The sequence below is a fragment of the Micromonospora yongxingensis genome, assembly GCF_052601155.1.
On sequence record NZ_JBQXEO010000003.1, the window covers coordinates 227,608 to 284,269 of the forward strand.

The window sequence follows — 56,662 nt, forward strand, 5'->3', positions numbered from 1 at the left end:
CGGGCCAACTGGCCACTGGTCAACAACCCGGAGGACCCGGCCGAGAGCTCGCCCAACAACCCGGCCGCCTACTCGTACGGCGGCGGTCGTGGCATCGAGGCCCCGACCGACCCGGGCCGCGCCGACGGCCGCGTCACCCCGCCCTGGCTGGCGGACGACCTGCCGCAGGAGCCACCGATGCTGCGGTTGGTGGAGCCGCCACCGCTGGCCGACCGGGCGCTGCGCGAGGGGCTCAACCCGCCCGCGGACCCGCATCTGGAGACGCCACCGCTGCGGCTCGTCGATCGGGAGCAGGCCGCCCGCAACGGACGCCCGGCGGCCCGCGCCGAACGCGCCCCCGAGCACCGGCCGTCGCCTCCGGTCGAGCACCGGCCGCCGCCGGTCGCCGACGAGGGCGACGGTGACCTGCTGATCTTCGCGCAGGCCAAGTCGGCTTGGTTCGTCGGGCAGCCCGAGGAGTCCGATCTGGACTGGTCGACCACGGCCGACACCGGGTGGCAGGCCGCCGAGCAGGCTGCCCGCCCGGCAGTGGGTGCCGAGACGACGGCCGGGCTGCCGAAGCGGGTGCCGCAGGCCAACCTGGTCCCGGGCTCTCCGTTGCGCGAGGAGCGTCCACTGCGGATAGTGCGTGACGCTGCGAGCCTCGCCGAGAACACCACCGGCTACTTCCGCGGCTGGCGCCGTGGGCAGGAGATCGGCGGCTTCGCGGTGGGCGGCCGCCCGGGTCGCGAGGCCGCCGGCGGCTGGGACTTCAGCCGCGACCACGGCGACCGCGACGACGACCGGGAGTACGAGTACCGGTCCGCCGGCTACCAGTCCTGACCACTCGCACCCACGCGGTTCCCGCCACCGTCGGCTGATTCAACGCTGACAGCCCGGTGGCGGGAGCACACTACGGCGACGGACGTCCCGGGGCGGAAACACACGCCCCGGACGCCGTCGCCGCGTCTGTTCAACGAAGAGATCCTGGAAGGACCCGGCCCCTCCGGGGGGCGGCTTCCTTCCAGGATCTCGGCGGGGTCGAACGTTGACCGGCCCTGGACAGCACTCAGCGCCCGGTGGCGGCGAGGCCACCACCGGGCGCGGATCCGTCCCGGTCAGGCCGGGGCGACGGCGCGCGTACGGCGCATGGTGAGCACGTACTCGACCAGCGAGATCAGCACGTGCTTCGTCGACTCCCGGTTACGGGCGTCGCAGGCCACCACCGGCACGTCGCTCGAGATCGCCAGCGCGTCCCGGACGTCCTGCGGGTCGTGGTACTGCATCCCGTCGAAGCAGTTGATGGCCACCAGATACGGCAGCCGCCGATGCTCGAAGAAGTCGATCGCCGCGAAGCAGTCAGCCAGCCGGCGAGTGTCCACCAGCACGACCGCACCGATGGCGCCCCGAACCAGTTCGTCCCACATGAACCAGAATCGGGTCTGACCCGGCGTACCGAACAGGTACAGGATCAGGTCACGGTCGATCGAGATCCGGCCGAAGTCCATGGCCACCGTGGTCGTCGTCTTGCCCGGCACCTGCCGGGTGTCGTCGACGCCCACGCCGGCGGAGGTCATGATGGCCTCGGTGGTCAGCGGCGTGATCTCCGAGACCGAGCCGACCAGCGTCGTTTTACCGACGCCGAATCCACCGGCGATAACGATCTTCGCCGACGTCACGCGCGCGCTCGGGTTCGGCGGGCGGTGCGACATGTCAGAGCCTGCGAAGTCCACTCAGCACCCTCTCCAGCAGTTCAGTGCCCACCGCGTCGTCGGAGTCGTCCAGGATGGTCGGCTCGTGGACCGCGACCAGGCCGTCCGTCGCCATGTCGGCGATGAGCACCCGGGCCACACCGAGCGGGAGCTGCATCCGCGCCGCGATCTCGGCGAGCGATTGCACGCGTCCGTCACACAGCGCGGCGATGTACTGGTGTTCGCGGCCCTGGCCGCCGTTGCCATTGGCAGCGGCCCGACCGCGCACCGTCGTCTCGACGAGCGCCTCCAGCGCGATGTCGAGCCGGGGACGGGTACGACCACGGGTCACGGCGTATGGACGGACCAACGCTCCGGTCGGTTCGTCACGATCGGCCATGTCGCCGCTCACCTCCTTCGTACCCCGTACCGGCTCCCACCGGTGAAACCCGTCGTTGTTGTCGTTGTGCAGTTGCGCCGACCTCACGATCGGCGACGCGTCAGCCCAGCATTCCCGCAGCCGCACGCGGCTGCGGAGTCAACGCGTCGCCCACCCGGTCGACCAGCAGCGCCATCTCGTAGCCGACCTGCCCGACGTCGGAACTGCGGGCGGCCAGCACGGCGAAGGACGAGCCGTCCGAGATGGACATCAGGAACAGGAAGCCATTGTCCATCTCGACGACGGTCTGCAGCACGGCGCCTCCCTCGAAGCAGCGAGCCGCCCCCTGGGTCAGGCTGACCAGACCGGACGCGATCGCGGCCAGCTGGTCGGCCCGGTCCCGCGGCAGATCCCGTGACGACGCGAGAAGCAGGCCGTCCGCCGAGACGGCGACCGCATGCGCGACACCGGGCACCCGGTCGGCGAAGTTGGCCAGCAGCCAACCAAGATCCTGCGTAGTTGTCATCCTTCTTGCTCCTTCTGCCCGCTCCCGGCCACCGGGCCTGAGCCAGACTGCGAGGATTGCTGCCCTCCCGGAGTCGCCTCCGGGCTGGTCGGGTTGTCCGAGGTGCTACGCCCCCGCTGTACGCCCCGGTGATAGGCGGAGAGCAGGCCACGGACCGCCTCCGGGGTACGGCGCTGGGCCGAGATGACGGGCTTTTCCACCGCTCCCGGCACCAGCTGCGCCATCGGCTTGCGCTTCGGCAGACCGGTCGTGGTGGTCTCGCTCACCGGCGCCGCGCTGGCCGCCGCCGAGGCAGCACGCCAGCCGTCGTCGGCAGCGGTCTGCCAGCCGTTGGTCTGCGGTTGGGGCCGGCGGTTCGGCAGGCTCTCGGCGAGGCTGGGGCGGGTGCCCCCGTTCGCTGTCGACCCGTTGTCCCGCGGCGCTCCTCCGGCCGTCGGAGTGTCTGCCATCGGTGCGTTACCTGTCGTCCCGGGTGGTGTCTTCTGGCCTGCCCGACCGCTGGCGTCGACCGTGGCGAACTGCTGGGTCGCGGTGCCACCGTTCGCCGCCGGCTGTGCGCCGGCCGCGGCCTCCTCCGGCCCCGGACGGCGGGTACGGAACCAGGCCGACTCGAGCTCCCGGAAGATCGGCAGCTCCATCGTCTCGTCCGCGTACCGCTGCCGGTTCTGGGCCTGCGGCTGCTGCGGCGCGGGCCGGCTCTGGGCCGGTGCCGCCGGGGTCGGCGCCGCCGGGGTCGGTGCCGGCGGCTGAGGCGCGGCGGTCGACTGCTCGGGACGCGGCACCCGCGGCAGCTCCGTCGTCATGTCCAGGGCGGCGGCGAGCCGCTCGGGCACCGGCGGGGTCGCCGCGTCCCGGTCGCCACCCTGCACCGGCGGCCAGGCCGGCGGTGCGGGCGCGCTGGGCGCGGGTGCGGGCGGGGCCGATCGGGGTGCGAAACCGCTGAACGACTGCCCGGATGCCGGCGGCGCCGAGTACGGCTGACCGGAGGCCGGGGTGGCCGAGACGGGCGACGCGGACACCGGCGGACCGGCGTACGGCTGCCCGGAGGCCGGGGCGGCGGACACCGGCGGACCGGCGTACGGCGCACCCGAGTAGGGCTGACCGGAATACGGCTGACCGGAGGCCGGCGAGGCGGAGACCGGCGCGCCGGAGTAGGGCTGGGCCGAGACCGGCGGCAGCGGCGGCGCGGAGACCGGCGGCGGCGAGTACGGGTGCGCCTCCGGGCTGCTGGGCAGCTGCCGCGGGATGTTCTGCTGCTGGCCGGTGTTCTGCGACTCGTCGCCGGAGCGGCGCTGCGGCAGCGGGTCGATCGGCTGGCCGTTGGCCGTACGCGGGGTGAACCCGTCGCCGCCGTTGGCCCCGGCCGCACCGGTCAGGTCCGACCAGGCCGGCATCGAGCGGTACGCACCGTTGTTGGCGGGCGTGCCGGCGCCGTTGCGGGCGGCCGGATCGAACGGGCGGCCGCCCAGGGTGACCTGGTTGCCGGACTCGCTGGGGCGGGGGCCGTTGCCCAGTGCGGGCAGCGCGCCGAAGGCCGGCGTGGGCCCACCGTGCAGCTGCGGTGCGCCGGCCGCGGGCAGCGCCGGCGGCTGCTGCACCCGACCGGAGAGCGCCCGGGGCACCAGCACCGAGGTCGGCAGGGTCACGTCGGCGACCGTGCCGCGGTCACCACCGGGACGCAGCTCGACCCGGACCCCGTGCCGGGACGCCAGCCGGGCGACCACGACCAGGCCCATCATTCGGGACACGGCCACGTCCACCTGCGGCGGCGTGGCGAGCCGCTCGTTGAGCTCGTACAGCTGGTCGCGGCTGATGCCGATGCCGCGGTCCTCCACGTAGAGCGAGGCGCGGTCGCCGACGCGCCGGGCCTCCACCATCACCTGGGAGTCCGGCGGGGAGAACGCGGTGGCGTTGTCGAACAGCTCGGCGACGAGGTGCACCAGGTCGTTGACCGCGTGCGCGGCGACCTCGATGTCGCGGTCGATGACCCCGAACTCGATCCGGGTGTAGTGCTCGACCTCGGACTGCGCGGCGCGCAGCACGTCGATGAGGGCGGCCGGCTCGCGCTGCACACGGGTGGAGTCGGCGCCGGCGAGCACCAGCAGGTTCTCGTCGTTACGGCGCATCCGGGTGGCCAGGTGGTCGAGCTGGAACAGCTCGGCCAGCCGGTCCGGGTCCTCCTCGCCGCGCTCCAGCCGGTCGAGGTGACCGATGAGGCGGTCGACCAGGATCTGGGAGCGGCGGGCCAGGTTGACGAACATGGTCGCGACGGAGGCGCGCAGCGCCGCCTGCTCGGCGGCCGTCCGGACGGCTTCCAGGTGGACCGCGTTGAACGCCTCGGTCACCTGGCCGAACTCGTCCTTGCTGCGGACCGGCAGCGGCTCGGCGATCTGGTTGGCCAGCTGCACCGGGGAGAGCTGACCGACGACCTGCGGGTCGCGCAGCCGGGCCACCGCCTGCGGCAGACCGTACTGGGCGACGGAGAGGGCGCCCTGCCGCAGCTCACGCAGCGAGCGGGCCATCGAGCGGGCGACCAGGTAGGCGAAGAGGATGGCCAGCAGCAGCATGCTGAGCAGCAGGCCGGTCTCCAGGAACACCTGGCGCTGGACGTCCGAGCGCAGGTTGTCGGCCTCGGCGACCACGTCACGGTCGAGCTTCGTCTCGACCGTGCGGATCAGCTTGGCGTTGGCCGTCATGGCCGAGTCCCACTGGTCCGGGCCGAAGATCGCACCGCGCATGTCGCCGGTGGTGTTGCCGTCCATCCAGCCGATGTAGTTCTGCGCCTCGCGGCGGTCACCGCCGGCGATCGTCTGATCGTGGAACGCGGCCTCTTCGGGGGTGGCGACGGCCTTGAAGCTCTGCTCCGCCTGCTGTTGACCGGTGCCGCTGGCGATGTAGTCGGTGCGCAGCACCGGGGTCAGCTGCCTCTGGTCCAGCGCGCGGTGCACGACGACCCGGCGTACGGAGAGGAACTCCTTCTCCCGCGCCACGGCGGCGGCGGCGCGCATCCGGTCGCTCAGCTCGTTGTTACCGGCGAGCTGGGTGGCCGACTCACGGATGGCGAGCAGATTGTTGATCAGGCCCTCGTACGCCTGGACGGTCTCGGTGAGCTTGAGCTTGCTGCTGAACACCTGGCTGCGAGCGCCCGGGAGGTCCTTCAGGTCCTGGTCGATCTGGTCGAGCAGGCTCTCCAGGCTGGCCGGGAGATCCTCGATCTCGGCCCGCTGTTGCAGGTAGGGGCCCTTCGCCTGGTCGACCCGGGAGTTCACCCGGTTGTATGCCTCCTGGTACTGCGCCTTCGGCTGCGTCCCGTCGGCGGCCGACAGCAGCACGGCCGCCGTCCGCTCGTCCTGCAGCGTGTCGACCAGGTCACCCGAGTAGCTCGACAGGTTGGCCAGGTCGCCGGCCCGGTTGGCATTGTTCAGTGTCTCCAGGTGGTCGACCAGACCACTGGTGCCCACAACGACCGTGGCGATGGTCGGCACGATCATGATGAGACCGAGCTTGGACCAGATCGGCATGTCCCGGAGCCGGCTGGCCGGCCGGCGCAGCCGCGACAGGAAGGAGCCCGCCGTCTTTGGCCGTTTGCTCACGTCACCGCCCTCGCGATTACAGCTTCAACGCGTTGCCCCGGGCAACGCCCAGCGACCGACCCGGCGGGTCGGACCCCCGAGATTCCATCACGCCGCCCCGCAAGAAGAAAGCCCAGGTTGTCACCCGCCGGAGGTGTGATGAGATGTTGATACGATTTGATAGCAGTCCGTCTGGCCGGAGTAACTGAAGGTAATGAAACATCCGCACCGCGTTGTCCTGCTCGCCGGCCCTTCTGGCTCCGGAAAGTCCTACATAGCGCAGCAAACCGGTCTACCGGTGCTCTGCCTGGACGACTTCTACAAAGACGGCGATGACCCTACGTTGCCGCGTCGAAACGGCCAGGTGGATTGGGAATCACCCGACTCGTGGGACGCCCTGACCGCGGTGGAAACGATTGCCCGGCTGGCCCGCGAAGGTCGGGCGGATGTGCCGGTTTATGCGATCGGCGCAGATCGAAGGGTGGCCACCCGGCCATTTGATGTCGCCGGATCTCCAATTTTTGTGGCTGAAGGGATCTTCGCCGCCGAGATCGTGCAGGAGTGCCGGCGTCGTGGGCTGCTCGCCGGCGCGTACGCGCTGCGCCGCCCACGTGGGGCGACCTTCCTGCGCCGGCTGGCCCGCGACCTGTCCGAGCAGCGCAAGGCACCCCGGGTGCTGGTCCGTCGCGGGGTGGCGCTGCTGCGGTCGGAGCCCGCGGTGCTGCGCCGGCAGACCGGGCTGGGTGCGGAGGCGGCCCGCGCGCGGGAGGTGCTGCACCGGGTGGCCGGCCTGCTCGCCGGCCACCCGCACGGCTGACCGGTCAGGCCAGCAGCTTGGCGTACGCCGGCTTGATCACCTCATCGATGATCCGCAGCCGCTCGTCGAACGGGATGAAGGCGCTCTTCATCGCGTTGATGGTGAACCACTGCAACTCCCGCCAGCCGTAGCCGAACGTCTCCACCAGTAGCGCCATCTCCCGGGACATCGAGGTGCCGCTCATCAACCGGTTGTCGGTGTTGACGGTCACCCGGAAGCGCAGGTCCCGCAGCAGGCCGATCGGATGGTCCGCGATCGAGTCCACCGCGCCGGTCTGCACGTTCGACGACGGGCACAGCTCCAGGGGGATCCGCTTGTCCCGGACGTACGCGGCCAGCCGCCCGAGCACCGGCACCCCGCCGGGGGTGATGTCGTCCACGATCCGCACCCCGTGGCCGAGCCGGTCCGCGCCGCACCACTGGATCGCCTGCCAGATGGACGGCAGGCCGAACGCCTCCCCGGCGTGGATGGTGAAGTGGAAGTTCTCCCGCTGGAGGTACTCGAAGGCGTCCAGGTGCCGGGTGGGCGGGAAGCCGGCCTCGGCACCGGCGATGTCGAAGCCGACCACCCCGGCGTCCCGGTGCCGCACGGCCAGCTCGGCGATCTCCTGCGAGCGGGCCGCGTGGCGCATGGCGGTGAGCAGGGTGCCCACCCGGATGGTCAGTCCCGCCTCGACGGCCTGGGCGGTGCCCTCGGCGAAGCCGGCCAACACCGCCTCGACCACCTCGTCCAGGCTGAGGTCCTGTTCCAGGTGCTGCTCCGGGGCGAAGCGCACCTCGGCGTAGACCACCCCGTCGGCGGCCAGGTCCAGCGCGCACTCCCGGGCCACCCGCCGCAGCGCCGGCGCGGTCTGCATGACCGCCACGGTGTGCGCGAACGTCTCCAGGTAGCGCTCCAGGGAGCCGGAGTCGGCCGCGTCGACGAACCAGCGCCCGAGCGCCTCCGCGTCGGTGGTGGGCAGCTCGTGGCCCACCTCCGCAGCCAGCTCGACGATCGTCGCCGGCCGGAGCCCGCCGTCGAGGTGGTCGTGCAGCAGGGCCTTCGGGACCTTGACGATGTCCTCGTATCGGATAGTTGCGGCCATGCTCAGACCCTAGTCAGCCGCCGGCCGGCCCTGGGACGGGACCGCCCCGCTCCGGGTCGCCAGCCGTGGACACGTTTCGATGATGTGTCAACCAAAAGGCTAGACTCGACGCATGGACGCACCCCGGTGGCACGACCCGGCGGCCTGACGTGGACCCACGCATCCTCGACCGGCTGCGCTGCCCGGTCTGCGGCGAGCCGCTGGCCGGGACGACCGCCGGTAGCGCCAGGGCGCTGCGCTGCCCACGCCGGCACAGCTTCGACATCGCCCGGCAGGGATACGTCAACCTGCTGGCCGGCCGCGCCCCGCACGCCGGCGACAGCGCGGAGATGGTGGCCGCCCGGGAGGACTTCCTCGCCGCCGGGCACTACGACCTGATCTCGGCCGCGCTCGCCGACGCCGCGGCACTGGCCGTGCACCGGGTCGGTGGGGTTCGGCCCGTCGACGCGTACCCCCTGGTGGTGGATGCCGGCGCCGGCACCGGCCGTTACCTCGGCGCGGTGCTGGCGGCGCTGCCGGACGCCGTGGGTCTGGCCCTGGACGTGTCCAAACCGGCGCTGCGCCGGGCGGCCCGCGCACATCCCCGGGCGGCCGCGGCGCTCGCCGACACCTGGCAGCGGCTGCCGCTCGCCGACGCCTCGACGGCCGTGCTGCTGAACGTCTTCGCCCCGCGCAACGGCCCGGAGTTCCACCGGGTCCTCGACCCGGCCGGCACGCTGCTCGTGGTCACCCCCGCCGCCGACCACCTCACCGAGTTGGTGGACGCTCTCGACCTGCTCCGGGTGGACCCCGACAAGTCCGACCGGGTGGCCGGCAGCCTGGGCGCTCACTTCACCCCGGTCAGCTCGGCGGTGCACCGCGCGGAGCTGTCGCTGACCCGGCCGGAGGTCGCCACCCTGGTCGGGATGGGTCCCAGCGCCTGGCACACCGACCCGGCCATCCTGGCCACCCGCCTGGCCGCGCTGCCCGACCCGGCCCGGGTGACCGTGGCGATCCGGCTCGACGCCCACCGACCCCGCTGAGCTCAGGTGGAGAGGTCGACCTCTTCCCAACCGGGCGGCTCCTCGTGGTACGGCCCGCGCAGGATCACCGCCCACTCCAGCGCCCAGCGCCGCTGCCCGATCGCGTTCGCGTCGATGAGGCCCGGCACCGGTCGCCCGCTGCGCTCGGTCTCCAGGTACGCCCAGTCCAGGCAGTAGTGCAGGTCGAGCAGGGCGGCGGCGTCGGCGGGGTGCTGCGGCGCGGTGAGGATGCGGGACCGCCAGCGCGGAAACATCTCCCCCTCCGCGATGTGCGGCAGCCGCTCCATGAGCCGCTCGTCGACGGCGAGGGTCGGGTCGAGCTGCTTGGTCAGCCCCAGCACCCAGCACAGCGCGAAGAGCGCGTCGTGGTGCAGCACGAACGAGCGGTGGTCGCCCTTGCCGCCCATCACGAACTGCCACTCCGGCGGCGTGACCATCTCGACCAGGTGCGAGCCGAGCAACCAGCTCATCGCCGCCTGCGGGGGCATCCCGAAGCAGCGGGCCAGGATCAGGTGCAGCACGGCGATCCGTGCCTCGATCTCCCTCGTGGGGCGCAGCTCGATCTCGTCACCCGGCTCCCACACGAGTGGGAACTGGGCCGGCGGCAACGGCAGGCCGAGCCGGGACAGCTCGTCCAGGCTCGCCTCGCGCACCTCACGGGGGTCGGGGGCAGGTACGGTCACGGCGGATTCCTGTCTGCTCGCGACGGCTCAAGGCCGACTATCCCCCCTTGGCCTGCGACAATAGCGCTCCCAGGTGACCGGCACCACGCCACCCCGACCCCTCGCGCGGTCAGCCGATCCGTTCGATGACCAGCGGCGTCGCCGCCGGTGCCGTCGGCGCGATCAGTACCGCGCGGGCGGCCTCCGCCAGCGCCGCCGGGATCCGCGCCGGGTCCTCGGCGCGCAGCTCGTAGAGGGCGTCGCCGACCCGCACCGGGTCGCCCGGCCGCTTGTGCAGCACGACCCCCGCCGGCACGCTGACCGGGTCCTCCTTGCGGGCCCGGCCCGCGCCGAGCCGCCAGGCCGCAACCCCCATGGCGTACGCGTCGACGGCCGCGACGTACCCGTCCTGCTCGGCGCGGACCACCTCGACCTCCGGGGCGGCCGGCATCGGTGCGTCCGGGTCACCGCCCTGCGCCCGGACCATCGCCCGCCAGGAATCCATCGCCCGGCCGTCGCGCAACGCCGCCGCCGGGTCGACGTCCGGCAGGCCGGCGGCGTTGAGCATCTCCCGGGCCAGGGCCAGCGTCAGCTCCACCACGTCGGCCGGCCCGCCACCGGCCAGCACCTCGACCGACTCGGTCACTTCGACGGCGTTGCCGATCGCCAGGCCGAGCGGGGTGGACATGTCGGTCAGCAGGGCGACCGTCCGGACGCCGTGCGCCCCGCCCAGCTCGACCATGGTGCGGGCCAGCTCGCGGGCCTGGTCGACGGACTTCATGAAGGCACCGGAACCGACCTTCACGTCGAGGACCAGCGCACCGGTGCCCTCGGCGATCTTCTTGCTCATGATCGAGCTGGCGATCAGTGGGATCGCCTCCACGGTGCCGGTCACGTCGCGCAGCGCGTACAGCTTGCGGTCGGCGGGGGCGAGCCCGGCGCCGGCCGCGCAGATGACGGCACCCACGTCGGCGAGCTGGGTGATGAACTCGTCGTTGGTCAGCGCGGCCCGCCAGCCGGGGATCGACTCCAGCTTGTCCAGCGTGCCGCCGGTGTGCCCGAGGCCGCGCCCGCTCAGCTGCGGCACGGCGGCGCCGCACGCCGCCACCAGCGGGGTGAGCGGCAGGGTGATCTTGTCGCCGACGCCACCGGTGGAGTGCTTGTCGACCGTCGGACGACGCACCGCCGAGAGGTCCAGCCGCTCACCGCTGGCGATCATCGCGGCGGTCCACCGGGCGATCTCCGGCGCGGTCATTCCATTGAGCAGGATCGCCATGGCCAGCGCCGACATCTGCTCGTCGGCGACCACCCCCCGGGTGTACGCGTCCACCACCCAGTCGATCTGCGCGTTCGACAGCACACCCCCGTCCCGCTTGGTACGGATGACGTCAACAGCAGCAAAACCACTACTCATCGAAAGATCTCTCTAGTCGTATCGAGATGCCGGCTCGCAACCGTGACCGACGGACGGCCATGCCCACGACGGGCCGGGCCGACCGTGCCCGGCGGAGGGATCAAGCCTGACCGCCCGGAGCCGGGTACGGTCGGCCCCGGCCCTGAACCGCAACCACCGACAAGCTCAGGGCGCCGACCAGCGCACCGGGATCTCCATCGGCGGCTCACCCTCGCCGGCCCAGAAGATCGTCCCGGTCGCGTCGACGACCACGACCCGGGGGGTCCGGGCCATACCCCAGGTGATCGCCTCCGCCGGGTCGTCCCAGCTCGGAGCCTCCTCCAGCACACCGGTCTCGGCGCCGGCGTCGTCCCCGGCCGACCGCTCCCAGTACGCCGTCCAGACCTGCTGGCCGGCCGACATGTCCGGGTGCACGAAGACGGTGCCGCGTCCGCGCCAGGCGGCCAGCCGCTCGGGAACCACCGGCACGGGCGTCTCGCCGGTCACCGCCTCCAGGTCCTCGACACCGAAGGCGTGTGGCAGCAGCTCGGCCATCCGCAGTGGGCGGCCCTTGGCCTCGATCAGGCACTCCGGCCCGCCGTGTTCCCAGAGCAGTTGCCGGCACCGGCCGCACGGCATCAGCGGCTCACCGGTGGCGTCGACACAGGAGAGCGCCACGAGCCGGCCGCCGCCGGTGGCGTGCAGGCTGGAGACGACGCCGCACTCGGCGCAGAGCGTCACCCCGTACGCGGCGTTCTCGACGTTGCAGCCGACCACGATCCGGCCGTCGTCGACCAGGGCGGCCGCACCGACCGGGAACGTGGAGTACGGCGCGTACGCGTGCCGCATCGCCTCCGTCGCGGCGGCGCGCAGGCGCGCCCAGTCGATCTCGGTCATCCCATCATTCTGCCGCACCGCCATCGTGGCCTGCGGCGGGACCACCTCGGTCCCGCCGCGTCGGCCACCCGGGCGTCAGCCCTTGATGTACGGCTTACCGTCGGCGGCGGGTGCCCGGACCCGGCCGACGAGCCCGGCCACCGCCAGGATCGTGGCCAGGTAGGGCAGCATGGCCAGGAACTGGCTGGGGATCACGCTGTTGATCGCGCCCAGGTAGGTGGCGAGCTGGTCGGCGAAGCCGAAGAAGAGCGCGGCGAGCAGCGCCCCCGTCGGGTTCCACCGGCCGAAGATCAGCGCCGCCAGCGCGATGAAGCCCTTGCCACCGATCATGTTCTTGGTGAACGAGTAGAGCGCCAGCGTGTAGGAGGCACCCCCGATGCCGGCGACGACACCGGCCAGCAGCACGTTGCGGTAGCGCACCCGCAGCACCTTGACGCCGAGCGTGTCGGCGGCGGTCGGGTGCTCGCCGACCGAGCGCGTGCGCAGCCCCCACCGGGTGCGGATCAGCGCGATGTGGATCACCAGCACCAGGAGCAGGCCGAGGTAGAGGAAGATGTTGCCGCGGAACAGCGCCGGGCCGAGGACCGGGATGTCCTCCAGCAGGGGGATGTTCCAGTTGCCGAAGCGGGGAGCGCTGTTGTACCGCTCGATGTTGGTCTGCATCAGCCGCTCGTAGAGGAAGCCGGTGACACCGACCGCGAGCAGGTTCAGCACGATGCCGATGACCACCTGGTCGACCAGGTAGCGGATGGCGAAGATGGCCAGCAGCAGCGAGATGAACGCACCGCCGATGGCGGCGGCCACCAGACCCACCCAGACGCTGCCGGAGATGCTGCCGAAGAGCGCGCCACTGAAGGCGCCCATCAGCAACTGCCCCTCGATGGCCACGTTGACCACGCCGGAACGCTCACAGAGCACACCGGCCAGCGCGCCGAAGATCAGCGGCAGGGCCAGGATGAAGGTGCCCCGGATGATGTTGACCAGCGGCATGAAGTTCTGCCCGGTCGGCGCGGCGGAGACCTGCCAGCAGAGGAAGGAGAGCACGAAGCCGACCAGCCCGACGCCGAGCACCGGGAGGAACCACCGCTTCGGCACCCCGGCGAGCAGTGCCGCGCCGGCGGCGATCGTGATGATCCCGAACAGGATCGCGCCGATCGTGCCGTTGATCTCCAGCGCGGCGCCGGCCGCGTCGTCGCTGAGGGTGAACCGGGCCTGCTGGTCGGTGGCGAGCGCACCGAAGAGCACCGCCGCCAGCAAGCCGAGCGCCAGCAGCGTGAGACCGACCTTGCGGCCACGGGTCCAGAAGCCCTCGTCGACCGGGGCGACCGCGACGTCGGGGACAGCCATGGTGGACATGAGTTACCAGCCCTTCGCCAGGCTCGTCTGCAACCGGGCGGCACGCGCGGCCCGGAGCTGGAAGATCGCCTTCACCAGGGCCGGCGCGGCGATGAAGATGACGATCAGCGCCTGGAGCACCGTGACCAGCTCCAGCGAGATCCCCGAGTACGACTGCATCCGGTTGCCACCGGCCTGGAGCGCGCCGAACAGCAGCGCCGCCAGCAGCACCCCCCAGGGCTTCACCCGCCCGAGCAGTGCCACCAGGATGCCGTCGAAGCCGATCTGCGCGACCACGAGCGGGGTCAACGCGCTGGCGGTGGAGCCGAGCACCATGTTCGAGCCGCCGAGACCGGCCAGGACCCCGGCGAAGACCATGATGAGGACGTACGTCCGGGTGACGCTGATACCCGCGGTGCGGGCGGCGTCCGGGTTGGCGCCGACCGCGCGCAGCTCGAAGCCGAGGGTGGAGCGGTTGAGCAGCCAGGCGACCGCCCAGGTGGCCAGCACGGCGAGCAGGATGCCGGCGTGCACCCGAAGGTTGTCGCCGAGCAGTCGCGGCAGCTGTGCGGAGTTGTCCACCGCCCGGCTGATCGCGTCGGTGCGGGTCGGGTCCTGCACGCCGTTCTGCACGATGAGCCAGGTCAGGAAGTACGTGGCGATGTAGTTGAGCATGATCGTGTTGATCACCTCGTGCGCACCGGTACGGGCCTTGAGGATGCCGGGGATGAAGCCCCAGACCGCCCCGCCCAGAGCACCGGCCAGCACCGCCACCAGCAGGTGCAGGCCGGGCGGCAACGGCAGCAGGAAACCGGCCAGCGCCGCGAAGATCACGCCGATGGTGGCCTGGCCCTGGGCGCCGATGTTGAACAGGCCGCCGCGGAAGGCCAGCGCCACGGACAGGCCGGTGAAGACCAGCGGCGCCGTGTAGGTGAGCGTCTCGGAGATCGGCGCGAGCACGGCCTGCCAGCCGTTGTCGCCGTTCACCCAGCCGGAGAACGCCTCCGGGTCGAAGATCGAGCCCTTGAACAGGTTCGCGTACGCCTCGCTGACCAACGTCCAACTGGAGTTGAGCGCATCGGACGGGCGGGAGGTGATGTACGAGTAGGTGGAAAGCACTTCCGGATCAGAAATGATCATCAGGATCGCGCCGACCACGATCGCCAGCACCAGCGACAGCAGGGTCACCGTGAAGGTGTTGGCCGCCCAGAGGTTGTCCAGGAACAGCCGGCCCAGCGTGGGCTTCGACTCCGGCGCCGATCGGCCCGGCCCGGTGGTCGGCTCGGCCTTTTCGGTGTTGCCGAGAGCGGTCTGCGCGGCCTGCGCCTCGCTCGCCGGTTCCTTGTCCGGCGAACCGGACTGGTTGGGGTCGCTCATACCTCGTCCTCGCTCGCGGGGCGCGCGGCGCTCGCCGGGCCCCCGTCGGTCACCGTGCCGCCGGTAGCCGCGCCGTCGGTCGGCGCGGCATCCGCACCGCGCTCGGGAAGCGCGTCCGGGCTGATGCCGGCCATCAGCAGGCCGATCTCCTCACGCGGGGTGTCCGGGCCGACGATGCCGATGATCCGGCCCCGGTACATCACCGCGATCCGGTCGGCCAGCCCGATGACCTCGTCGAGTTCGCTGGAGACCACCATGACGGCGGTGCCGATGTCCCGCTCGTGGATGATCCGGCTGTGGATGAACTCGATCGACCCGACGTCGACGCCGCGGGTCGGTTGGGCGGCGATGAAGAGCTTCAGCGGCCGGGACAGCTCCCGGGCCACGATCACCTTCTGCTGGTTACCGCCGGAGAGGGTGCCCACCGGCGCGTCGGCCGATGAGGTGCGTACGTCGAACTGCTCGATCCGCTCCTTCGCCGACGACGCGATCGCGTCCGGCTTGAGCGCGAGCCCGGCGCCGAACGGCGGCCGGTCGTAGATGTCCAGCACGAGGTTCTCGGCGACGCTGAACTCCTTGACCAGGCCGTCCACGCTGCGGTCCTCGGGCACGTACCCGACGCCGGCGCGGAGCACCTTCTTGGTCCTCCAGCCGTCGATCCGGTCACCGGCCAGGCTGACCGTGCCGGCGAGCACCGGGCGCAGGCCCATGATCGCCTCGATCAGCTCGGTCTGGCCGTTGCCCTGCACGCCCGCCACGCCGAGCACCTCGCCCGCGCGCACGGTCAGGTCCACGCCGTCGACCGCCCGGATCTGCCGGTCGTCGTCCACGACCAGCCCGGACACCTCCAGCACCGGCTCGCCCGGCGTGGCCGGGGACTTCTCCACGGTGAGGCGGACGTTGCGCCCGACCATCAGCGCGGCCAACTCGTCCCGGCTGGCCTCCGGCGAGGCGGTGCCGACGGTCTTGCCGCGCCGGATCACGGTGATCCGGTCGGCGATCGCCTTGACCTCGCCGAGCTTGTGGGTGATGAAGACGATCGACTTGCCGGCCGCCTTGAGCGACCGCATGACCGTCAGCAACTCCTCGGTCTCCTGCGGGGTGAGCACCGCGGTCGGCTCGTCGAGGATGAGCAGGTCGACGTCACGGGTGAGAGCCTTGACGATCTCGACGCGCTGCTGGATGCCGACCGGCAGGTCCTCGATCACCGCATCCGGGTCGACCCGCAGGTTGTAGCGCTCGGACACCTCGGCGACCTCACGCCGCGCACGCCGCCGGTCCAGGAAGCCGGCGATGCCGCCCCGGACCTGCTCGGCGCCGAGCATGATGTTCTCCGCCACGGTGAAGACCGGCACCAGCATGAAGTGCTGGTGCACCATGCCGATCCCGGCGGCGATCGCGTCGGACGGGCCCTTCAGCTTCAGCGGCTTGCCGTCGACCAGGATCTCGCCCTCGTCGGGCTGGTAGAGCCCGTAGAGGACGTTCATCAGGGTCGACTTGCCCGCGCCGTTCTCGCCGAGCAGGGCGTGAATCTCTCCAGGCTCCACCGTCAGGTCGATGTGGTCGTTGGCGACCAGATCACCGAATCTCTTGGTGATGCCGCGCAGTTCGAGTCTCAGCGCAACCTCCTGGAGTGCGAGCGATGGTGCAGCGTAGCTGCCGTCGACCGGGCCGGCCGGCCCGGTCACCGTGGCGCGCGATCGGCCGCTCCGGCCCCGCGGGTGGTTAACCCGCGGCGCCGGAGCGGCCGGATCGGTCGTACCTGTCCCCCGCCGACCCAACCGATGATCTCACCGGAGGGATCGGCCGGTCGTCACTTGGTCGGCTGGGCCTTCGAGGTGACGGTGATCGTGCCAGCGGCGATGTCCGCCTTGATCTTGTCGACCTCGGCCTTCAGCTCGGCCGGAACCTTGCTCTCGAAGTCGTGGTACGGGGCGATCGAGACGCCGTTGTTGGCCAGGGTGCCGACGAAGCCCGGGCTCGCCTGCAGCTTCTCGCCACCGGCGGCCTTCAGCACGGCCTCCTTGACGGCCTCCGGGATGTTCTTGACGACCGTGGTCACGATCGCGGAGCAGTCCGGGGTGCTCTCGCAGCCGTCGACGTCCACCCAGATGGTGCTGTACTTGCCGCCCGAGGCCTTGGCCGCGGACGTGGTGCCGAGGCCGGAGCCACCGGCGACCGGCATGATGATGTCGGCGCCCTGGGCGACCAGCGCGTCGGAGACCTTCTTGCCCTCGTCCTGCTTGGCGAAGTCGTTGGTGAAGGAACCCTTCTGGGTCTCCTTGTTCCACCCCAGCGCCTGGACGTTCTTGCCCTTGGTCTTGTTGTAGTGCGCCACGCCGTCGACGAAGCCGTCCATGAAGATGGTCACCGGCGGGATCGGCAGGCCGCCGTAGGTGCCGACCTTGCCGGACTTGCTCATCCCGGCGGCCAGGTAGCCGGCCTGGAACGCGGCCTGCGCGGTGTCGAACTGCATCGGGTAGACGTTGGCGTCACCCGGGTTGGCGTCGACGATGCCGAACGCCTGGTTCGGGTTGGCCTTGGCGATCTTCGAGGTGGCGTTGGCCATCAGGCCACCGACCGCGAGGATGAAGTCGCACTTCTGGTTGACGTACTGCGTCAGGTTCGGCTCGTAGTCGGCCTCCGCCTTCGACGCCACGAACTTGGTGTCGATGTTGCTGTTGGCGGCCTTGGCGTCCTGCAGACCCTTCCAGGCCGAGGTGTTGAACGACTTGTCGTCGATGCCGCCGACGTCGGTCACCATGCAGGCGCTGAACTTCTTGGCGCCACTGCCGGCGTTGTTGTCTTCATCGGGGGCCTCGCCACACGCGGCGGCGCTGAGCACGAGCCCACCCACCGCGAAGATCGAGGCGATCCGCATCCCACGCACCGAGCGCAAGACGTCTCCTTCCCATTGCTCACCGCGCCTAGTGCGGTGGCAGCCCATCAGCCGACCTGCGGTGTGCCGCCGGCTGTCCCACGTTACGGACGGGAGCGTACGCCCGCGCCCACCCACCGGCCGACAATCGTGCACGACTGTTGAGCGCCTGTTACCCGGGTGTAACCCTTGCGTGGGGCAAGTCACTCTTCGTGGTGGTAGGCGAGCGACGAGGCGTCGCGAAAGTCCGTTTTCCGGGGGGCGGCCCCCTCCTCGGACGTTACCGCCAAAAGACCGCGACCGCCGCGTTGACCAGGGTCAGGCCGACGATCGCGAGGAAGTGGCCGCGGTTGACCACGTCCCGCTTCCGGGAGAAGAAGACCATGACGAAGATCAGCAGCGCGAGCACCAACTTCGTCACAAGTTTCGCCGGCGCCGGCTCGTCACCGTCGCGCAGCGGCGCGGCGAGCCCGAGCCCGGTCAGCAGACCGATCACGGACCCCCACAGCATGGCCTGGTTGATCCGTAGCCGGCCGCTGACGTACTGGGCGATGGAGCCGCCGAGCAGCAGGGCGAACCCGATGAGATGGACATAGAGGAGAATCAGTCGCAGTGCTTCCACGCCGCCCATCCTCCCCCATCAACGACAGTTCGTAGTAGGGGGCCGGACGCTCGGCGCGTCCGGGCTCCTGCGGCGGCGTTCAGCACAGCCGCCAGACCTGGAAGGTCGGCCCGTCACCGGGGAGGGTCAGCGAACCGTCCTTGCCGGGCCGCAGCGCGGGGGCACCGCCGTACACGTTCTCCGCCGCCGGCAGTCCGGCGAGCCGCACCGGCGCCCCGGCCGCCCGCCGGGCCAGCACCAGGACCGCCCCGGTCGGCGCCTCGCGCAGGAAGACGAGCGTGTCGGGGTCGTGGTGCAACCGGCGCAGCCCGCCGTGGCGCAGCGCCGGCTCTCCCCGCCGTAGCGCGATCAACGCCCGGTACGCGACGAGCGTGCCGGCGTCCCAGCTCCGCGGGCGGTGCCACGGCATCGGGGTGCGCGAGGACTCGCCGTTCGTGCCGGTCAGGCCGAGTTCGTCGCCTGCGAAGATCATCGGGATGCCGGGCATGGTGGCGAGCAGACCGGCGGCCACCTCCTGCCGGGCCGCGTCGCCGACCACCGTCCGGATCCGGGCCGAGTCGTGCGAGCCGAGCAGTTGCCAGGAGTGCGTGTACGCGCGCCAGGAGATCAGTGACCGGTAGGCGTCCATGGTGGCGAGCACGGCGTCCGCGTCCCGCCGTGGCACTCCGCCGGGGGTGCCGAGGAAGTTCGGCACCGGCTGGTCGCCGTGCCGCAGCCAGGACCACACCGGGTCGGTGAAGCCGACGTAGTTCATGGTGCCGTGCCAGCCGTCGCGATCCAGGTCGCCGGTGTGGTCGTGGCCGTGCTCGGCCATCAGCAGGCCGTCCGGCCGATCTCCGGCGACCACCGAGCGCAGCAGGGCCGCCACCTCGTGGGTGTACGCGTCGGCGCCCCGCCGGCCGGTCATGTTCGCCACGTCCACCCGCCACCCGTCCAGCCCGTACGGCGGTCGCAGCCAGCGGCGCAGCACCGCGTCGTCGGCGGTGGCGAAGCGGCGGCGCAGCTCGGCGCTGCCCCAGTTCAGCTTCGGCAGGGACTTGACCCCGTTCCAGGACTCGTAGTCCCCGGTGATCCCGTCGAAGTAGTACAGCTCCCGTTCCGGCGCGCGCACGTTAGAGGATGCGGCGGTGAACCAGTCGTGCGCGTCGCCGGTGTGGTTGCTGGTGATGTCGCCGAGCAGCCGCCAGCCCCAGGCCCGTACGGCGTCGGCGAGCCGGGCCAGCGCGGCGTCCCCGCCGAGCAGCGGATCGACCTGGTCGAAGCTGGCGGCGTCGTAGCGGTGGTTGGAGCGGGCCGGGAAGATTGGGGTCAGGTAGACGGCGTTCACCCCGAGCCGGTCCAGGTGGTCCAGCCGCTCGGTGATCCCGTCCAGGTCGCCGCCGTAGAACTGGTGCGGCGTCTCCGGGCCGCGCCCGACGACCGGGGTGTCCCAGTCGCAGGGGATCGCCCAGTCCGGCAGTGGCCGGGTGTCGGCCGCCGCGGAGCGGGCGAATCGGTCCGGGAAGATCTGGTAGATCACCGCGTCCCGCGCCCAGGACGGCGGCGCGGCGTGGGTGACGAGCTTGAAGTCACCGTGGTCGGGCACGTCGTGGTCGACCAGCCCGGCGGCCGTCAGCCACCGGGGACCACGCCGCCCGGAGAGCAGGAAGCGGTAGTTGCTCACCGGGTTGCGGGCCGGCACCTCGGCCCGCCACCAGACGTCCCCGCCCTCGGTGCGGTCCACGGTGGCCTCGCGGAAGCGCGGCTCCCCGTCGCCGGTCGTACGCACGTGCACCTGGCCCACGTCGGCGCCGGCCGGCACCCGGACGAAGACGTCGACGACCTCCCCCAGCGTGGGCTCCTGCTGGGGGACGTGGAGCGGGGATCCGTCGTGGTGCGGCTGCACGGCAGTTCTTCCTCTCGGACGTACTCGTCAGGGTTCGACCCGTGCCCGAACAGCCGGCCGCCCTCCCCTGCCGCCTTTGCTCTGCTTACGCCCACGCAACGGGCACTGTCCGGATAGCGGACACCGGCTGTTGCGCGGGTTGAAGCAGAGCAAAGGCGGCGAGCAGAGTGTCGGGGGTGCCGCCGAGCCGTGGCCGGACTTGGCTGGCTATCCCTTGACCGCGCCGGCGGTCAGCCCGGAGACGATGTAGCGCTGGAGCAGTTGGAAGACCAGCACGGTGGGGATCGCGGTGAGCAGGGTCCCGGCGGCGAAGATCCCGAAGTTGTTGTTGCGCTCGTTGCCCTGCAACAGGCCGTACATGCCCACCGCGAGGGTCTTCGAGTCGCTGCTGGTGAGGAACACGTTGGCCATCAGGAACTCGTTGATGGTGCCGATGAACGCCAGCAACCCGGTCACCGCCAGGATCGGCGCCACCAGCGGCAGCATGATGCGGAAGAAGACCTGGGCGTGCGAGGCGCCGTCCATGGTCGCCGACTCGTCGAGTTCCCGGGGCAGGGTGTCGAAGAAGCCCTTCATCAGCCAGGTGTTCACCCCGAGCGCGCCGCCCATGTAGAGCAGCAGCAGCCCCCAGGGAGTGTTGAAGCCGATCGACGGCCACAGGTCGGTGATCGTGCCGAAGATCAGGTAGATCGCCACGATCGCCAGGAACTGCGGGAACATCTGGATCAACAGCAGCGAGAGCAGCCCCACCCGCCGGCCGCGGAACCGCATCCGGGAGAACGCGTACGCGGCCAGCGCGGACAGGAACACCGACGCGAACGAGGCCACCCCGGCGATCAGCAGCGAGTTGAGGAACCACCGCTCGAACGCGGTCCGTTCGAACAACCCGCTGAAGTTGCCCAGCGACACCCCGCCGGTCGGCACCAGCTCGGTGGTGGAGAGCGTGCCGAGCGGGTTGAGCGCGGCGGAGAGCACGAACACGATCGGGAAGAGGCTGAACAGGACGCCGAGCACGGCGACCAGGTGCCGCCAGCCGACCTGGGCGAACCAGCGGTTGCGCCGACGTCCGGTGACGTTGCGGTTGGCCACGGGCGGGCGGCCCGCCGCGTCTCCGGTACGCGCGGCTCCGGTGAGCGTGGTCACGAGTACACCTCCTCCTGCTTACGGGTCCGCCGGAAACTGACCGTGGAGACCACCGCGACGATGGCGAAGATGAACAGCGAGATGGCGGCGGCGAAGCCGAACTCCGCGCCCTGCCCACCGAAGGCCAGCCGGTAGGTGTACGTGATCAGCAGGTCGGTGGCGCCGTTGGTCGGGTTGTCGGCCGGGAAGGGCGCACCCTCGGTCGTCAGGTAGATCGCGTTGAAGTTGTTGAAGTTGTACGCGAACGACGAGATCAGCAGCGGGGAGAGCGCGACCAGCAGCAGCGGCAGGGTGACCGCGCGGAGGGACTGCCAGGGCGAGGCCCCGTCGACCGAGGTCGCCTCGGTCAGCTCCCGCGGGATGGCCTGCAACGCGCCGGTGGCCACCAGGAACATGTACGGGTAGCCGAGCCAGAGCTGCACCAGGATGACCGCCATGCGTGCCGTCCACGGCTGCCCGAACCAGTCCACGTCCAGCCCGAACATGTTGTTGATCAGGCCGAAGTCGGCGTTGAACATGTCCCGCCAGGCCAGCAGCATCGCGAACGACGGCATGGCGTACGGCAGGACCAGCAGCACCCGGTAGAGGTTGGTGCCACGCATCCGGGGCGAGTGCAGCACGAGCGCGATCAGCATGCCCAGCAGGAACGTCCCGCCGGTGGACGCGATGGCGAAGGCGAAGTTCCAGATCAGGGTGCCGAGGAACGGGCCGGAGATGTTCTCGTCGGTGAGCACCCGGGTGAAGTTGCTCAGCCCGACGTTGACCTTCCAACCCTGGGCCAGGCGCTCGCCGTCGGCGGCGACGAAGGCGCCCACCTCGTCGTCGGCGGTCCAGGTCTGTCCGGTCCCGGTGTCGCGGACACAGTCGCAGCCGGCGTCGTACGCCCGCACGGCCTTGCCCTCGTAGGCGCGGGACAGGCCGGTGGAGCGCAGCGCCCCGCCGGCGGTCGGCACCACCAGATCGGTGATCTCCTTGCTGCGGGCGCTGGCCTGGCCGAAGGTGAGCACGGTGTAGCCGTCTGCGGCGGTGACCCTGCCGCCCGGGGCGACCGTGGCGTCGGCGGCGTCGAGCTGGCGCAGCCCGCCGGTGTCCCCTGCGGAGACCGTGCCGGTGGCGGGGTCGGTGACCAGGAAGACCAGGGATCCGGTGGCCGGGTCGCCCTTGGTGGCGATCGACAGCGCGTACTCGGCGGAGCCGGGCACCTGGGTCACCGAGGAGGTCTGGATCGCGACGACCGCCTCGTCCTTGCTGCCCCGGTGCCCGTCACCAAAGTTGGTGAAGGCCGTGCTGGCGGTGTACAGCACCGGGAAGACCTGGAAGGCGATCAGGAAGAGGGTGCCCGGGACCAGGTACTTGGCCGGGATGTGCCGGCGGGTGAGGTAGAGGTAGAACAGCCCGGCGGTGGTCGCCGCCAGGAGGGCCAGGCCGGCCCAGTTCCGGCCGTCGATGAGCGGGAAGGCCGCCCAGACCGCGACACCGGCGGTCAGGCCGAGCAGGAGCACCTTGCCGGCGAGGCCGGTCAGGGTGATCGGCGCGTGGTCACGCGCGGCACGGGAGCGTGGGGGCCGGGAGCCGACGGGCCCCCGGCCCGGGGCCTGCGTGGCAGACCCCGGGCCGGACAGCGGCGTACTCATTACTTGATCTGGCCGGAAATCGTCTTGCCGGCGGCGGTGATGGTGCTGCTCGGGTCGGCCCCGCCGATGACGGCGGCCTCGGCCTTGCCGAACGGGTCCCAGATGGCCGCCATCGCCGGGATGGCCGGGAGCACCTGGCCGTTCCTGCCGGCCTCCTGGAACTTGGCCAGGTCCGGGTCACTGCCCTTGACCTGGTCGAGGGCGGCGGTCAGCGCCGGCGGCCGGGGCTCGGCGTTGTACAGCGCGACGGCCAGCTCGGGCGTGGTGGTGTAGTTGGCCACGAACTCCTGGGCCAGCGCCTTGTTCTTGCCCTTGGCGGCGACGTAGAACGCCTGCACACCCACGAACGGCTGCGCCTCCTTGCCGCCGGCGAAGCCGGGGATGGCGGAGATGTCGTACGCGATGTTGGCCTTCTTGACGTCGGCGACCGCCCACGGGCCGGAGACCAGGTAGGCGCACTTCTTGCCGGTGAAGGTGGCGATCGAGTTGGTGTCCGAGATGGAGCGCTTGAGCACGCCCTCGCCCTTCTCGCCCAACGCGCCGATCTTCTTGAACGCCTCGACCGACGCGGGCTTGCCCACGCCCAGGTCCTTCGGGTCGTAGTCGCCGTTGGCGGCGGTGCCGAAGAGGTAGCCGCCAGCCGAGCTGTACAGCGGGTAGATGTGGTACGCGTCGCCGTTCTGACCGACCTGGAGGCAGAGCGTCTCGGTGGTCTTCTTCGCCGCCTTGAGCTGCTTGCCCTGGGCGACCAGGTCCTCGATGGTCTTCGGCGCCTCGGGGGCCAGCTCGGTGTTGCGGATCAGCGCCAGGTTCTCCTGCGCGTACGGCACGCCGTAGAGCTGGCCGTTGAAGGTGACGGCCTTGATGGCGGTCTCGTTGAAGGCGCTCTTCTGCTCGGCCGACAGCTGGACCGGGTCGATGGCCCCGTTCTGCACCATGTTGCCGATCCAGTCGTGCGCTCCGACCACCACGTCGGGGCCGCTGCCCTGCTGCGAGGCGGTGACGAAGTTGGTCTGCAGGTCCTTGCTGACGGCCTGGACCTCGACGGTGACGCCGTTCTCCTTGCCGAACTTCTCGGCGAACGGCTTGAGGGCGGCGGTGCGCTTGTCGTCGGCCCAGATGACGAGCTTGCCGCCGGCGGCCTTGGGGGACTGGTTCGCGGTCGGCTCGTCGCTGTCGCCACCACACCCGGAGGCGGCGAGCGCCAGGGCGAAGAGGGCGACCACACCCGCGGTACGGATGCGCATCGGTACTCCTGTCGTCATGGCGGGTCCGCCGGGGGAAGGGCGGCCCGCCAGTGGGAACCTCTGGAAGTTCTTGCCATCCGGCGCAGGGATGCTGCGCCGCTGCTCTCGCATGTTGCCGGGACGTTAGCAAGAGGTTGCAGATAATGGAAGCACTTGCAGAGAGCCCCGCAAGAACTTGCCGGTGGGCTAAAGTGCCGCCATGCGCGCTCGACTGTCCGACATCGCCCAGCAGGCCGAAGTCAGCGAGGCCACGGTGTCGCGGGTGCTCAACGACCGCCCCGGCGTGGCCCCGGAGACCCGGCAGGCCGTCCTCACCGCCCTCGACGTGCTCGGCTACGAACGACCGGCCCGGCTGCGCAAGCGCAGCGCCGGTCTGGTCGGCCTGGTGGTGCCGGAGCTGGACAACCCGATCTTCCCCGCCTTCGCCCAGGTCATCGAGTCGACCCTGGCGCAGAGCGGGTTCACCCCGGTGCTCTGCACGCAGACCGCCGGTGGCGTCACCGAGGACGAGTACGTGGAGATGCTGCTCGACCGGCAGGTCTCCGGGATCGTCTTCGTCTCCGGCCTGCACGCCGACACCGCCGCCAACCACGACCGTTACCGGGCCCTGATCGCCCGGCCGCTGCCCGTCGTGATGATCAACGGGTACGTCCCCGGCATCGGCGCCCCCTTCGTCTCCTGCGACGACCGGGAGGCCGCCGAGCTGGCCGTGGCCCACCTGGTCGCGCTCGGGCACCGGCGGATCGGCCTGATCACCGGCCCGGACCGCTTCGTGCCGGTACAGCGCAAGGTGGCCGGCTGGCGATCCGCCATGACCCGGTTGGCCGGCGTCGCCGAGGCCGACCTGGGCCCGCTGGCCGAGCTGTCACTGTTCGGTGTGGAGGGTGGCGAGGCCGCGGCCGGCCGCCTGCTGGACCGAGGCGTCACCGGCGTGGTGTGCGGCTCCGACCTGATGGCGCTCGGCGCGGTACGGGCGGCCCGCCAGCGCGGCCTGTCCGTCCCCGGTGATCTCTCCGTGGTCGGCTACGACGACTCGCCGCTGATGGCGTTCACCGACCCGCCGCTGACCACCATGCGGCAGCCGGTCATCGCGATGGCGGTGGCCGCGGTTCGGGCGCTGGTCGACGAGATCAACGGCCACGGTGCCCCGCACTCGGAGTACCTGTTCCGCCCGGAGCTGGTGGTGCGTGGCTCCACCGCGGTCGCCCCGGCCGGCGCACGCTCCGGCGCGGGCGGGTCCAACCGGCACCGGGGTGGCTCGTCGGCGCTGGCCGTTTCCGCCTGAGGGGGTCACCCCACCGCCTGACGAGCCTGACCGCCGCCGCAACGACGGCCCTTCCTTGCGCAAGAACTGCTTGACTCTTGCAGCGCTCGGCCGGCATATTGCTCAGAAACCCCGCGCGGGGCCCTCGCCGCCGCGCCGGGTGCCGCCGCCGCACCGTGCCCGAGACAGACGGGGAACGCCACCCATGACCGCCAGCACCACCACCACGCCCCGCACCGCCGACGACGACTGGTGGCGCTCCGCGGTCGTCTACCAGGTCTACGTGCGCAGCTTCGCCGACAGCGACGGCGACGGCACCGGCGACCTCCAGGGCATCCGGCAGCGCCTCCCGTACCTGCGCGATCTCGGGGTGGACGCGCTCTGGCTGACCCCCTTCTACACCTCCCCCATGGTCGACGGCGGGTACGACGTCGCCGACTACCGGGACGTCGACCCGATGTTCGGCACCCTCGGCGACTTCGACGCGATGATCGCCGACGCGCACGCCCTCGACCTGCGGATCATCGTCGACCTGGTCCCCAACCACACCTCCAGCGCCCACCGGTGGTTCACCGCCGCCCTCGCCGCCGGCCCCGGCTCCCCGGAGCGTGCCCGCTACCTCTTCGCCGACGGCCGCGGCGCGCACGGCGAGCTGCCGCCGAACGACTGGGAGAGCATCTTCGGCGGCCCCGCCTGGACCCGGGTCGCCGACGGTGAGTGGTACCTGCACCTGTTCGACCCCGCCCAGCCGGACCTGAACTGGCGCCACCCCGAGGTACGCGCCGAGTTCGAGGACGTGCTGCGGTTCTGGCTCGACCGGGGCGTGGACGGCTTCCGGATCGACGTGGCCCACGGCATGATCAAGGCCGAGGGGCTGCCGGACGTCGGGTTCAACACGATGACCACCGGCCAGCGCCAGGTCGAGCTGCTCGGCAAGGGCCGGCTGCCCTACTTCGACCAGGACGAGGTGCACGAGATCTACCGCGCCTGGCGGCCCATCCTGGACAGCTACCCCGGCGGCCGGATGGCCGTCGCCGAGGCGTGGGCCGAGACCCCGCAGCGGCTGGCCCGCTACATCGGCCCCGACGAGCTGCACCAGGCGTTCAGCTTCGACTTCCTCGACGCCACCTGGTCGGCCGACTCGTTCCGCAAGGTGATCGACACCGCGCTGGCCGAGTCGACCGTGGTCGGCGCGCCCACCACCTGGGTGCTGTCCAACCACGACAAGCAGCGGCACGTCACCCGCTACGGCGACGGCGCCGAAGGGCTGCGCCGGGCTCGCGCCGCCAGCCTGCTGATGCTCGCCCTGCCCGGGTGCGCCTACCTGTACCAGGGCGAGGAACTGGGCCTGCCCGAGGTGCTCGACCTCCCCGACGAGCTGCGCCAGGACCCGGCGTTCCTGCGCACCGGCGAGAGTCGGGACGGCTGCCGGGTGCCCATCCCGTGGAGCGGCGAGCTGGCCCCGTACGGCTTCGGGCCGGCGGGAAGCGAGCTGAGCTGGCTACCCGCACCGGCGACCTGGCGTGCCCTGTCGGTCGCCGCGCAGAGCGGCGTACCCGGCTCCACGCTGGAGCTGTACCGGGCGGCGCTGCGGATCCGGCACGAGCACCCGGCGCTGGCGGCCGACGCCGGCGGGGTGACCTGGCTGGAGAGCGGACCGGGCGTGCTGGCCTTCTCCCGGACCGCCGGTGCGACCGTGCTGACCTGCGTGGTCAACCTCAGCGGCGCGCCGGTCCTGATCGACGGGTACGGCGAACCGATCGTCGCCAGCGAGGCGCTCACCGGGCAGGGCTCCGGCCACGTACTGCCCGTCGACGCGGCAGCCTGGTTGGAACGGCGTTGAGCGGGTAACCCGACACCAACCTGGTCGTCCGTCGTGCCCCGCGCCGACGGGCGACTGGGCTACCGGCCCCTTGTGGTGGGGGGTGAGGTGGCACCGGCGCCGCGTGGAGTCCGCTCCGCGTGGCGCCGGTGTCCGTCTGCGTGAGGTGTGCCCCGTCGCCGCCGTGGGTACGGCACGGGTAACCGTCGCGTGGAGGTGACGCCATGGTGGTACGGATGGCACAGTGCACGATCGACGTCGAGGACGTGGACCTGATGGTCGCGTTCTGGGCGGCGGCGCTCGGCTACGAGGTCGAGCGGGGCGACGACGGCAGCGCCAAGCTCTGGCCGCCGGGCCAGCCCTCCGCCGCCGCGCCGACCTTCTGGTTGCAGGGCTCCGGCACGGCGAAGCGGGGCAAGAACCGGTTGCACCTCGACCTGGTCGCCGACGGTGACCCGCAGGCCGAGGTGCGGCGGCTGATCGGGCTGGGCGCGCGGCACGTCGACGTCGGGCAGAGCGGGACCGAGCAGTTCACCGTGCTGGCCGACCCGGAGGGCAACGAGTTCTGCGTACTGGACTCGGCGCCGACCCGCTGATCCCGTCACGCGGCAGGCCCCGCACGGAGAGTCACTTCGCGGTGAGCAGCGCCGCGATGCGGGTGAAGCCGGCGCGTACCTCGGCCTCGTCCGGCGGCTCCGCCGGCTCACCGTGCCCCGCCTCGTCGGCGGCGGCGTCCAGCTCCTCGTCGATCACGTCCTCGAAGTCGCCGTACAGGTCGGCCCCCTCGACCTGACGCTCCTCGTCCTCGGCGGCGACCTGCGCGGCGGCGATCTCGCTGCGGATCTCGTCGGCCGACAGCGCCGGCAGCAGCGGCTCCACGACGGCGATCAACTGCTCGTCGGCCACCACCGCCTCGGCCAGCGCCAACGCGTGCGGCCGCTCGTACGGCCCGCAGACCACCGGCTCCCACTCTTCGAGGTCACCGAGCGGGCCGAAGGTGATGATCCACGGCAGGCCGAGCATCGGCGAGTCGGCCGGCAGGTCCAGTGTCATGAGTGCGCCCACGGGCTCATCATGGTCCGCGAACGCGAGCGCCGACGCCGTTCGGCTCAGTTTCCGCCCGTCCGGCACCCGATCAGCTACGGTCAGCCGGGCCGGGCGGCGTCCAGGGCGGCCCGGACCAGGGCGAGCGCGGTCGCGGGCGGCACGCCGAGCCGGGCTGCCTCCGCCGCGTAGGTGGCCGCCGCCCGGTGCAGCCGGTCCACGGCGTCGTCCCGGCCGGGGGCCACGAAGGTGCCGTTGCGCCCCCGGGTCTCCAGCAGCCCGGCCGCCTCCAACTCCCGGTACGCCCGGGCCACCGTGTTCGCCGCCAGCCGCAGGTCGGCCGCGAGCTGCCGGACGGTCGGCAGGCGGCTGCCCACCGGCAACCGGCCGTCACCGATCAGCTCGGCGAGCTGCCCGCGTACCTGCTCGAACGGCGGCACCGACGAGTCCGGGTCGACCGAGATGGTCATCTGCGCACCTTCCGCCATCAGCCCGCACCGCCCGGCGTACCGGGATCGGTGCCCTCGTCGGGCGCCGCCGGCGGAGCGCCCTCCGCCAGATCCAACACCCGCCCACGCGAGCTGGTCGCGAGCAGCGCCGCCCCGAACAGCACCAGCTGGTTGAGCAGGTAGAGGTAGAGCAGCAGGCCGACCGCGCCGGCCACCACGGTGTACGCCGGGTTCCGCTCGGTGCGCACCACGTAGTACCGCCCGACCGTGTTGAGCAGCGTGATGCCGACCGCGACCAGCACCACCACCGGGCGCAGCCGGGACCGGCTCACCCGCAGCCGGGGCACCGCGACCAGCAGCGCGGTCGCGAGCACCGCGTTGATCAGCACGCTGAGCACCGCGCTGATCGTGGTCAGGCCGACCGAGCCGGTGCTGCGCAGCAGGAAACGCAGCAGCGACTCCAGCGCGTCCACCGCTGCCACCGAGACACCCAGCAGGACGAAGACGCCGATCATCACGCCGAGGTCGACCAACCGCCGGATCACCAGGTTCCCGGGCTGCTGGTTGAGCCGGTACATCAACCGCTGGGAGGAGCGGATCGCCTCAACCCAGCCGATCCCGGTGAAGACCAGGATGACCAGGCCGACCACGCCGACCGTGCCGCTGGAGTTGGCGATCTGCTCCGCGTCCAGGAACGGCAGGTTCTCCTTCAGGAACCCGGCCGCCGCCGCGCTGACCTCGTCGTTGTCCTCCAGGATCGCGCCGAAGATCGAGTACGCGACCAGCGCGAGGGCGAACACCGCGAAGAAGCCGTAGTAGGCGATCGCGGCGGCCAGTCGCCCGGCCAGCACCTCGGCGTAGAGCGCGCCGGCCCGCCACACGTGGTCGAAGAGCCCCGACCGGGAGCGCGCGGCGCCCACCCAGCGGTCGAGGCCCGCCTCGATCGACCCGATCACGTTCACGCCGTCATCCTCGCCGATCTTCCGCCGCCGCAGGGGCAACCGGCTCCCGGTGCTCGCCGCCCGGCGCGTCGCCGACCGGTCAGCCGCCGAGGCGGAAGTCCCGACGCGGCTGCCACCGGGCCTGCCCGCTGTGCGAGAACAGGGTGAACGCGTCGACCTCGAACATCGCGGAGAAGTCGGCCAGGTCCTCGTACACCTTGTCCAGCGCCTCCGGTGCGACGTCCTGCGCCACGGTGACGTGCGGATGGTACGGGAAACGGGCCTCCCGGTGCAGGGCCGGCGCCGCGGCGATGGCGGCGGCCAGCAACTCACACTCGCTGATCCCGGCGGCCACCGCCACGAACACCACCTGGGTCACCGGACGGAACGTGCCGGTGCCCCGCAGGTGCAGCGCGAACGGCAGGTGCGCGGCGGCGACGGACGCCAGGTGCCGCTCGACAGCCGGCAGAGCCGCCGTCGGGATCTCGGTCGGCCCGAGCAGCGTCACGTGCGCGGGCACGGCCAGCGGGTCGCCGGCCTCGACCCGCCGCCGGGTGAGCTGGGCTCCCCACGGCTCGGGGATGTCCACCGCGATGCCGATCTGGATCGTGTCGCCGGCAGGCGGCACTCCGCCACTGCGATCCACGCTCCGCGCCGCCCCTTCGGCCACCGACCCGACCACCTGTCCCGGCGCGCTATTCGCCGCGGACCGGCGGGAAGAAGCCGACCCGCTCGTACGCGGACCGCAGGGTCTCCGCGGCCACCGCCCGGGCCTTCTCCGCGCCGGCGGCGAGCAGCTTGTCCAGCTGCGCCGGATCGTCGAGGTAGGTGCGGGTGCGTTCCTGGATGGGGCGGACGAACTCGCCCACCACCTCGGCCAGCTCCTTCTTCAGGTCGCCGTAGCCGCGGCCGGCGAACGCCGCCACCAGCTCGTCGATGCCGCGCCCGCTGAGCGCCGAGTGGATGGTCAGCAGGTTGGACACCCCCGGCTTGGTCTCGCTGTCGAAGACGATGTCCCGGCCGGTGTCGGTCACCGCCGAGCGGATCTTCTTCGCCGACCGGGCCGGGTCCTCGAGAAGGTCGATGATGCCGGCCGGCGAGGACGACGACTTCGACATCTTCGCGGTCGGGTCCTGCAGGTCGGTGATCTTCGCGGTGTCCTTGACGATGTGCGGCGCGGGCACCGTGAACGTCGGGCCGAACAGCGAGTTGAACCGCTGGGCCAGGTCCCGGGAGAGCTCCAGGTGCTGGCGCTGGTCCTCGCCCACCGGCACCGCGTTGGCCTGGTACAGCAGGATGTCGGCGGCCTGCAGGACCGGGTAGGTGAAGAGGCCGACGCTGGCCCGCTCGTTGCCCTGCTTCTGCGACTTGTCCTTGAACTGGGTCATCCGGCTGGCCTCGCCGAAGCCGGTGATGCAGCCGAGCACCCAGGCCAGCTGGGGATGCTCGGGCACCTGCGACTGCACGAAGAGGGTGCTGCGCTCCGGGTCCAGACCGACCGCGAAGAGCTGGGCGGCGGCCACCCGGGTCCGCTGGCGCAGCAGCACCGGGTCGTGCCCCGCGGTGATGGCATGCAGGTCCACCACGCAGTAGAACGCGTCGTGGGTGTCCTGCAGGGCCACCCAGTGCCGCACCGCGCCAAGGTAGTTGCCGAGGTGGAAGGAGTCGGCCGTCGGCTGGATGCCGGAGAAGACGCGGGGGCGGGCGGGAACGTCGGACATGGCGATAATTCTGTCAGCAAGCAACCGGGTCCGTCATGACGGGCCGGCGGGTCGGGCACGGCCCGCCGGTGTCGGGGCGTTGACCTCGCGCGGCTCCCCCGCGCCGACCCGGCGTGTCGGCCCGACCGTGGCACCGCCCTGCTGCCCGGTGCCCGTGTCGCGGCGCTGCTCGGGCATCCGGACGGCGGACACCGCGAGCCGGGCCACGCGTCGGCCGTCCAGCGCCAGCACGCGCAACAGCCAGCCGCCCGGCGGGTCGGCCCGGTCGGGCTCGCCGGCGTCGGACGGCTCGGCGGGCACCGGCACCTCGTCGCCGCTCACCGGGAGCCGACCCAGCGCGGCCATCACGAAACCACCGACCGTCTCGTACGGGCCCGGGGGCAGCGCCAGCCCGGTCCGCTCGGCGAAGTCGGCCAGGTTGAGCCGGCCGTCCACCACGGCGGGCAGGCCGTGCACCGGGTCGGGTTCGGTGTCGTACTCGTCGTGGATCTCGCCGATCAGCTCCTCGATCAGGTCCTCCAGGGTGACGATCCCGGCGGTGCCGCCGTACTCGTCGACCACCACCGCCAGGTGCTGGCCCTCGCGGCGCATCTCGGTCAACGCGGGCAGCACCCGCTTGCTGCCGGGCAGCCGCTTCACCTCCCGGGTCAGCTCGCCGACGGTGACGCAGGGGTCGGCGTCCGGGCGCAGCAGCACGTCGCGCAGGTGCACGAAGCCGACCACGTCGTCGTGGGTGCCATCGGTGACCGGGTAGCGGGTGTGCGTCTCGGCGCGGACCAAACGGGCGGCCTCGGCGATGGTCAGGCGCGCGGGCAGGAAGACGACCTCGGTGCGGGGCATCATCACCTCGCGGATCAGCTTGGCACCGGCGACCAGGACCTCGTCGATGATCCGCCGTTCGTCCGGGTCCAGCACCGTGTTGGCCGCCACGAGGTCCCGCAGCTCCGCCTCGGAGATGCGCTCCCGGCCGGCCGCCGGGCCGGCCCCGAGCAGGTCGGTGACGAGGCGGGTGGCACCGTCGGTGGCACGGACGACCACCCGGGCGACGGCTCGGGCGAGCGGGCCGGGGTCGCGGCGGGGCCGCCCCCGCGCGCGTCGCCGGAGCCCGGTACGGGCCGCTTCCCGCATGACAGAGATGGTAGACACCGGCGGCCCACCGCACCGGGTATCTCGTGCAGCCGATCGCTCATGTTCGGCTCTGTTTAATCGTGAGAGATTATGATGGAATGAGGATGGCGGCGGTCGGTCGGGGTACCGCTCACCGCCGTAGGGTGATCACCGAAGGGCCACGTCCGGGGCGGGCCAGGCAGGGAGGCAACGACGTGAAACTGCTCGTCACGGGGGGTGCCGGCTTCATCGGCAGCGTGGTGACCCGGATGCTGCTCGACGCGGGCCACCAGGTGGTCGTCCTGGACGACCTGCGCACCGGTCACCGCGAAGCGCTCGCTCCCGACGCCACCCACGTCGAGGCGTCCATCCACGACGCCGCCCGGATCGTCACCCCCGACGCCGGCTTCGACGGGGTGCTGCACTTCGCCGCGCTGATCGCCGCCGGCGAGTCGATGGTCAAGCCGGAGCTGTACTGGCAGACCAACACGGTCGGCACCCTCGCCCTGATCGACGCCGTACGGGCCGCCGGGGTGCCCCGGATGGTGTTCTCCTCCACTGCCGCCGTCTACGGCAACCCCACCGAGCTGCCCATCCCGGAGACCGCGGTCAAGGCGCCCACCAACACGTACGGCGCCACCAAGCTCGCCGTCGACATGGCGCTCACCTCCGAGGCGATCGCGCACGGGCTGGCCGCCGTGTCGCTGCGCTACTTCAACGTGGCCGGCGCGCACCTCGACGGCGACGTCGCGCTCGGCGAGCGGCACGACCCGGAGACGCACCTGATCCCCATCGCGCTGGAGGTCGCCGCCGGTCGGCGCGAGAAGCTCCAGCTCTTCGGCGACGACTACCCCACCGTGGACGGCACCTGCGTCCGCGACTACATCCACGTCGCCGACCTGGCCCGTGCCCACCTGCTGGCGCTCGACGCGGCCACTGCCGGCCAGCACCGGATCTACAACCTGGGCAACGGCAACGGCTTCACCAACCGGCAGGTTGCCGACGTGGTCCGCGAAGTCACCGGGCACCCGCTGCCGGTCGAGGTCGCGCCGCGACGCGACGGTGACCCGGCCGAGCTGGTCGCCTCCTCCGCGCTGGCCCGCGACGAGCTGGGCTGGGTGCCGCAGAAGCCGACCCTGCACGACATGGTCGGCGACGCCTGGGCCTTCTACCGCACGCACATCCTGGAGCAACGGTGACGAGCCCCGCAGTCGCGAACGGAGGAAGCACCGTGGCAGCTCCCACCGGTGACGTCGCCGAGCGGGCCGCCGCCGGCTTCACGGAGCAGTACGGCGGCCACGCCGCTGGCCGCTGGGCGGCTCCCGGCCGGGTCAACCTGATCGGCGAGCACACCGACTACAACGACGGGTTCGTGCTGCCCTTCGCGTTGCCGCTGCGGACCGTGGTCGCCGCCGACCGGCAGGACGGCGAGCGCTGGACGGTCTGGTCCGAGCTGTCCGGCGAGACGATCACCTTCGGCGCGGACGACGTGGCCGAGCCGGGCCGGGTCACCGGCTGGGGCGCGTACGTGGCCGGGGTGGTCTGGGCGCTGCGCGATGCCGGCCACCAGGTGCCGGGCGCCCGGCTGGCGATCGCCTCCGACGTGCCGCTGGGCTCCGGGCTCTCCTCGTCGGCGGCGCTGGAGTCGGCCGTGCTCGCCGCCCTGCTCGACCTCGGCGGCCTGGAGCTGCCCGCCGAACGGCAGCCCCGGCTGGCGCAGCGCGCGGAGAACGTCTACGTCGGCGCGCCGACCGGCATCATGGACCAGTCGGCGGTGATCCGCTGTCGCGCCGGCCACGCCCTCTTCCTGGACTGCCGCGACGAGTCGGTCGAGCACATCCCGTTCGACCTGGACGCCGCCGGGCTGGCCGTGCTGGTCATCGACAGCCGGGCACCGCACCGGCACGCCGACGGCGAGTACGCCGCCCGTCGCCGTTCCTGCGATGCGGCGGCGCAGGCGCTCGGGGTGCCCGCGCTGCGCGATGTCGCCATCGACGAGCTCGACACCGCGCTGGCCCGCCTCGACGACGAGGAGACCCGTCGGCGGGTCCGGCACGTGGTGACCGAGGACCAGCGGGTGCTGGACACGGTGGCACTGCTGCGCGCCGGACGGGTCCGGGACATCGGGCCGCTGCTCACGGCCTCGCACGTCTCGATGCGCGACGACTTCGAGATCACCGTCCCGGAGATCGACACCGCGGTCGAGGCGGCTCTGGCGGCCGGCGCACTGGGCGCCCGGATGACCGGCGGCGGCTTCGGTGGCTGCGTCCTGGCCCTGGTCCAAGCGGACCGCGCCGACGAGGTGGCCGCCGCCGTAACGTCCGCCTACGCCGCCGAGGGCTTCACCGCACCAGGCACCACCCCGGTCCTCCCCGCCCCCGGCGCGACCCGCCTCGACTGACCCACCCCCACACCGTTGATCAAGAGGTTCGCGTCAGGAATCCGCTCATCGCTGACGCGAACCTCTTGATCAACCGCTGGAGCCCGGGGGGGGGGTGGGGTCAGGTGGCTTCGACGATCATGGCGGCGCCCACGGTGCGGTTGGTGGCCTCGTCGATGATGACGAAGCCGCCGGTGGTGCGGTTGCGCCGGTACTCGTCGGCCAGCAGCGGCACCGTGGTGCGCAGCCGCACCCGGCCGATCTCGTTGAGCCGCAGCTCGTCGGCCGACTCGTCGCGGTGCAGCGAGTTGATGTCCAGGCGGTAGTGCAGACCGCGCACGATCGCCCGCGCGGACCGGGTGGTGTGCTTGATCGCGTACCGGCCGCCGACCCGTAGCGGGCGGGTCTCGTCCATCCAGCAGACCATCGCCTCGATGTCCTGGGCCACCGCCGGGGCGTTGTTCGGCCGGCAGATCATGTCGCCCCGGGAGATGTCGATCTCGTCGGCCAGCCGTACCGTGACCGACATCGGTGGGAAGGCCTCCGCGACCGGTCCGTCGGCGGTCTCCACCGCGGCGATCCGGCTGGTAAAGCCGGACGGCAGCACCATCACCTCGTCGCCCGGCTTGAGCACGCCCGAGGCGACCTGGCCGGCGTAGCCGCGGTAGTCGGTCACCGTGGTGGACTGCGGGCGGATCACGTACTGCACCGGGAACCGGACGTCGACCAGGTTGCGATCGCTGGCGATGTGCACCCGCTCCAGGTGGTGCAGCAGCGACGGGCCCTCGTACCACGGCATGTTCTCCGACCGGGTGACGATGTTGTCGCCGCGCAGCGCGGAGATCGGCACCACGGTCAGGTCCGGTACGTCGAGCTTCGCGGCGAACGCGGTGAACTCGTCGGCGATCCGCTCGTAGACCTCCTGCGACCAGTCCACCAGGTCCATCTTGTTGACACAGAGGACCAGGTGCGGCACCCGCAGCAGCGAGCAGAGGAACGCGTGCCGACGGGACTGCTCGACCAGGCCCTTGCGCGCGTCCACCAGGATCAGCGCCAGGTCGGCCGTGGAGGCGCCGGTGACCATGTTGCGCGTGTACTGGATGTGCCCCGGGGTGTCGGCGATGATGAACTTGCGCCGCGGCGTGGCGAAGTACCGGTACGCCACGTCGATGGTGATGCCCTGCTCCCGCTCGGCGCGCAGGCCGTCGGTGAGCAGCGCCAGGTTGGTGTACTCGTCGCCGCGGGCCGCGCTGACGGCCTCCACCGCGGCCAACTGGTCGGTGAAGAGCGACTTGGTGTCGTAGAGCAGCCGGCCGATGAGGGTCGACTTGCCGTCGTCCACGCTGCCCGCGGTGGCGAAGCGCAGCAGGTCCATCGGACGGACCTCCGCCGCGGTGGCGGCCGGGGCCACGATCTCGGTGGTCATCAGAAGTAGCCCTCCCGCTTGCGGTCCTCCATGGCGGCCTCGCTGACCCGGTCGTCACCACGCGTCGCGCCGCGCTCGGTGATCCGGGTGGCCGCCACCTCCTCGATGACCTTCTCCACGGTGTCCGCGTCGGAGCGGACCGCCGCCGTGCAGGAGGCGTCGCCCACGGTGCGGTAGCGCACCTGCGCCTTGAACCGCTCCTCGCCCGCCCGGGGGCGGAAGAACTCGTTGACCGCGTAGAACATCCCGTCGCGCTCGATCACCTCGCGCTCGTGCGCGTAGTAGATCGACGGCAGCGGGATGCGTTCCCGGGCGATGTAGTGCCAGACGTCCAGCTCGGTCCAGTTGGACAGCGGGAAGACCCGGATCGACTCGCCCGGGTGGTGCCGGCCGTTGTACAGCGACCACAGCTCCGGCCGCTGGTTCTTCGGGTCCCACTGGCCGAACTCGTCGCGGAAGCTGAACACCCGCTCCTTGGCCCGGGCCTTCTCCTCGTCCCGGCGGGCGCCACCGAACAGCGCGTCGAAGCGGTGCTTCTCGACCGCGTCCAGCAGGACCGGCGTCTGGATCCGGTTGCGCATGCCGTCGCCGGACTCCCGCACCAGCCCGCTGGCCAGGGCCTCCGGCACGCTCGCCACCACGAGCTGCAACCCCAGCTCGGCGACCCGCTGGTCGCGGTATTCGAGCACCTCGGGGAAGTTGTGCCCGGTGTCGACGTGCATGACGGGGAAGGGGATGTTGGCCGGGGCGAACGCCTTCTGCGCCAGTCGCAGCATGACGATCGAGTCCTTGCCGCCGGAGAAGAGCAGCACCGGGCGTTCCATCTCGGCGACCACCTCGCGCATCACGAAGATGCTCTCCGCCTCCAGGGCGTCCAGGTGGGAGACCCGGTACGCCGCCGGGGTGGTCATGACACCGGCTCGATTCGCTCGCTCATCCGATTTCCAGACCTTTCCGGTCGGGCATGTCAAGAAGTGCGCTCAGGCTACCCGGAATGTCTCTGCAGCGCTGCAAGCAACCGGGGGGCGAGATCCCTGCGGCAGACCAGCAGGTCCGGCAGGCGCGGATCCGCCTCGTTGTATCTCAGCGCAGAACCGTCGATCCGGGAAGCGTGCAGTCCCGTGGCCGTCGCCACAGCGACCGGCGCCGCCGAGTCCCACTCGTACTGCCCACCGGCGTGGATGTACGCGTCCACCTCGCCCGTGACCACCGCGGCGATCTTCGCTCCGGCCGACCCCATCGGCACCAGCTTCGCCCCCACGTCCTCGGCCAGATCCGTGAGGAACACCGGCGGCCGGCTCCGGCTCGCCGCCAACCGGATCACCCGCGCGCCGGCCGTCGCCGCCTCCACCGTCATCGGCGGGTACGCCGGTGGGTAGTCCGTGCCCAGCACCCGGTGCTGCGCCGGCAGGCCCACCGCCCCTGCGACCAGCCCGTGCGGGCTCGGCGCGTTCCGCGCCCAGAGCGCCACGTGCACGGCCCAGTCGGAGCGGCCCTCCTCGGCGAACTCCCGCGTGCCGTCCAACGGATCGATGATCCACACCCGGTCCGCGGCCAACCGCGACACCGCCTCGGCGTTCACCTCCGCCGCCCAGGCCAGCCGCGACCCCTCATCCTCCTCGGAGAGCACCGCGTCCCCCGGCCGCCACTTCGCGAGCTCCGTGCGGATCAGGTCGTGCGACACCTTGTCCCCGGCCGACTTCAGCGCGCCGGCGTCGACGAAACCCAACTCCACGCGCAGGTCGAGCAGCGCCTGACCGGCCCGGGCCGCCAACCACCTGGCGAACGCACCGTCGATCATCGGAGGACTGCTCATCTGCCCGCTCCCGTCGCCTCGCCGCGACCCGTGCCCGCACGGGCCGCTCCGCCGCGACCCGCGTCGTCGGTCGCGGCACGCCGAAAGGCGCAGACTACCGGCCCACCAACCCCGACCCGGTACGCCCCGCCCGACAGTCTCAACCGCCGTGGTAGAGGTTCTGAGTCGGCTCCACGCCCTTGACGACCACCGACTCCACCACGTCAGCCGCGCGGTCCACCAGGAAATCCAACTCCTTGCGCTCGGCCGCGCCGAAATCCGACAGCACGTAGTCGGCCGGGTCCTGCCGGCCCGGGGGCCGGCCGATGCCGAACCGCACCCGGACGTACTCCTTGGTGCCCAACGACTTCGACATCGAGCGCAGGCCGTTGTGCCCGCCCTCGCCGCCACCGCACTTGACCCGCACCTGGCCGAACGCGATGTCCAGCTCGTCGTGCACGGCGATCACCTGCGCCGGCGGCACCTTGTAGAACTGCGCCAGCGCCGCCACCGGCGCGCCGGACAGGTTCATGTACGTCAGTGGCTTCACCAGCACCAGCTTCGGCCCGCCGAAACCCAACCGGCCCTCGGTAGCCTCGGCCACCGCCCGCTTGTGCCGGCCGAACCGTGCGCCCAACCGTCCGGCCAGCAGGTCGGCCACCATGAACCCGACGTTGTGCCGGTTGCCGGCGTACTCCCGACCCGGGTTGCCCAGGCCGACCACCAGCCACGGTCCCGCCTCGTCCGTCACGACCCGTCCCCTTCGCCGTCCGTCACACCGATACCCGATACGCGGACAGGCGCCCCCGAATGCTCGGGGACGCCTGTCGCACAGTACGAACCGATCAGGCCTCGGTGCGCGCCTCGGTGTTCTCGCCGCCCTCGGCGTCCGCGCCCTCGGAACCCTCGGTGACCTCGCCGACCTCGGCCTCGGCCTCGTCGGTGGCCTCCTCGACCTCGGGCAGCGTCGCCTCGAGCTGCTCGGCGGTCGGCGCGGCGGTCACCGCGGCGACCGGCAGCGTCGGGTCGACGGCCAGCTCGACACCGGCCGGCAGCTGCACGTCGCCGGCGGTCACCGAAGAGCCCGCCTCCAGGCCCTCGATCGACGCCTCGAGGTGGTCCGGCACCTTGGTGGCGTCGGCGGTCACCGACAGGGTGTCGTGGTCGTGCACGATCAGGGTGTCCCGCGCGGCCTCGCCGGTCAGCTGGATCGGGACCTCGACGGTGACCTTCTCGCCGCGGCGGACCAGGATCAGGTCCACGTGCTCGAAGGTGTCCTTGATCGGGTCACGCTGAATCGCCTTCGGCAGCGCCAGCACCTGCGTGCCGTCGGTGATGTCGATCGCGAAGAGCTGGTTGGCGCCACCCTTGCGGATCGCCGCGGCGAACTCCCGGGACGGCAGCGCGATGTGCTTGGGCTTCTCGCCGTGGCCGTACAGCACGGCTGGCACCTTGCCGGCCCGGCGGGTACGGCGGGCACCACCCTTGCCGAACTCGGTGCGGGGCTCGGCGCTGATCTTTACCTCGGACACGGGGAAACTCCTGATGCTTTTCGCTACGGCGGTTTGTCGTCTGGCGGTGCTGGGGCGAGGGGCTCGCTAGGGGCTCATGCGTCATGAACGACTGCCCGGAGCACCGCGTCGATGACGGTGCCTCCGTGCGGCGCTATTCAGCGACCCGCCGGGCACCCTCGCCGTGGCAACCGCACCAGTCTACCCGAGCTGATTCCGAGGTTTCCGGCAGTCCCCGTTCACGGCTCCCGCGCGCGTGCTAGGAAGGGACCCCTCACCCCGCCGAGGGGTCGACAAGGGGCCCTTCCCCGCACTCACCGCGGCGAGAGGATCAGCTCAGGCCACCGAAGAGGGTGGTCACCGAGCCGTCGTCGAAGACCTCGCGGATCGCCCTTGCCAGCAGCGGCGCGATCGACAGCACGGTCAGCTTGTCCAGCTGCTTCTCCGGGGTCAGCGGCAACGTGTTGGTCACCACGATCTCGCTGATCGGGCTGTTCTTCAGCCGCTCGGTGGCCGGGTCCGACAGCAGTGCGTGGGTGGACGCGACCACGATCTCCGCCGCGCCCGACTCCTTCAGGATGTCCGCCGCACCGGTGATCGTGCCACCCGTGTCGATCATGTCGTCGACGATCAGGCAGACCCGGCCCTCCACCTCGCCGACCACGCGGTTCGCCACCACCTGGTTGGGCTTCATCGGGTCGCGGGTCTTGTGGATGAACGCCAGCGGGCAGCCGCCCAGCCGGTCGGTCCAGCGCTCGGCCACCCGCACCCGGCCCGAGTCCGGTGCCACCACGGTCATCGGCCGGCCGGCGTACTTGTGCTCCACGTACTCGGCGAGGATGTCCATCGCGAAGAGGTGGTCGACCGGACCGTCGAAGAAGCCCTGGATCTGCGCGGTGTGCAGGTCGACGGTGAGGATCCGGTTCGCGCCGGCCGTCTTCAGCAGGTCCGCCACCAGCCGGGCCGAGATCGGCTCCCGACCGCGGTGCTTCTTGTCCTGACGCGCGTACGGGTAGAACGGCAGCACCACGGTGATCCGCTTGGCCGACCCCCGCTTCAGCGCGTCCACCATGATCAGGGTCTCCATGACCCAGGTGTTGACCCCGTGCGTCACGGACTGCACCACGAAGGCGTCCGAGCCGCGCACCGAGTCCTTGAACCGTACGAAGATCTCGCCGTTGGCGAACTCGTACGCGTCGGCCGGCGTCGGCGCGACGCCGAGCACCTCACCGATCTCCTTGGCCAGCTCCGGAAAGCCACGTCCGGAAAAGAGCATCAGGCTTTTGCGGTTTTCGGCGACGATGCTGCCCATGGGCCCGTCTGCTCCCGTTTCTCGGTGGTACCCGGCCCGGTGGTGGTGGGTCGGGGACTATTCGGTTGCAGTATCTCCCGTGGCGGACGCACCGCCCACCGTCTCGGCCTGCCCGTGCATTGCCTCACTGTCGCTTGCGGTGGCGGCCACACCCGACGCACCCTCGCCGCCGTGGGCTCGCTGCGCGGCCTCCGCCGCGGCCGTGCCGGCCCGCCGCTTCACCACCCAGCCCTCGATGTTGCGCTGGCGTGCCCGGGCGACGCCCATCGCGCCCGCCGGCACGTCGTCCACGATCACCGAGCCGGCCGCCGTGTACGCGCCGTCGCCCACCTCGACCGGCGCGACGAACATGTTGTCCGCCCCCGTGCGGGCGTGGCTGCCGATGACCGTGCGGTGCTTGTTGACCCCGTCGTAGTTCACGAAGACCGACGCCGCGCCGATGTTGCTCTGCTCGCCGATCGTCGCGTCGCCGACGTACGTCAGGTGCGGCACCTTCGAGCCGGCGCCGATCTGCGAGTTCTTCACCTCGACGAACGTGCCGACCTTCGCCTTCTCGGCCAGCTGCGCGGCCGGCCGGAGGTACGCGTACGGCCCGACGCTGGCGCCCGCGCCGACCTCGGCGCCCACCGCGTGGCTGCGCACCACCGATGCGCCGGGGCCGACGATCGTGTCGACCAGCGTGACGTCCGGTCCGATCAGCGCGCCGGAGCCGACCACGGTGGCGCCGCGCAGTTGGGTGTTCTGGTCGACGACCGCGTCGCGGTCGATCGCCACCGTCACGTCGATCCAGGTGGTCGCCGGGTCCAGGAGGCTCACGCCGGTACGCATCCACGCCTCGTTGACGCGGTCGCGCAGCAGGCGGCGCAGCGTCGCCAGCTCCACACGGTCGTTGCAGCCCAGCGTCTCCACGTGGTCGACGGCCACGTGCACCGCGACGGGCTCACCGGCCGAGCGGAGCAGCCCGAAGACGTCGGTCAGGTACTCCTCGCCCTGGTCGTTGTCGGTGGAGAGCTTGCCCAGCGCGGCGCGCAGCCGCGCGGCGTCGAAGGCGTAGATGCCGGCGTTGATCTCCCGGATCGCGCGCTGCGTCGCGTCGGCGTCGCGCTCCTCGACGATCTGCTCCAACCGGCCGTCGGCGTCCCGGACGATGCGCCCGAGCCCGGTCGGGTCGGGCACCTCGGCGGCGAGCACGGTGGCCGCCGCGGCGGCTTCCTCGTGCGCGGTCACGAGAGCGCCCACCGTCTCCGGCCGCAGCAGCGGCACGTCCCCGTTGATCACCACGACCGTGCCGGGGCCGTCGGGGACGGCCTCCAGCGCGATCCGGACGGCGTGCCCGGTGCCGAGCTGCTCGGCCTGGAGCACCGGCGTGGCCTCGGGAGCGACCTCGCTCAGGTGCCCCCGGACCTGGTCGGCGCCGTGTCCGACCACCACGACGGTGCGGGTGGCGGCCAGCGGGGCGGCCGCGCTCAGCACGTGGCCGAGCAGGGTCCTGCCGAGCAGGGGGTGCAGCACCTTGGGCAGTGTCGACTTCATCCGCTTGCCCTCACCGGCGGCGAGTACGACGACGGTACGGAGGTGGGGCTGGGGCACGACGTGGCTCCCGTCGGAACGTGGACACTCTCGCGGCCATGCTAACCGCGGTGCCCGGACCGTTCCCGTCTTACCCCCACTGGAACCTAAAACGGACTAAGGGGGACAGCTCGGCCGCCAGGGTTCGAACCTGAAACACGGGTACCAAAGACCCGGGTGTTGCCAATTACACCACGGCCGATCAGCGACGCCAGGGCGTCACATCAGGGATCGAGATCCCGCCGCTACACCTTAGCGTCCCGCCCGCCGGACGCCATCGCTCATTCCGCCGCGCCCGGACGGCCCACGGCAGTCCGGGCGGGGCCGTCCGGACGCCGGACAGGTCACCTACAGGTTGTACCCGCCAGCGACCTCGATGTTCTGGGCGGTGATCCAACGGCCCTCCTCGCTGAGCAGCGTGGCGATCACCATGCCGATGTCGTCGGGCTCGCCCACCCGGCCGAGCGCGGTCTTCGCGGCGAGGATTGGAATCACCTCGGGGAACCGCTCGAAGGCGTTGTCGGCGAGCCGGGTCCGGGTGGAGCCCGGGGCGACCGAGTTGACCCGGATGCCGCGGCTGCTGAACTCCTTGGCCATGTACCGCGTCAGCACGTCCAGGCCGCCCTTCATGGAGGCGTACGCGGAGTAGCCGGGCTCGAGCCCGGAGGGCAGTGCCGAGTTGCTGCTGGTGTTGACGATCGCGCCGCCGTCGGCCAGCAGCGGCAGCAGGGTCTGGGTGAGGAAGAACGGCCCCTTGAGCAGCACCCGCATGAACCCGTCGAAGAGCTCCTCCGAGGTGTCCTCGAACATCGCCATCCGCGCGAACCCGGCGTTGTTCACCAGAGAGTCGAAGGTGTCCCGGTGCCAGGTGTCGCGCAGGGCGGCGACGACCGAAGCGCGGAAGGCCGGGAAGGTCTCGCTCCGGCCGACGTCCAGCGGCAGCGCGACGGCCTTGCCACCCACCTTCTCGATGCTCTCCACGGTCTCCAGCGCTCCGGAGTGGTTGTTGCCGTAGGTCAGGATCACGCCGGACCCGCGCTTGGCGAGCTGGATGGCTGCGCTCTGCCCGATACCCGAGCTGGCGCCCGTGACGATAGCGACCCGCATGGTTCGCCCACCTGTTCATTCGTGGAGCAATGACGTGCCCCTAGGGAATTGACTGCTCCCAGATAATCACCCTGAACAGGCAGGATGATAGATCGATGCTCTCTGTCTCTTGCCTGATCCTCTCTTTGCTGCGAATCGGCTCGGGTGCTTCAATGAAGAGATGCAGCTCGACGAACTGCGGTCGTTGCTCAGCCGCCACGCTCGACCGGACGGCACCACCGCCATCGACGGTGTGCTGATCTCGCAGGTCGAGCGGCCGGACGTGCCGTCGGCGTCGATGTCCGGCACGGTGTTGGCGCTCATCGCGCAGGGCGCGAAGAGGCTCGCGTTGGGCGACCGCGTGTTCGAGTACCGCGCCGGGCAGTACCTCGTCGCATCGGTCGACCTGCCGGTCACCGGCCATTTCACCGAGGCCAGCCCCGACCGGCCGGCGCTCGGGTTCGGGCTCACGCTGCAGCCGGCCGCCATCGCCGAGCTGCTGCTACAGGCCGGCGTCGACATTCCCCGGAGCGGCGGAGGGCTGCCCGGCATCGCCGTCAGCGATGCGCCTGCCGAGCTGCTCGACGCCGTGATCCGGCTGGTGCGCCTCCTCGACCGGCCACGCGACCTCGCGGTGCTCGCACCCCTCACGATCCGGGAGATCCTCTGGCGACTGATCACCGGCGAGCAGGGCGCCACCGTCCGCCAGCTGGGTCTCGCCGACAGCAGCCTCTCCCACATCGCCCATGCGGTCCGCTGGATCCGCGGCCATTACCGGCAGTCCTTCCGCGTGGAGGACGTGGCCCGGCTTTCCGGGATGAGCGTGTCCGCCTTCTACCGTCACTTCCAGGCCGTCACGGCGATGAGTCCGATCCAGTTCCAGAAGCAGATCCGGCTCCAGGAGGCGCGACTGCTGCTCGCCACCCATCCGACCGACGTCACCGGGGTCGCCCAGCGGGTCGGCTACGACAGCCCGTCACAGTTCAGCCGGGAGTACCGCCGCCAGTTCGGCGCACCGCCGAGCCTTGACGCCGCCCGTCTGAGCGGCGCCCCGTCCCTGCCGTGAGGCATCGACCCGCGCACGGGCGATCAGGGCTCTGACCTGCTTCTCAGCAGGAGTGCGCGAGGTTTTCGGAAACTTCACCGTGCGATCTACGGGGCCGTAAGTTACGGTGACGTAGGCGTAGCTTCGTGATCGCTTCCGTCCCCTCTGCGAGGTGCCATGTCCACCGCTCTGCTCGAACCCAACACCGCCGGCCCCGGCCCGAAACCCCTCACCGACGGCAGTCAGTCCTCCGGGATCCTGGCCGCCCTCTGGGCCTTCGTGGTGATCCCCTTCGTCGCCCTGCTGGTCGCCGTACCGGTCGCCTGGGGCGGCTGGCTGGGCTGGACCGACGTGGTCATCGGCCTCGTCTGGTACGTGGTCTCCGGCCTCGGCATCACCGTCGGCTTCCACCGCTACTTCACGCACGGCTCGTTCAAGGCCAAGCGGTGGCTGCGGGTGACGTTGGCGGTCGCGGGTTCGCTGGCGGTGCAGGGCGAGATCATCCAGTGGGTGGCCGACCACCGGCGGCACCACGCCTTCTCCGACCTGGAGGGCGACCCGCACTCGCCGTGGCGCTTCGGCACCAGTCTCTGGGCGCTGACCCGGGGCCTCTTCCACGCACACGTTGGTTGGCTGTTCCGCCGTGAGCTGTCCAACCGGGAGCGGTTCGCCCCCGACCTGATCGCCGACCGCGACATCAGCCGGGTGGACAAGCTCTTCCCGATGCTGGTGGCCATCTCACTGCTCGGCCCGGCGCTGATCGGCGGCCTGGTGACCTGGTCCTGGCAGGGCGCGCTCACCGCGTTCTTCTGGGCCGGGCTGGTGCGGATCGGCCTGCTGCACCACGTCACCTGGGCGATCAACTCGGTCTGCCACGTCTACGGCGAGCGCCCGTTCGCGATGCGTCAGGGCGACCGCGCGTCGAACTTCTGGCCGCTGGCGATCCTGTCGTTCGGCGAGAGCTGGCACAACCTGCACCACGCCGACCCCACCAGCGCCCGGCACGGCGTGCTGCGTGGTCAGGTCGACATCTCCGCCCGGGTGATCTGGCTGTTCGAGAAGATCGGCGCGGCGTCGCAGGTGCGCTGGCCGAAGCCGGAACGCCTCGCCGCCAAGCTGGTGAAGCCCGTCGCACCCCGCTAAAAGCGGGCGGTGCTCCCGGAGACAGCCTGGCAGGATGGCCGGGTGACCGAGCGACGCGGGGGGACCGGACGGCTCGGCGTACGGGGAGCCGGGCCCGATCCGGGTACGGTCGGACGGCGCGGCGGGACGACCAGACCGCCCGCGAGTGAGGCGACGACGTGAACGGGCACAGCGGAGGCACCATCCCACGGCAGGGCGTCACCGAGCGCCAGCGAGGCGGCGACATGCCCGAGGGCACTGACGGTGACGGCGGTCGGCGTGCGGTTCCGGCTCCGGCCACCAAACCCAAGTCCACCTCCCGGGTCCGCATGTCCGCCGCCCAGCGGCGGGAGCAGTTGATCGCGATCGGCCGGCAACTCTTCGCCGAGCGCGGTTTCGACGCCACCTCCATCGAGGAGGTGGCGTCCCGCGCCAAGGTCTCCAAGCCGGTGGTCTACGAGCACTTCGGCGGCAAGGAGGGGCTCTACGCGGTGGTGGTGGACCGGGAGGTCCGGGCCCTGCTGGACCGGATCACCACGGCGTTGACCGCCGGGCACCCACGGGAGCTGCTGGAGCAGGCGGCGATGGCCCTGCTGGGCTACATCGAGGAGGAGGCCAGCGGGTTCCGGGTGCTGGTCCGCGAGTCGCCGGTGCTGTCGGCGACGGGCAACTTCAGCAGCGTGATGAACGACGTGGCGCACCAGGTCGAGCACATCCTCGGCGCCGAGTTCAAGAGCCGCGGGTACGACCCGAAGCTGGCCGAGCTGTACTCCCAGGCGCTGGTGGGCATGGTGGCGTTGACCGGCACCTGGTGGCTGGAGGTGCGCAAGCCGCGCAAGGAGACGGTGGCGGCACACCTGGTCAACCTCGCCTGGAACGGGTTGTCGCACCTGGAGGCGAAGCCGAGCTTGATCACCGCCCGCCGCCGCTGACCCCGGTCAGCGGCGGTGCACCTCGGCCACGGGGTGGGCGCGGTTGCGCCGTTCCTCCTCGGCGTGCTCCTCGGGGCCGACCTTGTCGTACAGGCCGGTGCCGAGCAGGATCAGGCCGAACAGCATCGACACGACCACGGTCGACATCGAGAAGTTCAGGAAGTTCGCCTCGGTCTGCAGCACGGACATCATCAGGATGCTGGTCACCAGGAACACCACACCGGCGGTGAGGTTCATGTAGTGGCCGAGGTTGCTGCGCCGGGACGCCCCGATGATCAGGACGACTCCGAAGACCACCGAGGCGAGCGAGAACGCCAGGTTGGTGCGCAGCCCGAGTGCCCAGTGGCTGCCCCGGTCGAAGAGCGGGTCGCCGATCGTCTCGGCGACGCCCCAGACGCCGAAGACCAGGATGTAGACGCCGATCAGGCCGGAGAGAACCCGGTAGAGCGGCCGTGCCGGATGGTTCACCGGAAAGTGCGCCATATCCCTGCTCCCCATCCACCTGAGTCGACCGATTCAGGAGGATTGTCACCCGAGGCAGAGGGGACTGTCCGGAGAACCCCAAAGGCGGCTGAGTCCGCCGAAGGCCGGACCACGTCAGGTTTTCGCCGGAGCCCGAGCTGCGCAGGGATCAAGCCTGACCGCCCGGAGCAACTCGGGCTCCGGCGAGAGAACCACCAAGCCCGAGCAGGATCAGAGCACCAGGCGGGCCTTCTGCCAGGCCTCCGACTCCTCGTCCGTGCCGACCTTGCCGTACATGCCGACCATGAGCAGCACCAGGGCGGCCAGCATCACCACGATCACCGTGGCGATGCTGAAGTTGAAGATGTTGGCGTCGGTCTGGATGAACGCCAGGCCGGCGAGGCTGACCACCATCAGGGCGTACGCCAGCCACTGGTTGATCGCCACGTCGATGTTGCGGCCGAGGGCGGTGCCGGCCACCACGAGGAGCCCGAGCAGCACGCAGAGCAGCGAGAAGCCGAGGTTGGTGCCCTGGCCGAGGACCCGGGTGTCGTCCTGCGCGAGGACCTCGTTGCCGGCGCTCTCGATGATGCCGAGCACACCGAAGACCACCAGGTACAGACCGGTCAGCCCGCCGATCGCCCGGTAGACCGGCCGCGCGGGGTGGTTGACGGGGGTGTGGGCCATGTCAGAGTCTCCAACGCCGTGGGGTGAGGTGTCGTCGACGATTGTCCCGCATGTGGTGGTGTGACGCCGCACACGGTCCCTGACCCGGCGAGCCGGGCCCGGTCAGCTGTCGGGCAGGTCCTCGGCGAGCGTCATCCAGGTCTCCTCGATCCGCTCCCGCTCGGCGCGCAGATCCTTGAGCTGGGTGTCCAGCTCGGCGACCCGGGCGTAGTCGGTGGCGTCGGCGGCGAGCTGGTCGAGCAGCGTGGTCTCGCGCTGGTCGAGCTTGCCGAGCTGGCGTTCCAGCCGGGTCAGCTCCTTGCGGGCCTGGCGGACCTCGGCGGCGGACATGCCGCCTCCGGAGGGACCGGCGGGCGCGGAGGCCGAGGTGACCCCGGGCCGGGGCGCGCCGGCCCGCTCGGCGGTCCGGGCGAGGTACTCGTCGACGCCGCCGGGCAGGTGCACCAGCCGGCCGTCGCCGAACATCCCGTACGCCGACTCGGTGACCCGTTCGATCAGGTAACGGTCGTGGCTGGCCACGATGATCGTGCCGGGCCAGGAGTCGAGCAGGTCCTCCAGGGAGGCCAGGGTGTCGGTGTCCAGGTCGTTGGTGGGCTCGTCGAAGAGCAGCACGTTGGGCTCGCCGGCGAGCAGCCGCAGCATCTGGAGTCGGCGACGTTCCCCACCGGAGAGGTCACTGACCGGCGTCCAGAGCCGCCGGTCGTCGAAGCCGAAGACCTCGGCGAGCTGGGCGGCTGAGACCTCCCGGTCGCCGAGCTGGACCCGGCGGGCGACCTCCTCCACGGCTTCGAGCACCCGCAGGTGGCCCGGCAGCTCGGCAAGCTCCTGGGACAGGAACGCCGGTCGCACGGTGGAACCGGTGTTGAGGCGGCCGCCGTCGGGGCGGGTGATGCCCGCGAGCATCCGCAGCAGGGTGGTCTTGCCGGCGCCGTTGGCGCCGAGGATGGCGATCCGGTCGCCGGGGCCGACCTGCCAGGTGACCCCGCGCAGGATCTCCTTGGGGCCGGCGTGCAGCTCGACGTTCTCCAGGTCGTACACCTGCTTGCCGAGCCGGGAGGTGGCCATCCGCTGCAACGACATGGTGTCGCGTGCCGGCGGCACGTCGGCGATCAACGCGTTGGCGGCGTCGATGCGGAACTGGGGCTTGGAGGTGCGGGCCGGCGGACCACGACGCAGCCACGCGATCTCCTTGCGGAGCAGGTTCTGCCGGCGGGCCTCAGTGGCGGCGGCGACGCGCTCGCGCTCGGCGCGGGCGAGGGTCCAGGCGGCGAAGCCTCCCTCGTACGCGCGGACCGTCTGGTCGGCGACCTCCCAGGTGGTGGTGCAGACCGCGTCCAGGAACCACCGGTCGTGGGTGACCACGACCAGGGCGCCCTTGCGGCCGACCAGGTGCCGGGCCAGCCAGTCGACGCCGCCGACGTCGAGGTGGTTGGTGGGCTCGTCGAGGATGAGCAGGTCGGAGTCGCGGACGAGCAGCGCGGCGAGCGCGACGCGGCGTCGTTCGCCACCGGACATCGGGCCGACCGGCTGGTCGAGGCCGAGGTGCGGCATGCCGAGGCCGTCGAGGATGTCCCGCACCCCGGCGTCGCCGGCCCACTCGTGCTCGGCGCCCATGCCCTCGCCGAGCCAGGCGGTGCCGAGCACGACGTCCCGGACGGTGGCCTCGGGAGCGAGGGCGAGCTGCTGCGGCAGCCAGAGCACCCGCAGGTCACGGCGGTGGGTGACCCGGCCGTCGTCGGGCTCCTCCTGCTTGGTCAGCAGCCGCAGCAGGGTGGACTTGCCGGCACCGTTGAGGCCGACCACGCCGATCCGGTCGGCGTCGTCCAGGCCGAGCGAGACGTCCGTGAGTAGCCGCCCGGCGGCGCCGTACCCCTTGGACACCCGGTCCAGATTGACGATGTTGGCCACGTTCCACCCTTCAAGATCAAGGCGTCCGGGTGCCGGCGGGCACCTCGGGACGCCTGACCCAAGGGTACGCGGACGCCCCGGCCACCCGCGCCGCGCGCCCGGTCGGCCGGTGGGCCGCGACGTCAGACGACGCGCGCGCCCGCGACCGGGCCGTGCGCGACCCGCGCCTCGCGGCAGACGCCCGCGGTGGTCAACTCGGCGGCGATCCGCTCGGCGGCGGCCGCGTCGGCGGCGAGGAAGACGCAGGTCGGGCCGGAACCGGAGACGATGCCGGCGAGCGCACCGGCCGCCTCGCCGGCCTTGAGGGTGTCGGCCAGCGCCGGGCGCATGGCCAGTGCGGCGTCCTGGAGGTCGTTGCCGAGCGTCCGGGCGAGCACCCGGGGGTCGCGCTGGCGCAGCGCGCCCAGCAGCGCGTCCGTGCTGCCCAGCGGGGTGCCCGCCGCCCCGGAGTCGCGCAGCCGGTCCAGCTCGCGGTACGCGGCCGGGGTCGACAGGCCGCTGTCGGCGATGGCCACCACCCAGTGCCAGGAGGTGGGACGGGCCAGCACGGGGCTGACCGCCTCGCCCCGGCCGGTGCCCAGCGCGGTGCCGCCGTAGATCAGAAACGGCACGTCGGAGCCGAGGTCGGCGGCGATCCCGGCCAGTTCGTCACGGGACAGCCCGGTGCCCCAGAGCGCGTCACAGGCCACCAGCGCGGCGGCCGCGTCGGCGCTGCCACCGGCCAGCCCGCCGGCGAGCGGGATCTGCTTGCGCAGGTGCAGCCGGGCGTGCGGCAGCACCCCGGCGTACCCGGCCAGGGCGTGCGCGGCGCGGATCACCAGGTTGGTGTCGTCCAACGCCAGCTCGCCGGTGCCCTCGCCCTCCATGGTCAGGGTGAGGGTGTCGCCCCGCCGGGCCGTCAACTCGTCGTGGATCGAGATGGCGTGGTAGACGGTGTTCAGCTCGTGGTAGCCGTCGCGGCGCAGCGGGCCCACCCCGAGGTGCAGGTTGACCTTCGCGGGCACCCGGACCTTCACCGGTCCGCTGGCTCCGCGCCGCTCGTCTTCGCCATCCGGTCGCCAAGCCTCGGTCACGGCGCCAGCCTACTGGGCGGCCGGCACGGCGGTCGGAGCCGACGCGGCGATGGCGGCGAACTGCTCGACGGTGAGCGACTCACCCCGGGCACCGGGGTCGACGCCGGCGGCGGTGAGGGCGGCGGCGGCGCGGTCCGCGCCCCCGGCCCAGCCGGCCAACGCGGCGCGCAGGGTCTTGCGACGCTGCGCGAACGCCGCGTCCACCACGGCGAAGACCCGTTCCCGGGGTACGTCGGAGCGGGGTGGCTGGCGGCAGGTGAAGGCGACCAGCCCCGAGTCGACGTTGGGCACCGGCCAGAACACGTTCGGTGGCACCCGGCCGGCGCCCCGGGCCTGCGCGTACCAGGCGAGCTTGACCGACGGGATGCCGTACACCTTGGAGCCGGGACCGGCGACGAGCCGGTCGGCGACCTCCTTCTGCACCATCACCAGGCCGTGCCGCAGGCTGGGCAGCGCGGCGAGCAGGTGCAGCACCACCGGCACGGCCACGTTGTAGGGCAGGTTCGCCACCAGCGCGGTCGGCGCCGGATCGGCCAGCTCGGCGGCGTCGATGCGTAGCGCGTCCGCGCGGTGCACGGTGAGCCGCCCGGCGTCCGCCCCGGCGTGCCGGGCGACGGTCTCCGGCAGCGCGCCGGCGAGCACCGGATCGATCTCCACGGCGTGCACGTGCCCGGCGACCGGCAGCAGCCCCAGGGTGAGCGAGCCGAGCCCGGGGCCGACCTCCAGGGCCACGTCGTTGGGGGTCAGGCCGGCGGCCGTGACGATCCGGCGCACCGTGTTCGGGTCGTGCACGAAGTTCTGGCCCAGCTTCTTGGTGGGCGCGACGCCCAGCCGGGCGGCGAGTTCCCGGATCTCCGCCGGGCCGAGGAGACCGGTCATGCCTGGGAGCGTAGCGGCGTCGTCGGGGCAGACCGTCGGGCCGGGCTCACCACGGGCCGAAGACCCGGTCGCCGGTGGCCGAGATGGCGGCGCACAGCTCGTCGAGATCGGTGCCGGTGGTCGCGGCGAGCGAGCGGACGGTGAGCGGGATCAGGTACGAAGCGTTCGGACGACCCCGGTGCGGAGTCGGGGTGAGGTACGGAGCGTCGGTCTCCACCAGGATCTGGTCCACGGGTGTGAGCGCGGCGGCCTCGCGCAGCGCGGTGGCGCTGGCGAAGGTGACCGTGCCCGCGAAGCTGAGCAGGTAGCCGCGACGGACGCACTCGCGGGCGAAGTCGGCGTCACCCGAGAAGCAGTGCAGCACCACGGTGTCCGGAGAGCCCTCGTCGTCGAGGATCCGCAGCACGTCGGCGTGCGCGTCCCGGTCGTGGATGACCAGTGCCCGGCCGTACCGCTTGGCGATGGCGATGTGCGCCCGGAAGCTCTCCTCCTGCGCGGCGCGCCCCTCGTCGCCGGTGCGGAAGAAGTCCATCCCGGTCTCGCCGATCCCCCGGACCCGGTCCCGCGCGGCGAGCGCCTCGATCTCCCGCAGCGCCTCGTCGAGGTCGGCCAGCCGGGGCGCCTCGTTCGGGTGCAGCGCCACCGTGGCCAGCACGGCGGGGTGCCGGTCGGCGGTGTCCGCGCCCCACCGTGAGGAGGCGACGTCCACGCCCACCTGGACCAAACGGTCCACGCCGACACCGGTGGCCAGCGCGATCGCCGCGGCGACCGGGTCGTCGGCGGACCCGCCGCCGGGCACGCCGGCCTCGCTGACGGTGATGTCCAGGTGGGTGTGGCTGTCCAGCACCGGCCGGGGCAGCGGTTCGGGGGCGGGCGGGAACTCTCCGGCCCGCCGGGCGGCCCGCTCTCGGCGGGTTTCAGTGGGCTCGCTCATCAGCGACAGCATCACACACCGGGGCTGTCCATCCGCCCGCCACCCGACGTTCACCTCGACTACGCCGCGCGACTCTACCGTCGCTCGCGTGAGCGAGCGCAGCGAGCGAACCATGAGGCACGGCAGCGTGGCGCCTCGCGCCGCTGCCGAGCGCAGCGAGGCGGCGGCGTGAGCGAGCGCAGCGAGCGAACCATGAGACACAGCAGCGTGGCGCCTCGCGCCGCTGCCGAGCGCAGCGAGGCGGCGGCGTGAGCGCTGCCCCCCAGGCCAGTGGTGCCGCCGGCGAACGTACCGGGCTGCGCGTGGCGTTCGGCGGCGGCGTCTATCCGGCCGAGGAGATCGCCCGGGGTGCCGCGTACGAGCTGTTCAGCGCCGACGAGGTGCAGGGCTTCGAGTGGGCGCCCCGAGCGGGCAGCGCCCTGCCGTGGCGCCGGTTCGTGCACGTCACCGAGGTGACCGCGGTGCACGGGGCACCGGAGCCGGCCGAGGAGCCGGAGACGCCGCTGATGATGCCGGCGCACCGGGAGCGGGGTTGGGCGCAGCTGCACCAGCTCAGCCAGCAGCCGGCCGCGGCGGGTGACCCGATGCTGGTCGCCGCGCGCGGGTCGGCGGTGGTCCGCAGGGGCACCCGGATGGTGAAGGTTCTCTCCCCCCGGCAGCTCGCCGGGTACGTGCGGGGGTGGCTGCCGCACGGCTTCTGCTACCGCGAACACGACGTGGCGCACCTGCGTACGCCGGGGGCGACCACGGTGCTGAGGACCGACGGCGAGGTGGGCCGGGACGGCCTGGACGTGGCGTACGCCCTGCGCTGGCGGGCCGCCGACCCGGGTGACTACGACGTGCCGGTGGGCGAGGCGCACCGTGGCCTGACCGAGCTGGCTCCCCGCGACCGGCTGGGTCCGCCGGTGCTGGGAACGGGGTTCGTGCCGAGCAACGGTCAGCTCATCCCGGAGTTCATCACCCGGGACTTCGCCGACCTGCCGATGCCGGCGAACGCGGCCCTGCTCGCCTACCCGGCGGAGGGGGTGGAGGTGGTGCTCTACACCTACCAGGCCGAGCAGCGCGGCTGGCTGCGGATGGTGGGCCCGCAGTGGCGGCATCTGCTGTCGGCGGTGCCGGGTCTCTCCCCGGACCAGGAGTACGTGCCGACCGGGGACTCCCCGCGCTCCACCCAACTGGTCGGTGTGCACGGCGACAGCGAGTACGAGGCGGTGGCCGACCTGCCGGGCGGGTTCCGGGTCCTGGCGATGACCCGTGCGGCCCGCTACCCGGTGGAGGCGGTCGCCCGGCGACTCCGTTTCGCCCGGTGGCGGGGTGTGCCCTGCCTGGTGCTGCGGGAGGAGGGCGGCTGGCTGCGGTTGCGGCTGCGCTTCCCGGACCCGGAGACGGTGCTCACCACCGGCGCGCAGTGCCACGATCGCGGCATCTACGAGACCTGGGCACCGGGCACCGAGGTGACCGACGATCAGGTGATGGACACCCGGTACGCGATGTGACGCCGCGCGGCGGTGGGCCGCTGCCCTCCGCCGCGCGGCCTTCGTACGCTCAGCCGGCCAGGCGGGCCAGCTCCTCGTCGACGATCGACGGGTCGAGCTTGCGGAACACCGGCTTCGGCGTGGACAGCGGCCGCCCCGCCTCCAGCGGCACCGACTCCCAGCGCGCCCCGACCGTGTAGTCCCCGGTCAGCACCGGGTACGCCGGCCCGCCGTCCAGGTCGTCGACCTGCTCGATGACCGGCATCGGCGCGTGCACGCCGGTGCCGCCGAGCAGCTCGTGCACCTGCTGCGCGGAGTGCGGCAGGAACGGGGTGAGCAGTGTGTTGGCGTCGCTGACCACCTGGAGGGCGACGTGCAGGATGGTGCCCTGCCGGGGCTTGTCCGCCTCGTCCTTGAGCTTCCACGGCGCCTGCTCGGAGAGGTACCGGTTGGCCTCGGCGACCACCTTCATGGCCTCACCGATGGCCTGCTTCTGGCGGTGGCGGCCGATGAGGTCGCCGACCGTGGCGAAGCCCGCCCGGGCCACGGCGAGCAGCGCCTCGTCGGCCTCGGTGAGCCCGGCCGGGTCGATCGGCGGGACCGCGCCGAAGTTCTTCGCCGCCATCGACACCGACCGGTTGACCAGGTTGCCCCAGCCGGCGACCAGTTCGTCGTTGTTGCGGCGGAGGAACTCGGCCCAGGTGAAGTCGGTGTCGTTGCTCTCCGGGCCGGCCGCGGCGATGAAGTAGCGCAGCGCGTCGGCGTCGTAGCGCTCCAGGAAGTCCCGGACGTAGATGACGACCTTGCGGGACGAGGAGAACTTGCGCCCCTCCATGGTCAGGTACTCGCTGGAGACCACCTCGGTGGGCAGGTTGAGCTGGCCCAGCTCGCCCGGCTCACCGTCGCGGGAGCCCGCACCGGAGTAGCCGGAGAGCAGCGCCGGCCAGATCACCGAGTGGAAGACGATGTTGTCCTTGCCCATGAAGTAGTACGACCGGGCGTCCTTGCCCTCGCCGTCGGCCGACCACCAGCGGCGCCACGCCTCCGGGTCGCCGGAGCGGCGGGCCCACTCGATGGAGGCGGACAGGTAGCCGATCACCGCGTCGAACCAGACGTAGATGCGCTTGTCCGGCCGGTCTCGCCAGTCGTCCAGCGGGATCGGTACGCCCCACTCCAGGTCCCGGGTGATCGCCCGGGGCTGGAGGTCGTCGAGCAGGTTGCGGGAGAACCGCAGCACGTTGGGCCGCCACCCCTCCCGGGTGTCCAGCCACTGGCGCAGCACGTCGGCGAGGGCGGGCAGGTCCAGGAAGAAGTGCTCGGTCTCGACGAACTTCGGGGTCTCCCCGTTGATCCGCGACTTCGGGTTGATCAGGTCGATCGGGTCGAGCTGGTTGCCGCAGTTGTCGCACTGGTCGCCACGGGCGCTGTCGTACCCGCAGATCGGGCAGGTGCCCTCGATGTACCGGTCGGGCAGGGTGCGCCCGGTCGACGGGGAGATGGCGCCCATGGTGGTCTTCGGCACGATGTAGCCGTTGCGGTACATCCCCTCGAACAGCTCCTGCACCACCGCGTAGTGGTTGCGGGTGGTGGTGCGGGTGAAGAGGTCGTAGGTGAGGCCGAGCCCGTGCAGGTCCTCGACGATCACCCGGTTGTAGCGGTCGGCCAGCTCGCGGGGGGTCACCCCGTCGGCGTCGGCCTGCACCTGGATCGGTGTGCCGTGCTCGTCAGTGCCCGAGACCATGAGCACGTCGTGGCCGGCCATCCGCATGTACCGGGCGAAGACGTCGGAGGGAACGCCGAAACCGGAAACGTGGCCGATGTGGCGGGGGCCGTTGGCGTACGGCCAGGCCACTGCCGCGAGAACGTGACTCATGAGCAGCAAGCCTAGTGACCCGTCCGGTGCGCCCGCGAACCAATAGGGGGTGCCGGGCCGACGGACCGGGCCGAGCACCCCGCCCATTGGTCCGATTTGTCGCCGACACGCGGCTGAGCTGCCTGATCCGCCCCGCCGACCGGTGTGCAATGAACGTCGTGACTGGCAGACGAGCGGCCCGGGACCACGACGACCGTCCCACCGGGCCGACGGTCGGCGACGACCCGAGCCCCGGGCCTGGCGGGGCGCCCCGACCGGCCGTCGGCCCCCGAACGGGCTCCACCCCCCGACCGGGGACCATGCCGGCACCGGGCTCCGTCCCCGCCGACCGGCCCGGGCGGCAGCGACCCACGCCGGCGGGGCGGACCGCCGTGCCGAAGCGCGACGACGCGGCGGAGTTGGCGGCCACCCCGGCCCGGCCGGCGCCGGCCGCGCCGGCACCCACCCCGGCCCGGCCCACTCCGGCGGCACCGGCACCCAGCCCGACCCGTCCCACGGGCGCGGCGGACGGCTCCGGTGGGGAGCCCACCGCCGGGGTCGTCGAGGTGGAGCCGACCACCGGGGCGCCGGTGGACGCGGTGCCCCGCCGGGTGCCGGTCCGGCAGCAGAGCCGCTGGCACCGGGGCGCCCGCCGGGCCGACGGCGACACGATGCCGGACGATGACGAGGCCGTCTGGGCGCCGATCGAGCAGGTGCACTGGG

51 protein-coding genes and 1 tRNA gene (2 of these 52 running past the window's edge) are annotated in these 56,662 nt (G+C 71.8%); 13 read left to right on the forward strand and 39 right to left on the reverse strand.

What is annotated here, in order from left to right; all coding sequences use genetic code 11:
• Positions 1-822: the final stretch of a transposase gene (locus ACTWLT_RS06595; protein ID WP_445317646.1), read on the forward strand. The gene continues 1,575 nt to the left of window position 1, outside the view; 822 of the gene's 2,397 nt are visible here — the last part of the coding sequence; its start codon lies off the left edge, out of view; it ends in the stop codon at positions 820-822.
• Between the two features lie 275 nt (positions 823-1,097).
• Here the strand turns inward: ACTWLT_RS06595 and ACTWLT_RS06600 are convergent, their stop codons facing one another.
• The 4 genes from ACTWLT_RS06600 to ACTWLT_RS06615 form a co-directional block, all read right to left on the reverse strand.
• A complete protein-coding gene (locus ACTWLT_RS06600; protein WP_328423405.1) occupies positions 1,098-1,691 on the reverse strand; it encodes a GTP-binding protein in 594 nt (197 codons plus the stop codon).
• Position 1,692: 1 nt separating this feature from the next.
• Complete coding sequence (locus tag ACTWLT_RS06605) at positions 1,693-2,070, reverse strand: DUF742 domain-containing protein (RefSeq protein WP_030329021.1); 378 nt, start codon at positions 2,068-2,070, stop codon at positions 1,693-1,695.
• A 100-nt stretch (positions 2,071-2,170) separates the two neighbouring features.
• Positions 2,171-2,575, reverse strand: a complete 405-nt coding sequence (locus tag ACTWLT_RS06610; RefSeq protein ID WP_007455462.1) for a roadblock/LC7 domain-containing protein — start codon at positions 2,573-2,575, stop codon at positions 2,171-2,173.
• On the reverse strand, positions 2,572-6,168 hold the full coding sequence (locus ACTWLT_RS06615; RefSeq protein WP_445317543.1) for a sensor histidine kinase: 3,597 nt from the start codon (positions 6,166-6,168) through the stop codon (positions 2,572-2,574). The genes ACTWLT_RS06610 and ACTWLT_RS06615 overlap by 4 nt, the downstream gene beginning before the upstream one ends.
• A gap of 502 nt (positions 6,169-6,670) precedes the next feature.
• On the opposite strand from ACTWLT_RS06615, the gene ACTWLT_RS06620 reads away from it, so the two are divergent.
• Positions 6,671-6,964 carry a hypothetical protein gene (locus tag ACTWLT_RS06620; protein WP_252415856.1) on the forward strand — a complete coding sequence of 98 codons (294 nt, stop codon included), beginning with the start codon at positions 6,671-6,673 and terminating at the stop codon, positions 6,962-6,964.
• 4 nt (positions 6,965-6,968) lie between these two features.
• Here the strand turns inward: ACTWLT_RS06620 and ACTWLT_RS06625 are convergent, their stop codons facing one another.
• A complete protein-coding gene (locus tag ACTWLT_RS06625; protein WP_445317544.1) occupies positions 6,969-8,048 on the reverse strand; it encodes an adenosine deaminase in 1,080 nt (359 codons plus the stop codon).
• 149 nt (positions 8,049-8,197) lie between these two features.
• Between ACTWLT_RS06625 and ACTWLT_RS06630 the strand changes: the two genes are divergently transcribed.
• Complete coding sequence (locus ACTWLT_RS06630; RefSeq protein WP_445317545.1) at positions 8,198-9,070, forward strand: putative RNA methyltransferase; 873 nt, start codon at positions 8,198-8,200, stop codon at positions 9,068-9,070.
• 2 nt (positions 9,071-9,072) lie between these two features.
• Here the strand turns inward: ACTWLT_RS06630 and ACTWLT_RS06635 are convergent, their stop codons facing one another.
• The 12 genes from ACTWLT_RS06635 to ACTWLT_RS06690 all read right to left on the reverse strand — a co-directional run bounded on the left by ACTWLT_RS06635 (position 9,073) and on the right by ACTWLT_RS06690 (position 24,143).
• The gene (locus ACTWLT_RS06635; RefSeq protein ID WP_252415859.1) at positions 9,073-9,753 is read right to left on the reverse strand and encodes a DUF4272 domain-containing protein; all 681 of its coding nucleotides are present in this window, start codon (positions 9,751-9,753) and stop codon (positions 9,073-9,075) included.
• A 109-nt stretch (positions 9,754-9,862) separates the two neighbouring features.
• Complete coding sequence (locus ACTWLT_RS06640) at positions 9,863-11,146, reverse strand: thymidine phosphorylase (protein WP_445317546.1); 1,284 nt, start codon at positions 11,144-11,146, stop codon at positions 9,863-9,865.
• Between the two features lie 165 nt (positions 11,147-11,311).
• Positions 11,312-12,022: a cytidine deaminase gene (locus ACTWLT_RS06645; RefSeq protein ID WP_510182478.1), complete on the reverse strand. Its 711-nt coding sequence runs from the start codon at positions 12,020-12,022 to the stop codon at positions 11,312-11,314.
• A 75-nt stretch (positions 12,023-12,097) separates the two neighbouring features.
• Entirely contained in the window at positions 12,098-13,378 is a 1,281-nt protein-coding gene (locus tag ACTWLT_RS06650) for an ABC transporter permease (RefSeq protein WP_445317548.1), read from the reverse strand.
• A 3-nt stretch (positions 13,379-13,381) separates the two neighbouring features.
• Positions 13,382-14,734, reverse strand: coding sequence for an ABC transporter permease (locus tag ACTWLT_RS06655; protein WP_445317549.1), 1,353 nt, complete (start codon positions 14,732-14,734; stop codon positions 13,382-13,384).
• A complete protein-coding gene (locus ACTWLT_RS06660) occupies positions 14,731-16,422 on the reverse strand; it encodes an ABC transporter ATP-binding protein (protein WP_445317550.1) in 1,692 nt (563 codons plus the stop codon). The genes ACTWLT_RS06655 and ACTWLT_RS06660 overlap by 4 nt, the downstream gene beginning before the upstream one ends.
• Before the next feature lie 125 nt (positions 16,423-16,547).
• Positions 16,548-17,615 (reverse strand): BMP family lipoprotein, encoded by a 1,068-nt coding sequence (locus ACTWLT_RS06665; RefSeq protein WP_252416323.1) that lies wholly within the window; start codon positions 17,613-17,615, stop codon positions 16,548-16,550.
• A gap of 277 nt (positions 17,616-17,892) precedes the next feature.
• Positions 17,893-18,234, reverse strand: coding sequence for a hypothetical protein (locus tag ACTWLT_RS06670; protein WP_445317551.1), 342 nt, complete (start codon positions 18,232-18,234; stop codon positions 17,893-17,895).
• Between the two features lie 79 nt (positions 18,235-18,313).
• Positions 18,314-20,119: a glycoside hydrolase family 13 protein gene (locus tag ACTWLT_RS06675; protein WP_445317552.1), complete on the reverse strand. Its 1,806-nt coding sequence runs from the start codon at positions 20,117-20,119 to the stop codon at positions 18,314-18,316.
• A gap of 207 nt (positions 20,120-20,326) precedes the next feature.
• Positions 20,327-21,208 (reverse strand): sugar ABC transporter permease, encoded by an 882-nt coding sequence (locus ACTWLT_RS06680; RefSeq protein WP_252416324.1) that lies wholly within the window; start codon positions 21,206-21,208, stop codon positions 20,327-20,329.
• Positions 21,209-21,258: 50 nt separating this feature from the next.
• Entirely contained in the window at positions 21,259-22,896 is a 1,638-nt protein-coding gene (locus ACTWLT_RS06685; protein ID WP_445317553.1) for an ABC transporter permease subunit, read from the reverse strand.
• Positions 22,896-24,143 carry a sugar ABC transporter substrate-binding protein gene (locus ACTWLT_RS06690; RefSeq protein WP_252415867.1) on the reverse strand — a complete coding sequence of 416 codons (1,248 nt, stop codon included), beginning with the start codon at positions 24,141-24,143 and terminating at the stop codon, positions 22,896-22,898. Before ACTWLT_RS06690 ends, ACTWLT_RS06685 begins: the two co-directional genes overlap by 1 nt.
• Before the next feature lie 199 nt (positions 24,144-24,342).
• On the opposite strand from ACTWLT_RS06690, the gene ACTWLT_RS06695 reads away from it, so the two are divergent.
• From ACTWLT_RS06695 to ACTWLT_RS06705, 3 genes are all read left to right on the forward strand, one after another.
• Positions 24,343-25,428 carry a LacI family DNA-binding transcriptional regulator gene (locus tag ACTWLT_RS06695; RefSeq protein ID WP_445317554.1) on the forward strand — a complete coding sequence of 362 codons (1,086 nt, stop codon included), beginning with the start codon at positions 24,343-24,345 and terminating at the stop codon, positions 25,426-25,428.
• A gap of 184 nt (positions 25,429-25,612) precedes the next feature.
• On the forward strand, positions 25,613-27,250 hold the full coding sequence (locus ACTWLT_RS06700) for a glycoside hydrolase family 13 protein (protein ID WP_445317555.1): 1,638 nt from the start codon (positions 25,613-25,615) through the stop codon (positions 27,248-27,250).
• 215 nt (positions 27,251-27,465) lie between these two features.
• The gene (locus ACTWLT_RS06705) at positions 27,466-27,825 is read left to right on the forward strand and encodes a VOC family protein (protein WP_445317556.1); all 360 of its coding nucleotides are present in this window, start codon (positions 27,466-27,468) and stop codon (positions 27,823-27,825) included.
• Between the two features lie 31 nt (positions 27,826-27,856).
• Here the strand turns inward: ACTWLT_RS06705 and ACTWLT_RS06710 are convergent, their stop codons facing one another.
• The 6 genes from ACTWLT_RS06710 to ACTWLT_RS06735 all read right to left on the reverse strand — a co-directional run bounded on the left by ACTWLT_RS06710 (position 27,857) and on the right by ACTWLT_RS06735 (position 32,512).
• Complete coding sequence (locus tag ACTWLT_RS06710; RefSeq protein ID WP_252415871.1) at positions 27,857-28,294, reverse strand: hypothetical protein; 438 nt, start codon at positions 28,292-28,294, stop codon at positions 27,857-27,859.
• Positions 28,295-28,374: 80 nt separating this feature from the next.
• On the reverse strand, positions 28,375-28,743 hold the full coding sequence (locus ACTWLT_RS06715; RefSeq protein WP_252415872.1) for a GntR family transcriptional regulator: 369 nt from the start codon (positions 28,741-28,743) through the stop codon (positions 28,375-28,377).
• Positions 28,744-28,760: 17 nt separating this feature from the next.
• Entirely contained in the window at positions 28,761-29,684 is a 924-nt protein-coding gene (locus ACTWLT_RS06720; protein ID WP_445317557.1) for a YihY/virulence factor BrkB family protein, read from the reverse strand.
• A 79-nt stretch (positions 29,685-29,763) separates the two neighbouring features.
• Entirely contained in the window at positions 29,764-30,345 is a 582-nt protein-coding gene (locus ACTWLT_RS06725; RefSeq protein ID WP_374557703.1) for a 2'-5' RNA ligase family protein, read from the reverse strand.
• A gap of 13 nt (positions 30,346-30,358) precedes the next feature.
• Positions 30,359-31,384, reverse strand: coding sequence for a tryptophan--tRNA ligase (trpS, locus tag ACTWLT_RS06730; RefSeq protein ID WP_252415875.1), 1,026 nt, complete (start codon positions 31,382-31,384; stop codon positions 30,359-30,361).
• Between the two features lie 33 nt (positions 31,385-31,417).
• On the reverse strand, positions 31,418-32,512 hold the full coding sequence (locus ACTWLT_RS06735; protein ID WP_445317558.1) for a hemolysin family protein: 1,095 nt from the start codon (positions 32,510-32,512) through the stop codon (positions 31,418-31,420).
• A 194-nt stretch (positions 32,513-32,706) separates the two neighbouring features.
• Between ACTWLT_RS06735 and galE the strand changes: the two genes are divergently transcribed.
• Positions 32,707-33,690 (forward strand): UDP-glucose 4-epimerase GalE, encoded by a 984-nt coding sequence (galE, locus tag ACTWLT_RS06740; RefSeq protein WP_308209389.1) that lies wholly within the window; start codon positions 32,707-32,709, stop codon positions 33,688-33,690.
• A 32-nt stretch (positions 33,691-33,722) separates the two neighbouring features.
• On the forward strand, positions 33,723-34,892 hold the full coding sequence (gene galK / locus ACTWLT_RS06745) for a galactokinase (RefSeq protein ID WP_445317559.1): 1,170 nt from the start codon (positions 33,723-33,725) through the stop codon (positions 34,890-34,892).
• 100 nt (positions 34,893-34,992) lie between these two features.
• On the opposite strand, the gene ACTWLT_RS06750 is transcribed toward galK, so the two are convergent.
• The 9 genes from ACTWLT_RS06750 to ACTWLT_RS06790 form a co-directional block, all read right to left on the reverse strand.
• Positions 34,993-36,297 carry a sulfate adenylyltransferase subunit 1 gene (locus ACTWLT_RS06750; protein ID WP_445317560.1) on the reverse strand — a complete coding sequence of 435 codons (1,305 nt, stop codon included), beginning with the start codon at positions 36,295-36,297 and terminating at the stop codon, positions 34,993-34,995.
• On the reverse strand, positions 36,297-37,208 hold the full coding sequence (gene cysD, locus ACTWLT_RS06755; RefSeq protein WP_252415879.1) for a sulfate adenylyltransferase subunit CysD: 912 nt from the start codon (positions 37,206-37,208) through the stop codon (positions 36,297-36,299). The genes ACTWLT_RS06750 and cysD overlap by 1 nt, the downstream gene beginning before the upstream one ends.
• Before the next feature lie 74 nt (positions 37,209-37,282).
• Positions 37,283-38,113: an inositol monophosphatase family protein gene (locus ACTWLT_RS06760; protein WP_445317561.1), complete on the reverse strand. Its 831-nt coding sequence runs from the start codon at positions 38,111-38,113 to the stop codon at positions 37,283-37,285.
• Between the two features lie 139 nt (positions 38,114-38,252).
• Positions 38,253-38,843: an aminoacyl-tRNA hydrolase gene (gene pth, locus ACTWLT_RS06765; RefSeq protein WP_445317562.1), complete on the reverse strand. Its 591-nt coding sequence runs from the start codon at positions 38,841-38,843 to the stop codon at positions 38,253-38,255.
• 94 nt (positions 38,844-38,937) lie between these two features.
• Positions 38,938-39,624, reverse strand: coding sequence for a 50S ribosomal protein L25/general stress protein Ctc (locus ACTWLT_RS06770; protein ID WP_445317563.1), 687 nt, complete (start codon positions 39,622-39,624; stop codon positions 38,938-38,940).
• 310 nt (positions 39,625-39,934) lie between these two features.
• Positions 39,935-40,915 carry a ribose-phosphate diphosphokinase gene (locus ACTWLT_RS06775; RefSeq protein ID WP_252415883.1) on the reverse strand — a complete coding sequence of 327 codons (981 nt, stop codon included), beginning with the start codon at positions 40,913-40,915 and terminating at the stop codon, positions 39,935-39,937.
• Positions 40,916-40,972: 57 nt separating this feature from the next.
• Entirely contained in the window at positions 40,973-42,505 is a 1,533-nt protein-coding gene (gene glmU / locus ACTWLT_RS06780) for a bifunctional UDP-N-acetylglucosamine diphosphorylase/glucosamine-1-phosphate N-acetyltransferase GlmU (protein ID WP_445317564.1), read from the reverse strand.
• 109 nt (positions 42,506-42,614) lie between these two features.
• A tRNA-Gln gene (locus ACTWLT_RS06785) sits at positions 42,615-42,686 on the reverse strand.
• A gap of 146 nt (positions 42,687-42,832) precedes the next feature.
• Positions 42,833-43,591, reverse strand: a complete 759-nt coding sequence (locus tag ACTWLT_RS06790; RefSeq protein WP_445317565.1) for an SDR family NAD(P)-dependent oxidoreductase — start codon at positions 43,589-43,591, stop codon at positions 42,833-42,835.
• Between the two features lie 160 nt (positions 43,592-43,751).
• On the opposite strand from ACTWLT_RS06790, the gene ACTWLT_RS06795 reads away from it, so the two are divergent.
• From ACTWLT_RS06795 to ACTWLT_RS06805, 3 genes are all read left to right on the forward strand, one after another.
• A complete protein-coding gene (locus tag ACTWLT_RS06795) occupies positions 43,752-44,636 on the forward strand; it encodes an AraC family transcriptional regulator (RefSeq protein ID WP_445317566.1) in 885 nt (294 codons plus the stop codon).
• 156 nt (positions 44,637-44,792) lie between these two features.
• Positions 44,793-45,758 (forward strand): acyl-CoA desaturase, encoded by a 966-nt coding sequence (locus ACTWLT_RS06800; protein WP_445317567.1) that lies wholly within the window; start codon positions 44,793-44,795, stop codon positions 45,756-45,758.
• A gap of 224 nt (positions 45,759-45,982) precedes the next feature.
• Positions 45,983-46,669: a TetR family transcriptional regulator gene (locus ACTWLT_RS06805; RefSeq protein WP_445317568.1), complete on the forward strand. Its 687-nt coding sequence runs from the start codon at positions 45,983-45,985 to the stop codon at positions 46,667-46,669.
• Positions 46,670-46,675: 6 nt separating this feature from the next.
• On the opposite strand, the gene ACTWLT_RS06810 is transcribed toward ACTWLT_RS06805, so the two are convergent.
• The 6 genes from ACTWLT_RS06810 to ACTWLT_RS06835 all read right to left on the reverse strand — a co-directional run bounded on the left by ACTWLT_RS06810 (position 46,676) and on the right by ACTWLT_RS06835 (position 52,624).
• Positions 46,676-47,152 (reverse strand): DUF4383 domain-containing protein, encoded by a 477-nt coding sequence (locus tag ACTWLT_RS06810; protein ID WP_445317647.1) that lies wholly within the window; start codon positions 47,150-47,152, stop codon positions 46,676-46,678.
• A gap of 210 nt (positions 47,153-47,362) precedes the next feature.
• Complete coding sequence (locus ACTWLT_RS06815; RefSeq protein WP_252415889.1) at positions 47,363-47,818, reverse strand: DUF4383 domain-containing protein; 456 nt, start codon at positions 47,816-47,818, stop codon at positions 47,363-47,365.
• A 102-nt stretch (positions 47,819-47,920) separates the two neighbouring features.
• On the reverse strand, positions 47,921-49,726 hold the full coding sequence (locus tag ACTWLT_RS06820; protein WP_445317569.1) for an ABC-F family ATP-binding cassette domain-containing protein: 1,806 nt from the start codon (positions 49,724-49,726) through the stop codon (positions 47,921-47,923).
• 122 nt (positions 49,727-49,848) lie between these two features.
• Positions 49,849-50,799, reverse strand: coding sequence for a 4-(cytidine 5'-diphospho)-2-C-methyl-D-erythritol kinase (locus ACTWLT_RS06825; RefSeq protein ID WP_252415891.1), 951 nt, complete (start codon positions 50,797-50,799; stop codon positions 49,849-49,851).
• Between the two features lie 9 nt (positions 50,800-50,808).
• Positions 50,809-51,678, reverse strand: coding sequence for a 16S rRNA (adenine(1518)-N(6)/adenine(1519)-N(6))-dimethyltransferase RsmA (gene rsmA, locus ACTWLT_RS06830; RefSeq protein ID WP_445317570.1), 870 nt, complete (start codon positions 51,676-51,678; stop codon positions 50,809-50,811).
• A 46-nt stretch (positions 51,679-51,724) separates the two neighbouring features.
• Positions 51,725-52,624 carry a TatD family hydrolase gene (locus ACTWLT_RS06835; protein ID WP_445317571.1) on the reverse strand — a complete coding sequence of 300 codons (900 nt, stop codon included), beginning with the start codon at positions 52,622-52,624 and terminating at the stop codon, positions 51,725-51,727.
• Positions 52,625-52,860: 236 nt separating this feature from the next.
• Between ACTWLT_RS06835 and ACTWLT_RS06840 the strand changes: the two genes are divergently transcribed.
• Positions 52,861-54,108: a hypothetical protein gene (locus ACTWLT_RS06840; protein ID WP_445317572.1), complete on the forward strand. Its 1,248-nt coding sequence runs from the start codon at positions 52,861-52,863 to the stop codon at positions 54,106-54,108.
• Positions 54,109-54,157: 49 nt separating this feature from the next.
• On the opposite strand, the gene metG is transcribed toward ACTWLT_RS06840, so the two are convergent.
• Positions 54,158-55,960, reverse strand: a complete 1,803-nt coding sequence (gene metG / locus ACTWLT_RS06845) for a methionine--tRNA ligase (RefSeq protein ID WP_252415895.1) — start codon at positions 55,958-55,960, stop codon at positions 54,158-54,160.
• Positions 55,961-56,109: 149 nt separating this feature from the next.
• On the opposite strand from metG, the gene ACTWLT_RS06850 reads away from it, so the two are divergent.
• Positions 56,110-56,662 carry the start of a hypothetical protein gene (locus tag ACTWLT_RS06850; RefSeq protein WP_445317573.1) on the forward strand. Its footprint extends 578 nt past the window's final position, so only the first 553 of its 1,131 coding nucleotides appear in the window; the start codon lies at positions 56,110-56,112; the stop codon falls past the right edge of the window.

What these genes read in the sequence shown, in the direction of transcription:
- ACTWLT_RS06790 (WP_445317565.1), bottom strand. Translation starts at nt 43,591, where the DNA reads ATGCGGGTCGCTATCGTCACGGGCGCCAGCTCGGGTATCGGGCAGAGC.
- ACTWLT_RS06835 (WP_445317571.1), bottom strand. Translation starts at nt 52,624, where the DNA reads ATGCTGTCGCTGATGAGCGAGCCCACTGAAACCCGCCGAGAGCGGGCC.
- trpS (WP_252415875.1), bottom strand. Translation starts at nt 31,384, where the DNA reads ATGTCCGACGTTCCCGCCCGCCCCCGCGTCTTCTCCGGCATCCAGCCG.
- metG (WP_252415895.1), bottom strand. Translation starts at nt 55,960, where the DNA reads ATGAGTCACGTTCTCGCGGCAGTGGCCTGGCCGTACGCCAACGGCCCC.
- rsmA (WP_445317570.1), bottom strand. Translation starts at nt 51,678, where the DNA reads ATGACCGGTCTCCTCGGCCCGGCGGAGATCCGGGAACTCGCCGCCCGG.
- ACTWLT_RS06645 (WP_510182478.1), bottom strand. Translation starts at nt 12,022, where the DNA reads ATGACCGAGATCGACTGGGCGCGCCTGCGCGCCGCCGCGACGGAGGCG.
- ACTWLT_RS06700 (WP_445317555.1), top strand. Translation starts at nt 25,613, where the DNA reads ATGACCGCCAGCACCACCACCACGCCCCGCACCGCCGACGACGACTGG.
- ACTWLT_RS06610 (WP_007455462.1), bottom strand. Translation starts at nt 2,575, where the DNA reads ATGACAACTACGCAGGATCTTGGTTGGCTGCTGGCCAACTTCGCCGAC.
- ACTWLT_RS06640 (WP_445317546.1), bottom strand. Translation starts at nt 11,146, where the DNA reads ATGAGTAGTGGTTTTGCTGCTGTTGACGTCATCCGTACCAAGCGGGAC.
- ACTWLT_RS06810 (WP_445317647.1), bottom strand. Translation starts at nt 47,152, where the DNA reads ATGGCGCACTTTCCGGTGAACCATCCGGCACGGCCGCTCTACCGGGTT.
- ACTWLT_RS06690 (WP_252415867.1), bottom strand. Translation starts at nt 24,143, where the DNA reads ATGCGCATCCGTACCGCGGGTGTGGTCGCCCTCTTCGCCCTGGCGCTC.
- ACTWLT_RS06655 (WP_445317549.1), bottom strand. Translation starts at nt 14,734, where the DNA reads ATGAGCGACCCCAACCAGTCCGGTTCGCCGGACAAGGAACCGGCGAGC.
- ACTWLT_RS06775 (WP_252415883.1), bottom strand. Translation starts at nt 40,915, where the DNA reads ATGGGCAGCATCGTCGCCGAAAACCGCAAAAGCCTGATGCTCTTTTCC.
- ACTWLT_RS06650 (WP_445317548.1), bottom strand. Translation starts at nt 13,378, where the DNA reads ATGTCCACCATGGCTGTCCCCGACGTCGCGGTCGCCCCGGTCGACGAG.
- ACTWLT_RS06625 (WP_445317544.1), bottom strand. Translation starts at nt 8,048, where the DNA reads ATGGCCGCAACTATCCGATACGAGGACATCGTCAAGGTCCCGAAGGCC.
- ACTWLT_RS06695 (WP_445317554.1), top strand. Translation starts at nt 24,343, where the DNA reads ATGCGCGCTCGACTGTCCGACATCGCCCAGCAGGCCGAAGTCAGCGAG.
- ACTWLT_RS06760 (WP_445317561.1), bottom strand. Translation starts at nt 38,113, where the DNA reads ATGAGCAGTCCTCCGATGATCGACGGTGCGTTCGCCAGGTGGTTGGCG.
- ACTWLT_RS06805 (WP_445317568.1), top strand. Translation starts at nt 45,983, where the DNA reads ATGCCCGAGGGCACTGACGGTGACGGCGGTCGGCGTGCGGTTCCGGCT.
- ACTWLT_RS06715 (WP_252415872.1), bottom strand. Translation starts at nt 28,743, where the DNA reads ATGACCATCTCGGTCGACCCGGACTCGTCGGTGCCGCCGTTCGAGCAG.
- ACTWLT_RS06795 (WP_445317566.1), top strand. Translation starts at nt 43,752, where the DNA reads ATGCAGCTCGACGAACTGCGGTCGTTGCTCAGCCGCCACGCTCGACCG.
- cysD (WP_252415879.1), bottom strand. Translation starts at nt 37,208, where the DNA reads ATGACCACCCCGGCGGCGTACCGGGTCTCCCACCTGGACGCCCTGGAG.
- ACTWLT_RS06605 (WP_030329021.1), bottom strand. Translation starts at nt 2,070, where the DNA reads ATGGCCGATCGTGACGAACCGACCGGAGCGTTGGTCCGTCCATACGCC.
- ACTWLT_RS06685 (WP_445317553.1), bottom strand. Translation starts at nt 22,896, where the DNA reads ATGAGTACGCCGCTGTCCGGCCCGGGGTCTGCCACGCAGGCCCCGGGC.
- ACTWLT_RS06800 (WP_445317567.1), top strand. Translation starts at nt 44,793, where the DNA reads ATGTCCACCGCTCTGCTCGAACCCAACACCGCCGGCCCCGGCCCGAAA.
- ACTWLT_RS06705 (WP_445317556.1), top strand. Translation starts at nt 27,466, where the DNA reads ATGGCACAGTGCACGATCGACGTCGAGGACGTGGACCTGATGGTCGCG.
- ACTWLT_RS06750 (WP_445317560.1), bottom strand. Translation starts at nt 36,297, where the DNA reads ATGACCACCGAGATCGTGGCCCCGGCCGCCACCGCGGCGGAGGTCCGT.
- ACTWLT_RS06600 (WP_328423405.1), bottom strand. Translation starts at nt 1,691, where the DNA reads ATGTCGCACCGCCCGCCGAACCCGAGCGCGCGCGTGACGTCGGCGAAG.
- ACTWLT_RS06735 (WP_445317558.1), bottom strand. Translation starts at nt 32,512, where the DNA reads ATGCGGGAAGCGGCCCGTACCGGGCTCCGGCGACGCGCGCGGGGGCGG.
- ACTWLT_RS06665 (WP_252416323.1), bottom strand. Translation starts at nt 17,615, where the DNA reads ATGCGGATCGCCTCGATCTTCGCGGTGGGTGGGCTCGTGCTCAGCGCC.
- ACTWLT_RS06815 (WP_252415889.1), bottom strand. Translation starts at nt 47,818, where the DNA reads ATGGCCCACACCCCCGTCAACCACCCCGCGCGGCCGGTCTACCGGGCG.